Here is a 55790-nt window from a genome sequence, read left to right as displayed (position 1 = left end):
CGGACGGAAAAGGATTGAATACATCGCCATTGCATCACTCATTCACTAAGTGTTGCAATCACCGCAAGAACCCAAGGTTCCGCATACGGACGCGCAATCGGAGTGCATACGACTCTGGACTCTCAGTGCAGTCGCCTTCGGAAATTGGCACCAGTCGCGGCAACGGCCCCACCTGGATTCGATTCGAGTCCCGTGGCAGAACTGCGGAGGGGAAGCGACGAACGACCGCCGCCCCCTCCCGCCTATCGCGTCCGGTCCGCCAATGCGCCGCCGAGAAGTCGGCCGCGACGAGCGGACGATGGGCAGCCTCTCACCGTCCGGCAGCGACAGTGAGGCCCAAGCTACGAGGCAGCTACGGCCAGGCGCACGGCGTCAGCCGGGGTGGTGGTCGGTCGTCCGATGAGCGTGCTGAGGTCGTTGCCCTCGACCAGGAGGCCGCCGCGGGCGAGTCCCTGATCCGAGTCCGCGAGGATTCCGGCGAAGGCTTCCGGGATGCCGAACGAAGTCAGCAGGCCCACGTATTCCGCGGCGGGGAGGTCCTTGTAGACGACGGTGGTGCCGGTGACGGCGGTGATCTCGGCGGCGAAGTCGGCCATGTTGAACGAGACGTCCCCGCCGAGCTCGTAGACCTTGCCCGCCTGGTTCTCGCCGAGCAGGACTGCAACTGCGGCTTCTGCGAGGTCACGGCGGGTGGCGGCGTTGACCTGGCCTTCGCCGCCAGCGCCCACGAGGATGCCCTGTGCGAGGGTTTCCTGGAGCTGGTCGGTCCAGTTCTCGAAGTAGTAGCCGTTGCGCAGGAGGGTGTAGGGAACTCCGGGCTCGGCGAGGATCGCCTCGGTCGCCTTGTGGTCCTGGCCCAGCACCGTGGCGTTGATGTCTGCGTTGGTGTTGCTCGTGTAGGTGAGCAGCTCGACACCTTCAGCCTTGGCAGCCTCGATCACGGTGCGGTGCTGTCCGGGGCGATCCTTGCCGACCTCGGAGCTGGCAATCAGAAGAACCTTGGTGGCGCCGGCGAGGGCCGCGGCCACGGAGGCCGGGTCGTTGTAGTCCATTGCCGCGACGCGCACGCCTTGGGCGGCGAAGTCTTCGAGTTTCTCGATGGAGCGGCCTGCGGCGACGATCTCAGATGCGGGGACGTTGTTATCCAGTAGTGCCTGGAGAATGTGGTGGCCGAGCTTGCCGGTCGCGCCGGTGATGACGATGGTCATGGTGTTTCCTTTCGAGGTTCTTACGTTGTCATTGCTCACAACCACCTCTCTCAGGATTAACTTCCCAATAGTTAGTACGCACTTTGAGGTAAGGTACCTACATGACAGTTGGTACAGTATCTGCGAGCCTTCCCTCGGTCTCCACCGACAGTGTCTTCCTGGCGGGCTGCCCCAGTCGGACAGTGCTGGAACACGTCACCAGTAAGTGGGGCCTTCTCCTGCTCATAGCCTTGTCCGAGGGGGAGCAGCGCTGGAGTGCCTTGCGCCGACGTGCCGATGGCATCAGCGAGAAGATGCTGGCCCAGACCCTGAAGACCCTCGAGCGAGACGGTCTCGTCAGCCGACACGCCCAGCTCACCATCCCGGCGCGCGTGGACTACAGCCTGACAGACCGCGGCCACGAGCTGAGCGCGCTGCTCGTTCCTCTCGCCGCCTGGGCCATCCAAAACGCCGGCGACATCATCAGCGGGCAGGACACCACAGCGGCCGGCCCCGCAGGCTCGCACGACTAGCACTCACCGGCGAGTCCCCGTAGGGTGATCGCCTTGCGGGCAGCGGGGTGAGCCTTAGCGCTGCGAAAAAGGCCATTTATCGTAGCGATTCACAGCAGTTGTGAGACATGCGAAAGAATGCTTTCCCGCAGGAGGCTCCCCCTGCGGACACGTGAACGCAGTGCGGTCGACTTCTGAAAATGACATGCGGGACGCGATACGTCTCAAAAAGTCAACCCGCCATAAGGCGTCTCGTTCAATCATGACAACAACAGTATTGTGGAGTCAGAGTCCCCCCGGCTGAATGCCGATTGGTGGAATGGGAAGCCGTCGTAGTCCCTAGTGGTCACGGCGGCTTCGTCATTTCCATAGTTGCAATCCATTTCTAAGGCATCATCCTAAAATATGCCGATCCACTGTTCCACGCCACGGGGTGCAGCAGCGTGCCAACCACAGGGTTCAGTGCGCTGTACATCATGCCGTTGCCAGCGTAGATGCCTACGTGGCCCCAGTGGTTTGGTCCATCGGGATTCTGCACGACGATGTCGCCAGGCTGCGGACTCGTGGTGGATGTCCCGGCTGTCCACTGCTCCGTTCGAGGCAGCTGGACTCCCGCTTTCCCGTAGACCCACTGCACATATCCGGAGCAGTCCCACGCTTTGAAGGCAGTTCCACCCCAAACGTATGTTCCGCCGACTCCCTCCTGCGCGTACGCGATGATCGCACGGCGAAGTTGACTCAAATCTGCTGGAATTGTTGGTTGCGACGTCCCCGAACTGTTTGCCGGACAGTCCGCCGGAACGGTTGACGATCCCAAGGCTTTCAGGATTGAATCTGCCTCGGTCTGCCACTGGGCGTATCCTTCTGGGAAAGCAGACCTTTGAACCGCTTGAGCTGCCGCGCCTTTGTCCATTTGATCCCAACCCTGAACATCAAGAAGCCCACGAGGCGATCCTTGGTTCGGCCCCTGTGGCCCACCATAGAAGGCTTCAGCGTTGTAAGCAGGTTGCATGAGCTCCGCGATACTCCCCCATCCTGCCGACGGGCGCTGTTGCGCACTGCCGACCGAATCGTGGTCACTGCCCACGCCATCATGCGGATATTGCAAAGATTCAGGGACGGTTGAGTTGGCCAGCATTTGCATTTTGGACTCTTGCAACGCCATCATCAACGCAATCACGATGCCGTTGTCTGGGACTGACCGTGCACGACCCACTACTATGTATGCCTGGGCCACGGTCACCTGCGACTGGCTCAATGTGGCGGGCGCACTGTCGGGCACAGTGATCGTCACGGCCTGGCCCGTACCGCCAGCAGCGACCGTTGTACATGCCACCGTCGAGCTTTGAGCGCCGAAAGCCATCAGGGCAATGGACCCGCAAAACGCCATATCGCAGCACAGCACCATCGCAGAGAATGCCGCCCCGGCTAATTTGAGGGCCGCACGTTTCTTGACTACGCCGAGGAGGAGCGCCTGGGCTGGCATCAATAAACAATTCGTTCAGGCGCAGCGTAGAAAGCCACCATCTCACAGCGGTCTGCCGGGGCAGATACGGCAGGCGGACAATTGACGACGACGCTGACCGGTGCGGTGTATTTGTTGACGCCAGACGTTGCGTGCTCCACGACGCTCAAGGTCACGGTACACACGTGCAATCCCACCCACGGTGGAGGCTGCTGGACAAATTGTGCCAGCTGCTCGTCGCACGATGCGTTCACAGGCTGTGCAGTTCGATATCCCTTCGCTCCAGTCAACGACGCATACGCCGCTGCATTGGTCCCAGTGGCTTCGAACTGCTGCGCGAAGATGGTCAGGGGGTTTGAATCATCCGGCAACACATGCCACCAGCCGCGAAGCCTCCCGTACATCTCCGAATACGTGGCCGTTCGCGTATCCCATGTGTAGATAGAGCGGGCAGCTATGTTGGCAAGCTGCCGAAAATCCAGGGTTGAAGGTTCGCCAGCTGGCGCAGCCGATTGATCCGCAGGTGAGCTTGTCATGGTCGGCGGTTCCACCGCCGTCGCTGTACCCGTGGGGCTTGGGACGGCAGCCGTAGCCGATGACTCCGGGGCGCTTGCAACGGGGCCGACCTCCGGGGGCCGGATTGAGAGCACTGCGGCAATCCCAGCGACGGCAGTGGCAGTCGCCAGCATCAGGATCCACGACCGGCGTCGGCCTGTCCCGTCCCTACGTGCCAGCCATGTCAATTTCATGGTCCCACCTCATTTGTTTGAGGAGCTAGGCATTGGACACGGCGTGGACCGTCGGGCCGACTACCGTTTCAATGACAGTTCCCTCAATCCCTGTCCCGGTCCGCAAAATTTCCTCGGCGGCTAGGACGAGGTTGCGCACTAGGCCAACCTGCACTTTAACGTAGCGCACGCTGACTCCGACCTTCTGTGCGACCTCAGCGACCGCCGCAGCACGTGCCTTGCCCAGTACTGCCGGCAGGACGATGCGCTCTGCGATGAGTTGAAGCATCGGATTTGAAAGAGATACGACGGTAGCCTTACGCAGTGATGACAGGTCAACAACCCGTTGCGGATCGACATCTAGGGCGCGACTCGCCGTCAGAGCCATCTGGCGCACCACGAAAACGGCCTGCCAGCGCATACCTGCGGACACGTCAGCGTTGGTCTCCGTCAATTGCGCCTTCCCGTCAGAAAGACTGGCAACGGCCAGATCCCAAGTGCGCTCGGGCACGTGATTCTTGACGAACTGCAAAACCTCCGTAGCCCAGACGTGATTGGTGACTTGGTCATCGAGGCGCGCAAACTGGACGTCAATCTGACTCTGAAAGCCGGACTCGCCTTGGTCCAGCAATGGCAGAGTCGTCCTGGCAAAGGTGCGCCGAATATGATCAGCACACAGATTGCAGGCAATCCCCTGAATCCAGGCATCAAACTTCACCCCGGGAAAGGCCTGATAGCTGCCATTCACGGTCCCTTCCCACGCAGCAATTCGAATATCCTGCAGGACATCATTTACATCTTGGAAGAACCCATACCGGGCCAGATGAATCTTCACATAGGGACGAACCCCCTCAACAGCCCTCATCAGCTGGTCGATAGGGATGTCGGGTTCCGGCGGCCGGGCAAGTGACTGATCAAACGCCCCGTCGATAGGTACTTCACATGCTTCGCTGGTCCAAGGACCCATGATGATCACCGCTTCATGCGTTGACTGAATATCAAGCGCGACGCCGTTAGACGTTGTGCAGAAGATCTTGGGGCCACCGTAGGTGGCGGCAGGATCGTTCCGACATATGCCGGGCCCTGTGAGTCGCTGCGAAATCAACGATTGCGGTCGACCCACTTCAAAAGGTAATAAGACTATTGTCAAAGTATCAAAGAGATATTGTCAAGGGGGGTCGCTCTTACCCTGTGGACATCTATGAGGCAGAATGAAGCCATGCCCCGAATTACGCAGCCGATAGCCTCGGATTGGCCACACGAAGTCGAGCTGGCGGTCGCCACCTTTGGCAATCGAGCACGCACCGAGATCATCCGCTATCTATTGGAAAACGGGCCGAACCCACGTGGAGAAATCGTGGCCAACGTTGGCGCCAGCGAAGCAAGCGTCGCCAAACACTTGATTCTCCTTGAAGAAGCCGGGGCTGTCAGCGCAGACGTCGAACCAGGGCGCAGGCACGGTCGCGCACCGAGGTATTCCGTTAATCCAGACCGTGTCAAGGCCCTTCTGGATGCCCAAGTTCGGTACTTGACTGAGCCGACTCGCTAGCACCATCCGCCGTTGTGGTCATGCCGTGCTTCAGAAAATCGGTAATGGCATCGAGCGTCTCCGGTGCAACGTCGGCAAGTGTTCGTGCGGCAAAGGCTTGCACCCGCGACACCCTCAGGGCCTTAACAAATTCAAGCCTTGCTTCAATGCTTCTGGGAAGCACGTCGGAGCCCAAATCCAGCAAATACGACGAATCAACATCGAACAACTCACAGATTGTTGCCAAAACCTTCTTGTCGGTGACCAGCGCCCTCGTTCCGTCCTTCATGTAGAACCACCGGGCACGGGACATACGCACGCCCCGTTCAGCCAATCGATCTTGGACCTCACGGAAAGTCACGTCATAGCCACGCTTTTCTGCAGCAGCATCCAAAAGTAGGTTCAGGCGCCTAGAAAGAGCTATTTGAGGCGATGGCTGGTCTTGCTGATTGCCGCTTCCAGCACTCATGCCAGGCTCCTCACGATAATGGCGTCGGCTCGCCTACTATCCCATGCCGAATCGTCGTGTCCTCTCAAGTATTGTCCGTGCCTTCCAACCCCGCAATACAACGCCGAATCGCATTATCCAACTCGGGCAAGAGCATGGTCTCTGCGCAGGGTTCTAGCCATGGACACCCGCGAGGAGCGCCCCGAGCTGGCAGCAAAACCACGAAGCCCATCCTGGTTGAGCAACAGGTTCCGATCAAGATGGAAGCAAACTTCCTTAACTACATCACGAAACGCAGTGAGAAATTCGATTTGTTCCTGCGGATCCCTTGCCCAATAGCGGTTTCCTCGCATAGATTCCGCAGCGCAGACAAACGCTTCGACCTGAGGATGCTGGTTCATGTGATCAACCTTTCACCTGAATTTGTCGGGCACGCCGCGCCACGGCGGCGACTTACACGAAGTCATAGGGATTTGGGGCATTTACACCATGACCGAGTGAGAGTAAATTTTGCAGAGTAGACGGGTATATTCCGTCCTGCAGGTAGCCTTCTGGGAGTGTTTTCCATGGAACCCTCAATCTTGATGAACCTGACCCGAAGCCGCATCTTACATATGCTGGTTACTCATGGTCCTGCCCCGGCCCCTGACATATCGGACGCACTGTCCCTTTCAGCCGCCACGGTCAATCGGGAACTTGAACAGCTAACGAGAGCTGGGTTCGTCAGCGCCAGTGAGGCAATTCCTGGTAATTTCGACTCAATATATGCCTCCGATGCACCCCAAATATTCCAGGAAATGACACGGGTGTGCCAGTTTTTAGGATTGGAGCCCTGAACAGAACCGGCTCCATCACCCCTCGGTCATGGACTAAATTGCTTTCCCGACTATGAGTAGTTACCTAGTCACACTTGCCGATGCTTGAACGTTGGCAATACCGGAGGGAAGGCACCGCGATGACCGACTACACGGAGCATGACAGTCAAACCAATTCGACTGTCACACAGTTACTCTCCCCCAGTGAAATCTGCCACGAACTGCAGATTCCACTGCAGACCTTCTACCAGTGGAGAGCCAAGGGTATTGGGCCACACGCCTACAGGATTGGAAGGCACCTGCGCGTAAGCCGGACAGATTTCCAGGCATGGCTCTTACTTCGATCGGATCCGTAAATTCCGTAACCGGTAAGAAACGGCCATGGCTAGGTGCACCAGTTGCATCACCGTGCCCATTGGGTGAAGAGGACCGCCAGCCCGTCGTGTAATGGTGACTGGGGCTCCTTCGACCATAAAACTTCTGATAATTGAATGTTTCGCCGCAATGAGCCGGCCATTCCGGGGACCACCTCAGCGCTCTAACCAACTACTCGCGAGAGGAAGGACAACGCCATGCAACGCGAATTCTACGAACCAGAGCAGGCCGCAGAGCTACTCCACTGTTCCGAAGCATGGCTTCGGACTGGCGCCGCCAATTGCGAATTCCCCCATCTGACATGGGGCAAAGGAAAAATCGTGTTCACCGACGAACACCTAGAAGAAATCGCCAGTCTCCGCGAGGTAAGGGCTCATCCGGCGGGTAGCAACATTCGCAGAACTCTTGGCACGCGAGCCAAGGGACAAGTGACCTAAATCGTCAAATAGCTTCGCTCCCTACCGACACACAGTCGTTCCTTCTTATCCTCCCCATATCTGCGCGGACCGTTGAACGGACTCTGCTCCGTCTTGGAGCGCCTGGGGCATAAGGTGCCCATAGACCTCTTCTGTGGTCCGTGTGGAGGCATGTCCCAGCCTCCTGGAGATGGTGAAGAGCGATACTCCGTCCTGGATCAGCCACGAAGCGTGCGTGTGTCTCAGGTCGTGAATTCGGGGCGTCTTCTTGAGTCCGGCCGTTTGAGCAGCTTTGACAGTCGGCACCCAGCACTTTTGCCAGTAGATGCTGTGCGCAATCCGGCCGCCTGTACCCGTCGTAAAAAGCAGATCACTCCCCTGACGACTAGCTACCAGGGGAATCAATATCTCGACCAGCACGGGAGCCAAGGATACCGTTCGTTTGCCGGCACCCGTTTTCGTTGGGCCAACATAGAATTCGTTGCTTCCATCTCGCTTCCACGCCTTAGTGATCCTCACAGTGGCCGGCTTTGCCAGTAGATCCACATCGGCAACTGTCACGGCGGTGGCCTCGCCAAACCTTGTGCCAGTCATAACGAGAAATTGGGTGAAGTCCTTGTACCGCTCTGGCATCAACGCCAAGATCTGAGAAAACTCGGCATGGGTCAGGAACCTAGCATCATCTTCGACCCTGTCCCCCGATGGCAGCTCCACTCCCCTGCAGGGATTGTCCGGCCGGTATTTCAGCAGGACCGCACGTTCCATGGAGGCAAAGATCAGCGAGTGGTTGTTGCGGATTGTTTTAGCAGTCTTGCCCTTTTTCTGCATTCCACGGACCCACCCAGTAATCTGCCGCATGTCGAGTTCATCAATCAGGATTGCTCCCAGCACCGGCTTAATGTGCAGATCCAACATGGTTTGATAGGTGCGCAAAGTGCCGGAGGCAGGACGGACCAACAAATCGATGTGTTCTTGGATAACTTCTGCAACAGTCAGGACTTTGCGTCTACTAGACTCCATTGCTTTCTGGGCAATGCCAAACGATTGGCCATTCCTGTCGAGGAACTTCTTCAGCAACTTCGCGTCAATCTCGGAGGCAAAAGTGACGCTTTGTTGTTGGGCCACGTCGGGGTCCCGCCACCGCACTTGAAAAGCGGTGGTTCCAGACTTCGACCGGCGCTGAACAACACTTGCCATGCAGTCAATTTTACGCTCGTGGGAACACTTTTGGCGTTTTTGGGAACACTTAAACACGAAAACCCCCTGTGACCAGGGGGTTTAGCGTGCCCAAGGTGGGATTCGAACCCACACACCTTTCGATACTGCATTTTGAGTGCAGCGCGTCTGCCGTTCCGCCACTTGGGCCTTAGCAAAGCGTTCAAATGAACACCGTTACGAAGATCACGCTCTCATTCAAGAATCACTTCCGAACGAGTGCGCGAAACTACTCTACATGCAGATAGGCTGTTTTGTAGAACTAGCGCCCCCCAAGCGCTATAAATTCGGCCTTTGTGTCGGAAATCACAGCTTATCGCTTCTAAGGAGCCTTCGTGTCCGAACAATCGGAAACCACCCCCACCACTCCCGCACGCCGTGTCATTGTTGCGGAGGATGAGACCCTGATCCGTTTGGACATCATGGAAATCCTGCGTGGCGAAGGCTACGACGTGGTCGGTGAAGCTGACAACGGCGAAAAGGCCGTGGAGCTCGCCAAAGAGCTCAAGCCGGACCTGGTCCTCATGGACGTCAAAATGCCCGTCATGGACGGCATCACGGCCGCTGAGATCATCGTCAAGGCCCGCATCGCCCCCGTCGTTCTCCTAACCGCCTTCAGCCAGAAGGAACTCGTCGAGCGAGCCCGCGACGCCGGCGCCATGGCCTACGTCGTCAAGCCCTTCACCCCAGCCGATCTCCTCCCCGCCCTGGAAATCGCACTCTCCCGCCACGAGGAGATCAAGGCACTAGAAAACGAGGTATCCGACCTCCAGGAGCAGTTCGCCACCCGCAAGCTCGTAGAACGCGCCAAGAGCCTTCTCACCACCAAGATGGGCCTCAGCGAGCCCGAGGCGTTCCGCTGGATCCAGAAGACCTCCATGGACCGCCGCCTGAGCATGCGCGAAGTCGCCGAAACCATCATCAACCAGGTCAACTAGCCCACTCCCCAACTGGGCCCACGGACTTGTGGGCCGTGGAGCGTCCTGTGAACGACGTCGGCACCCAGATCGGGTGCCGACGTCGTACTTTAACGGTGTTGTGTTAAGCAAAAAGACGCACCACGTGCGGAAAACTGTGAGGTTTTCAACACGCAGTGCGTCTTGTTAGGCCCGGGCAAGCCCGGCCAGAAGTGCGGAAATTACACTGTGGGCCAGGGGCCAATCTTTTCCTTGTTCACGCGCACGCCAACTCCGGCCTTGCCCAGGTCGGCGAGGTCGCCCACCTTGTGAACCTTGACCAGGTTCGTGGAACCGGCCTGTCCGGGAGGGGAACCGGCAGCGATGACAACCAGGTCACCTGCGTCAACCAAGTTCTTCTCCAACAGGGTGCGGTCAACCTGCTCGGTCATGGCGTCAGTGTGGGCCACCATGGGCACCAGAACGGGCTCAATGCCCCACGTCAGTGCCAGCTCATTGCGAACCTGCTCTTCGGGTGTGAAAGCAAAGACCTGCTTGCGCGGACGCAGGCGGGACAAACGGCGAGCCGAGTCACCTGACTGCGTAAACGTTGCAATGTACTTGGCATCCAGCTGGTCGGCGATCTGCACGGCCGCTGCCGTGATGACGCCGCCGCGGGTCTTCGGCTCGGAACCCAGCTTCGGGATGAGCTTCATGCCATCTTCCGCCTCGGCTGCTTCAATGATGCGCGCCATGACCTTGACGGTTTCGATCGGGAACTTGCCAACACTGGTCTCGCCGGAGAGCATGACTGCATCCGCGCCGTCGAGCACGGCATTGGCACAGTCCGAAGCCTCCGCACGGGTGGGGCGCGGGTTGTCGATCATGGATTCAAGCACCTGGGTGGCCACAATGACGGGCTTGGCCCAGCGGCGAGCCATTTCAACGCACTTCTTCTGTACCAGAGGCACATCTTCCAGCGGCAACTCAACACCCAAGTCGCCACGGGCAACCATGATGGCGTCAAAGGCGTCAACAATGGCTTCCAAGTTGGCAACAGCCTGCGGCTTCTCGATCTTGGCGATGACCGGCACGCGGCGGCCTTCTTCGTCCATGATCTCGTGAACGCGGGTGATGTCGGCTGCATCGCGCACAAAGGAGAGTGCAATCAAATCTGCACCGCAAGCCAAAGCCCAACGCAGATCGTCCTCGTCCTTTTCGCTCAAGGCGGGGACATTCACAGCAACGCCAGGCAAGTTGATGCCCTTGTTGTTGGAAACCTTGCCCGGAACAGTCACAACAGTGACAACCTTGACGGAGTCAACCGCCGTGGCCTGAACAGAAACCTTGCCGTCATCGATGAGCATGATGTCGCCAACGTTGACGTCCTCGGTGAGCGACTTCAACGTGGTGGAGCAGATGTCCTTGGTGCCCGGAACATCTTCGGTGGTGATGGTGAAAACATCGCCCACGGCCAGGTCGTAGCCCTCGCCATTGGCAAAGCGGCCCAGACGAATCTTCGGGCCCTGCAGGTCAGCCATGATGGCAACCGCCTTGTTCAAGGATGCAGCGGCCTTACGAACGTTGTCATAAGTGTTCTGGTGCACGGTGTAATCGCCGTGGCTCATGTTCATGCGGGCTACGTTGACGCCCGCCTCCAGAACCGCAAGTGTGTTTTCATAGCTGGCAATAGCCGGCCCGAAAGTCGCAACAATCTTTGCGCGTCTCAATGTACCTACCTCGTGGTGTGTTTAACAGTAGAAATCTTTAGGACTTGCTTCCAGCCTAGTCGCTCGCCACTAAACACTGATAGCCGAGTCACTGGGTGAGACAGGTGCAGGAAGAAATGTTTCGCCCATCAGAAACTTATCCACTGCCGCAGCACAGGCCCGACCCTCAGCAATGGCCCACACAATCAGTGATTGACCTCGCCCGGCGTCCCCCGCGGCAAACACTCCCGGCCGGCTCGTCATGTAGTAACCATCACGGCGCACATTGGAGCGCTCATCCAGTTCAACGGGCAGCTGGTGGGTCAGTTCGGCCGTTTCCGGACCCGTGAACCCCAGCGACAAGAACACCAGATCCGCCGGGATAATGCGCTCGGTGCCCTCCTTGGGCACCCTCCGCCCACCCTGGAATTCGGTTTCGGCAATCTTCAAACCTGTCAGCACACCGTTCTCCCCCAAGAATTCAACCGTGGAGGCCAGGTAACTGCGCTCCCCGCCTTCCTCGTGAGCACTGGCAACCTCAAAAAGGTTCGGGAACGTGGGCCAGGGCTGGGCTGCGGCGCGTTCCACCGGCGGCTGCTTGCCGATGGCCAGCGTGGTCACCGACGCCGCCTGCTGGCGGTGTGCGGTACCGAGGCAATCTGCACCGGTGTCGCCGCCGCCCAAGATCACCACATTCTTGCCGCGGGCGTCGATCTGCCCGGGCACCACGTCCCCGGCCACCACCTTGTTGCCCTGCACCAGGTAATCCATGGCGAAGTGCACGCCCTCCAGCGCGCGGCCGGGAATGGGCAGGTCCCGCGGCACGGTTGCCCCGGTGGTCACCACGACGGCGTCATACCGCTTGCGCAGCTGATCCCAGCCAATGTCCTTACCCACTTCAATGCCCGTGCGGAAGCGTGTGCCCTCAGCAGTCATCTGCTCCAGGCGGCGATCGAGCTTTTCCTTCTCGAGCTTGAAGTCCGGGATGCCGTAACGCAGCAGCCCGCCAATCCTGTCATCGCGTTCGTACACGGCAACCGTGTGCCCTGTGCGGGTGAGCTGCTGGGCCACGGCCAGACCCGCAGGCCCGGACCCGACGACGGCGACGGTCTTGCCTGTGAGCCGTGCCGGCGGCAGCGGCTGTACCCAATCCGCCTCGAAGGCCTCGTCAATGATGGACACCTCCACCTGCTTGATGGTCACCGCGGGCTGGTTGATGCTCAGTACGCAGGCACTCTCACACGGCGCCGGGCACAGGCGGCCGGTGAACTCGGGGAAGTTGTTGGTGGCGTGCAGGCGCTCGATGGCTTCCTGGCCCTTGTCCCGCCACGTCAGGTCGTTCCACTCCGGAATCAGGTTGCCCAGCGGGCAACCCTGGTGGCAGAACGGCACTCCACAATCCATGCAGCGCCCGGCCTGTGACTTCAGGACGCCCTTCTCCTGTGCCTCATAGACCTCTTTCCAGTCCATGATCCTGACCGGCACGGGCCGGCGGGCCTGGGTGATGCGTTCCCTATTCTTCAAAAAACCGCGGGGATCAGCCACCGGTAACCTCCAAGATTTTTGCCCACACGGTTGCTCCGTCGGGGTCCTCGCCCAGCTCGGCTGCTGCCAAGCGGGTCTCCAAAACTGCTGCAAAGTCGCGCGGAAGCACCTTCACCAGGCGTTTGATGGTGCCCGGGAAATCGGCGAGCAACTGCTCTGCCAAGGCCGAATCCGTCTCCTGCTGGTGTTTGACCAAGAGTGCGTGAACCAGATCGGCGTCCTGCGCGTCGAGCGCCAGCAAGGACAACTCCCCCGCATTCAGCGCCGCCTGGTTGACGTTCGCCGCGGCCAGATCCAGCACAAACGCCGTACCGCCGGACATGCCGGCACCAAAGTTGCGCCCCGTGGGACCCAAGATCAGGGCCGCACCGCCGGTCATGTACTCACACCCGTGATCGCCAATGCCTTCCACAACGGCCGTGGCCCCCGAGTTGCGCACCAGGAAGCGTTCGCCCACCAACCCGCGCAGGAACATTTCCCCGCTAGTTGCCCCATAGCCAATGACGTTGCCGGCAATGACATTCTCCGCGGCCGTAAAGCTGTTGGCCCGGTCCGGGCGCACCGTGATGCGTCCGCCGGAGAGGCCCTTGCCCACGTAGTCGTTGGCATCGCCAAAGAGCCGCAGTGTCACACCGGCCGGCAGGAATGCCCCCAGCGATTGCCCAGCCTGCCCGGTCAAGGTGACGTCGATCGTGTCTGTTCCCAGCAGGTCCACACCGAAGGTCTTGGTGACGGTGTGGCCCAGTAGTGTGCCCACGGAACGGTCCGTGTTGATCACCGGGACGCTGATCTTGACCGGGATACGGTCGCTGAGAGCCTCGGCGCTCATGGCGATCAGCTGCTGGTCAAAGTGCTTCTCCAGCTCGTGGTTTTGCGTGGTCTGGTTGTGGACCGGCGTTCCCGCGGCCACACCGGCGTCGGAGATGATGGGGCTCAGATCCAAGCCCTCGGTCTTCCAGTGGTCAACGGCCTGGCGGGTATCGAGCACGTCGGACTGCCCCACGGCCTCCAGCAACGTCCTGAAGCCCAGCTCGGCCAGAATCTCACGGACCTCCTCCGCCAAGAACTCGAAGAAGTTCACCACAAACTCTGGCTTCCCGCTGAAGCGTTGGCGCAGCTCAGGATTCTGCGTGGCCACACCCACCGGGCAGGTGTCCAGGTGGCATACGCGCATCATGACGCAGCCAGAAACCACCAGCGGCGCCGTGGCGAAGCCGTATTCCTCAGCACCCAGCAGGGCGGCGATGACAACGTCACGCCCTGTTTTCAGCTGCCCGTCAACCTGCACCACCACGCGGTCGCGCAGCCCGTTCAGGCGCAGTGTCTGCTGGGTCTCGGCCAGCCCCAACTCCCACGGCATGCCAGCATGCTTGAGCGAGTTCAGCGGGCTGGCGCCGGTTCCGCCGTCGTGTCCTGACACCAGGACGACGTCGGCCTTGGCCTTGGTGACGCCGCTTGCCACGGTGCCGATCCCCATCTCGGAGACCAGTTTGACGTGAACCCGGGCGCTGGGGTTGGCGCGCTTGCAGTCGTAAATGAGCTGCGCCAAATCCTCGATCGAGTAAATGTCGTGGTGCGGCGGGGGCGAGATCAGCCCAACACCCGGGGTGGAGTGCCGCGTCTCAGCAATCCACGGGTACACCTTCTTGGCCATGAGCTGGCCGCCCTCGCCAGGCTTGGCGCCCTGGGCCATTTTGATCTGGATGTCCTGGGCGTTGGTCAGGTACAAGCTGGTGACGCCGAATCGTCCGGAGGCCACCTGCTTGATGGCGCTGCGGCGTTCGGGGTCCAGGAGACGGTCAATGTCTTCCCCGCCTTCACCGGTATTGGACTTGGCGCCCAACCGGTTCATGGCGATCGCGAGAGTCTCGTGCGCCTCCTTGGAGATGGATCCGTAGCTCATGGCTCCGGTGGAGAAGCGTTTGACGATGCTGGCAACCGACTCCACTTCCTCCAACGGCACCGGCTGGCGCACTCCGTCCTTGAACGTGAGCAAGCCGCGGAAAGTCATCAGCTTATTGGCCTGATCGTCGATCCCCTGGGTGTACTTCTTGAAGATGTCGTAGCGGCGTTCCCTGGTGGCGTGCTGCAGCCGGAACACGGTGTCGGGGTTGAACAAGTGCGGTTCGCCGTCACGGCGCCACTGGTACTCGCCTCCGCCCAGCAACGGGCGGTGCGGAACGTCAACGCCGTCCACCGGGTACGCCAGGATGTGCCGCTGGGAAACTTCCTTGGCAATCACATCGAGCCCGACGCCGCCCAGCTGGGAGACTGTGCCGGTGAAGTACTGGCTGACCAGCTTTTCGGACAAGCCCAGGGCCTCGAACGTCTGGGCGCCGCAGTAAGATGCCACCGTGGAGATGCCCATCTTGGACATGATCTTCAAAACGCCCTTGCCCAGGCCCTTGATCAAATTGGTCACGCCCTGTTCAGGCGTTACCCCGGTGATATCGCCGTTGCGAATCAGTTCTTCCACTGACTCCATGGCCAGGTACGGGTTCACCGCTGCCGCACCGTAGCCGATCAAAACCGCCACGTGGTGGACCTCGCGGACGTCGCCAGCCTCCACCACCAGGGAGATCTTGGTGCGGTTGGCACTGCGCAACAGGTGGTGGTGAACGGTGCTAAGCAATAGCAGGGACGGGATGGGAGCCCAGACGGCCGATGAATCCCTGTCCGAGAGCACCACGTACTGAACGCCACGGTTGATGGCGCCGGAGACCTGCTCACAGATCTCGGTGAGCCGGGCGCGCAAGGCGTCCTCGCCGCCGTCGAACTTGTACAGGCCGCGCACCTTGACGGCGATCAGCTCTCCGCCGGTGCCGTCCTCATTGAGGGGCGATTCGATGTTGGCGATCTTGGCCAGCTCGTCGTTGTTGATGACGGGGAAGGTCAGGGCCAGTTGCGGCATCTTGACCTTGGCGCGGGAGAGAAGGTTTCCCTGCGGGCCAATGGTGGTGTTCAGGGAGGTGACGAGCTCTTCGCGGATGGCATCCAACGGCGGGTTGGTAACCTGCGCAAACGACTGCACAAAGTAGTCAAACAGCAGGCGCGGCCGGGTGGAGAGCACGGCAACGGGGGTGTCGGTACCCATGGCTCCCAGGGGTTCGCCGCCGGTTTGCGCCATGGGTCCCAGCAGGATCTTCAGTTCCTCGGTGGTGTAGCCGAAGGTGCGCTGGCGGTGGATGACGGAGGCACTCGTGTGGACCACGTGCTCACGCTCAGGCAGCTCGGCCAGGCGAAGCGTGTTCTCCTTGGCCCATTCCTTGTACGGATGGGCTGAGGCAAGGTTCGCCTTGACTTCCTCGTCCCGGATGAGCCTGCCGTTCTCGGTGTCGACAACAAACATCTTGCCGGGAGCCACGCGGCCCTTCTCCACAATCTTTTCGGGAGCGATCTCCAACACGCCAACTTCGGAGGCGAAGACGACCAGGCCGTCGTCGGTGACCCAGTAGCGGCAGGGACGCAGGCCATTGCGGTCAAGCGTGGCGCCGACCTGTGTGCCGTCGGTGAAGGACACGGCGGCGGGCCCGTCCCACGGTTCCATCATGAGCGAGTGGTACTCGTAAAACGCTTTCCGGTCCGGGTCCATGGTGGTGTGGTTTTCCCACGCCTCAGGGATCATCATCATGATGGCCTCGGTGATGGGCCGGCCGGAGAGCCACAGCAGTTCAGCGACCTCGTCAAAGGAGGCCGAGTCGGAGGCTCCGGGGGTGCAGATGGGGAACAGCTCTTCCGGCGCGTTACCCAACAGGGAGTGGCTCATGGTGGACTGCCGCGCGCGCATCCAATTCCTATTGCCCTTGACGGTGTTGATCTCACCGTTGTGGGCGATGGCCCGGAAGGGCTGGGCCAGTGGCCAGGACGGGAACGTGTTGGTGGAGAAGCGGGAGTGGACGATGGCCAGACGCGTAGTGAACCGCGAGTCCGAGAGGTCCGGGTAGAACGGCTCCACCTGGGCGGTGGTCAGCATTCCTTTGTAGACAATGGTCTTGGAGGACAGCGACGGGAAGTAGACGCCGAACTTGTGCTGGGCGCGCTTGCGCAACCTGAATGCCTTGGAGTCCAGGGCGTTGACTTCCGTGCGCGACAGCACCGGTGCCGCGCCGTCAATGGCCAGGAACAGCTGGCTGAAGTGCGGCATGCAGTCGCGGGCGCTTGCCCCGACCAGGTCAGCCACCACGGGCACCTCGCGCCAGCCAAGAACTTTCAGGCCCTCACTCTGGGCCAAGGTTTCCAACCCGGCCCGTGCGGCCGCGAGTTCCTTGGGGTCGGTAGGCAGGAAGGCCGTGCCGACGGCGTACTCCCCCATGGCAGGAAGCTCAAAGCCGGTGACGGCTTGGAAGAACTCGTCCGGAATCTGGGTGAGGATGCCGGCACCATCGCCGGTTCCCTCGTCCGCGCCCACAGCACCCCGGTGTTCGAGGTTGCGCAGGGCGATGAGGGCACTCTCGACAATGTCGTGTCCGGGCGTGCCGCGCAAGGTGGCAACAATAGCCAGCCCGCACGCGTCCTTCTCGGCCTCGGGGCGGTACAGGCCAGCCTGTTCCGGCATGGACGCAAAGCGCGTGAAGGGCGAAATAGCCCCTGCCGAGGGAACACCGGCGGCATCGCTGGTGGTGGCGGGCTGTTGCGAAGTTCGAGTCATGACGGTGAAGTCCTTCCCCTGGAAGAGCGTTGGATGGGGACGACGATGGCCCTGGGACGCCGGGAAGGGATTTCCCGGCAAACGGTGAAGCTATGCTGCCGTGTCCAATCCGAACGAAGTGGGTGTCCCCGCCCGGCTGGCATCTCGCATGTGTCACGTCCACCAGGAAGGTATTTCCGTAGTGCAAGTGCACAAAGGCCCATAAGTGATGCGTGCGGGCCCGTCTGCGCGGCGATTATCACTATATAAGGGTGCTGCCGGAGGTGAATACATTCATCTTGCATGATGAACCAATATGCACGATCAGTAATCAGATTCAAGAAGCGCTCTGGTCGGCCCCTCGTTTCGCCGCGTTTCCCCGGCTCTGCGGCCCCTTGCGATGCGTCGCTGCGCACAAAAAAGCGGCCCCGGTAATCCGGGGCCGCTAATTCAGCTCAATTGTTGCCGTCAGGCGGGTGTTGCCGTCAGGCGGGCGCTAGCTATGCTCCCGGAGACTTGGGTTCCTCCGTAGCGGAAGATTCCCCCGTGTCAGCGTCGGCCGGGCGCTGCTCTGAAGTACCGGCGTCGGAGGTGCTGCCGGGCTCGGAAGCTGCGCCCTCCGCGCTCTCGCCGTCAGAAACAGTTTCCGCGCCAACTACGGGTTCGCGACCGGCCAGGTAGACCGAATCGGAGGCGTTCTTGGACTTGAGGAACGTCAGCACCAGGAACAACACCAGGGCCGCCAGGAAGACAAACACGCTTGTCCAGACGTTCAGGCGGGTGGTGATGCCAAAGAGTGTGATCTGCTCGGCGGTGTCGATACGGAGCATTTCGATCCAGACGCGTCCGGCCGTGTAGATCATGGCGTACAGCAGGAAGAGACGGCCGTGGCGCAGCTTGAACTTGCGGTCAAGCAGGAGCAACGCCGCAACGCCGAGCAGGTTCCAGATGCACTCGTAAAGGAAGGTGGGCTGGAACAAGGTGTCGGGGCTGTAGCCGGCCGGCACAAATTGCGGGTCAACGTGCAGGCCCCAGGGAAGGGTGGTGGGTCCGCCAAAGAGTTCCTGGTTGAAGTAGTTGCCCCAGCGGCCAATGGCCTGAGCCAGCAGGATGCCGGGGGCGGCGGCGTCAACGAACGCCGAGATCCGCACACCCGCGCGGCGGCAACCAATCCAGGCCCCGACGACACCCAAGACCACAGCACCCCAGATACCCAAGCCACCCAGCCAGATTTGCGGGATGAGCGCCAGGTTTCCGGTGCCATTGAAGCCCGGACCAAAGTAGGCGTCAGGGGAAGAAAACACGTGGTAAAGACGGCCGCCGATGATGCCGAAGGGGATGGCCCAGATGGCGATGTCCCAGATGGAGCCCTCGGGGCCGCCGCGGCGCTTCCAGCGCCGGTCGGTCATCCACAATGCTGCGATGATACCCAGCAGGATGCACAGGGCGTAGGCGTGGATGCGGAGGGGGCCAATATCAAAGCCAGACCACGCGGGTGCGGGAATTGCCGTACCCACGGCCGTGGCCAAGGTGGGAGAAGAGAGAGTGAAGATCACAGGCACTTATGCTTCCGGGTTGGAGGAGGTGGGTGCGTCGAAGCCGCCGCTGAGTTCCTTGGCCAGCGCACCCACGGCCGCCACACCGCCGTCGCGCAGGGCCGCCACGAGGGCAGTCCCGACAATGACGCCGTCGGCGTAGGCCGCAATTTCACGCACATGCTCAGGCTTGGAGACGCCTAGGCCTACGCAGGCCCGCTCGGCGCCTGCGGCGTGCGCTGCGGCCACCACGGCCTCGGCTGCACTGGACACCGAGGTGCGGGCACCGGTCACGCCCATGATGGAGACGGCGTAGACGAAGCCGCGGCTTGCCGCCACGGTCATGGCGACGCGCTCCGGTGTGGAGGAGGGTGCCACGAGGAACACCCGGTCAAGACCGTACTTGTCGGAGGCCGCAAACCATTCGGCAGCCTCGTCGGGAATGAGGTCGGGGGTAATGAGTCCTGCTCCCCCGGCCTCGGCTAGGCGGCGGGAGAACTCGTCAACGCCCAGGCGATCCACCGGGTTCCAATACGTCATGACCAGAACGGCGGCGTCGGTCTCGGCGGTGACTGCTGCCACGATGTCGAAAACGTCCGCCACGCGGAAGCCTTTGTTCAGGGCTTCGGTGGTGGCGGCCTGAATGACGGCACCGTCCATGACCGGATCCGAATACGGGATGCCGATCTCAATGATGTCGGCACCGTTGCGGGCCAAGGCGATGGCCGCGTCAATGGAGGTCTGCTTGTCGGGGAATCCGGCGGGCAGGTACGCGATAAGGGCCTTGCGCCCGGCGGCCTTGGCCCGGTCGATGGCGGCGGCGGACTTGCTGGCAAATTGTGCCGGTGCGGTGTTCTCACTCATGGGTGGCATCCTCTGCGTTCTCATCGGCCGCCGGCGCTGCGCCTTTGGCGGTGCGGGTGGACAGCGTGGTGCCCTTCACGTGGCCTTGCTCATCGAGCATGCCGAACCAGGCGGCAGCCGTTTCCACGTCCTTGTCACCGCGGCCCGAAAGATTGACGATGATGACAACGTCGGACGGGTCACCAACGCCTTCGGTGAGCCGCTGGCCCACCTTGATGGCGCCGGCCAGAGCGTGGGAAGACTCGATGGCCGGGATGATTCCTTCGGTCTGGCTCAGGAGCTTGAAGGCGTCCATGGCTTCGACGTCGGTGATGGGCTCGTAGCTGACACGGCCGATGTCGGAAAGGTAGGAGTGTTCCGGACCGACGCTGGGGTAGTCCAGACCTGCGGAGATGGAGTGCGACTCAACGGTTTGACCGTCGTCGTCCTGCATGAGGTAGGAGCGGGCACCGTGCATTACGCCGGGGCGGCCCAGCGTGATGGCAGCCGCGTGGCGGCCGGTTTCAACGCCGTCGCCGCCCGCCTCAAAGCCGTAGATCTTCACGGACGGATCGTCAAGGAAGGCGTGGAAGAGCCCGATCGCGTTGGAGCCGCCGCCGATGCAGGCACACAGGGCGTCAGGGAGACGGCCCACCTGCTCCAGGATCTGGCCGCGGGCCTCCTCGCCGATGACCTCGTGGAAGAAGCGAACCATGGCCGGGAACGGGTGGGCGCCGGCAACGGTGCCCAGTACGTAGTGGGTGTTGTCCACATTGGCCACCCAGTCGCGCAGGGCGTCGTTGATGGCGTCCTTGAGCGTCTGTGAACCGTTGGTCACCGGGACAACGGTGGCACCCAGCAACTGCATGCGGGCAACGTTCAAAGCCTGCCGACGGCAGTCCTCAGCACCCATGTAAACAACACACTCAAGGCCCAGCAGGGCTGCGGCGGTTGCACTGGCCACGCCGTGCTGACCGGCGCCGGTCTCTGCGATGATGCGGGTTTTACCCATGCGCTTGGCCAGCAAAACCTGGCCCAGGACGTTGTTGATCTTGTGTGAACCTGTGTGGTTCAAGTCCTCGCGCTTGAGGAAAACGCGGGCGCCGCCAGCGTGTGCGCTGAAGCGCTTGGCTTCAGTCAGCAGCGACGGGCGGCCCGAGTAATTCTTGTTCAGCTCGGCAATTTCGGCCAGGAATTCGGGGTCAACCTTGGCTTTCTCGAAGGTTTCCTCAAGCTCATCCAGTGCGGCGATGAGTGACTCGGGCATCCATCGCCCACCGTAGTTGCCAAAGTATGGGCCCGGGGCGTGGCGCAGGGAATGCTCCTGGGCGGACTCGGCCCGGTCTCCGGCGAGGAACGCCGTTGCGGGGTCGCTCATGCCGGGATCGCTCATTTTTGAAGGATCCGAAGAAGAAGCCGTGGGCACATGTGCCATCAGTTCCACCGTCCTGTTCGTAATTAATCGTGAGAAGAATATGCGTTGCGTGCTGTGAAGCGGCGCCGGTGGACCTGTAGTCGCGGCTAGCGCGAGCTGATGGCGACGGCGCCCGCGTCCTTGAATTCGGTGATGCGATCCAGCGGGGTGGCGTCCGTGACCAGAGCCTCGCCCACCAGAATGGCCTGTGCCCCGTGCGCGGCATACTGCCGTACATCGTCGACGTCGCGGACACCGGACTCAGCAATGACAATGGGCCCGGCGGGAATCTTTGAGGCCAGCGCGGCAAAGATGCCGCGGTCAACGTCAAGAGTTTTCAGGTTGCGCACGTTAATGCCAATAATCTTGGCGCCAACGGCCACGGCCCGGGCGATTTCTTCCTCGGTGTGGGTTTCCACCACGGCGTTCATACCCAGCTGGTGGGTCAGCGCCAGGTAGTCACGCAGTTCCTCATCACTCAACGCCGCCACAATGAGCAGCACCAGGTCTGCACCGTGGGCGCGGGCCTCGTAGATCATGAAGGGATCGCAGGTGAAGTCCTTGCGCAGGACCGGAATCTGCACGGCTGCGCGCACAGAATCTAGGTCGGCCAGGGATCCGCCGAAGCGGCGTTCCTCAGTGAGGACGCTAATAACCGAGGCTCCGCCGTCTTCATACTGACGTGCCAAGGCGGCGGGATCGGCTATGCCGGCCAGCTCGCCCTTGGATGGGCTACGACGCTTGACCTCGGCGATGACCTTCAAGTCCGCGCGGACACTGTCGTTTCCGCCCAGTGCGGCAAAGGCGTCCAGAGCAGGAGGCTGCTGGGCAGCCCGTTCCTGCACCTGTGCCAGTGTGAGTGTTGCCTTGCGGGCGTCCAGGTCCTCCCGGACGCCTGCAATGATGTCCTGCAAAACGCTCACGACTAGTGGCCGGTGTTCTTCAGCTTGCTTCCGCCCACGCCGTAGCCTGCAGCCTTCATGGCGAAGCCGGCGACTATGCCCACAGCAATGATTGCGACGCCGATCCAGAACAGGATGGTAGCGCTTTCGCCCAGAACGAAGGCGATGCAGCCAACGATCGTGCCGATCAGCATGATGGCGACACAAGTCCACGCGGCCGGGCTGTTGCCGTGGCCCAGCTCGATGCTGTGGTCAATCGGTTCCTGGGCGGTGATGGACGTTGCGGCGCTTGCCGGCTTGTTGCTCATGGTAAATCTCCCTTTGATGCGGATACTGAAATACATTCTGCCATTAGTTGCGCACAGTTGCCGAAACCTTGCCCGGCCCGGCAACCCGAGCCCAAATTAGTCTGTGGGGTCATCGCCTCGGCTGAGGCGGTCCCAACTGTCGATCTCGTCGATGGGCCCGCTCGAGGCACCCTTCGCTGGGGAGCTGGAGGCGGCGTCGTACTTGGTACGAACACTCCAACGGCGGCCTGCCCACAGGATCAGGGCGGCGGCGATCGCCAGGACTGCGGCGGCAACCACGGCGGCGACGGGGAACCAGGTGGTGCTGGCGTTGCTGGACACCCCGATCACGCCGGTGGCCTTGCCGACTTCGCCCATGGCGGCGGCGGACGGATCCGCGAGAACGCCCAGCACGACGGCGACAATTCCGAGGGCGGCCAGCAAGACGATGGCGCCGGTGATGATCCGCGAGATTCGTCCGGCAATGGTCAGCGCCAGAGTGCCGGCGAGGGCCACCAGGGCCAGTGCCGAGACGGAAACCGCTGCCTTGTTGCCGGGGATGTTCAGGTTCGACTGCTGCACCTGAACTTGGGCGAAGGAGACGTGGATCCACGTTTGTGTGGTGGTGCCAAAGACTGCCAGGGCAGCCAGCACGGCCAGCATGATCAGCGTTGACTTACGCGCCCACACGGGAGTTGGCTTGCTCATGAACCGCTCCTTGAGCTCTGGTCGGCATCGGAATCCAATGCGCGAAGGGATGCTGCAGCATAGACTGCGCGCAACGGGGCGGCCGCCTTGTTGACGGTTTCCATGGCCTCGGTTTCGTTGACCGAATCGGCCACAATGCCGCCACCGGCCTGCACATACGCCTTGCCATCTAGCAGGAGGGCCGACCGGATGGCGATGGCCATGTCCATGTCCCCGGCAAAGTCCAGGTAACCCACCACGCCGCCGTAGATGCCGCGCCTATGGGGTTCAAGTTCGTCGATGAGCCGCAGCGCCCGCGGCTTGGGCGCCCCGGACAGCGTCCCGGCAGGGAACGTGGCGGCCAGTACGTCGTAGGCGTTCTTGTCCTTGCGCAAGGTGCCCACCACAGTGGAGACCAGGTGCATGATGTGACTGAATCGCTCCACCTCCATGAACTCGGTGACATCCACCGTGCCGGGCTCGCACACCTTCGAGAGGTCATTGCGGGAAAGGTCCACCAGCATCAGGTGTTCGGAGCGTTCCTTCTCATCGGCGAGGAGGTCCTTGGCTAGCCATTTGTCGTCCTCGACGGTGGTGCCGCGTGGGCGTGAACCGGCAATCGGGTGGGTGATCACTTCGGTGCCCTTGACGCTGACCAGTGCCTCCGGGGACGACCCCACGATCGAGTACGGCTTGCCCTGCGCGTCCTCGAAACTGTAGAGGTACATGTAGGGGCTGGGGTTTGTGTTGCGCAACACCCGGTACACGTCCAGCGGCGAGGCGTTGCATTCCATTTCAAAGCGCCGAGAAATGACCACCTGGAAAACTTCACCGTCAACGATGGCTTCCTTGCTGCGGTCCAGCGCCTTCAAGTACTCACCACGGTCCCACCGCTCCTGCACGCTGTCGGCAAAGGAAGCTTCCGGGATGTCCATGACGGACATGGGCTGTGCCACGGGTGTGCGCAATTGCTCCACCATGGCGCGGACCCGGGCGACGGCGTCATGCCAGGCCCCGTCCACGTTCTCATCGGTGCCGTTGACGTTTATGGCGTTGGCGATGAGCTGCACCGTGCCCTCGGTGTTGTCGTGCACCGCCATGTCGGAGACCAAATTCATGGCCAGTTCGGGCAGGTGCAGGTCATCCTCGGGCGGGTTGGGCAGTTTCTCCCAGTGCCGCACAGACTCCCAGCCAACAAAACCGACCAGTCCGGAGGTGAACGGAGGCAGCCCGGGCAGCCTCTCGGTGGCCAGCAACTTCAGGGTGGAGGCCATGGCGTCCACGGGGTTGCCGTCCAAGGGCACGCCCACGGGGGGTTCGCCCTGCCAGTGGGCGACGCCGTCGTTGGTGGTCAGTGTGGCCCTTGAACGCACGCCGATGAACGAGTAGCGCGACCATACCCCGCCCACCGCCGCGGACTCCATGAGGAAGGTGCCGGGGGCACCGGCGGCCAGTGTCCGGTACAAACCGATGGGCGTTTGCGCGTCCACCAGAACCTTCAGATGGACGGGCACCACCCTGCGGTTCCGGGCGAGCTCCCGGAATTCTTCAAGTGACGGGCTGATGACACCTAGATCTTGCATGAAATGAGTGGCTTTCTTGGCAGGCTGGGCGGGAGACGGAGGCCGGGCTAAGCGCCGCGGTGGCCGAGGACGGCGGGGAGCTCCCGGCCATCAAAACAGGTGTGGGTGCCGGTGTGGCAGGCCGCACCCACCTGGTCGACCTTGACCAGCAGCGCATCCCCGTCACAGTCAAGGGCAACGGACTTAACAAATTGGCAGTGACCGGAGGTGTCCCCCTTGCGCCAGTATTCCTGGCGTGAGCGTGAATAAAACGTCACACGCCCGGTGGACAAGGTTCGGCTCAGGGCCTCATCGTCCATCCAGCCCAGCATGAGCACCTCGAGACTGTCGAATTGCTGAACGACGGCGGCCACCAGGCCTGCGGGATCACGCTTCAGGAGCGCTGCCACTTCTGCAGGCAACGCGACGGGGGCAATGGATTCGGGCTGGGGTTCTGGGCTCTGCGACATCACCGCAATTCTAGTGCCAGACTGCACCCCCTTAAGGCCACCTGCCGTGGTTAAGGTGGCAAATTGAGAAACACGTGCGAGAGTTTCCGGCGGTTCATAGTGACCGCCGGGGGCAATACATGCTAATTTCACAAGTGATGCAATATGTAGAGCCATCCCGCGAAGTCCTAGCCGAGACCCTCCTAGCTGCCGGTCCCGACGCGGCAACGCTGTGTGCCGGATGGCGCACGCAAGAACTGGCGGCGCATCTCTACCTGCGTGAGCACAGCCCCAAAGTGGGCGCATCATTAATTCTGAAGCCGTGGAAGAAGATTTCCGAGAAGGCCACCGTGAAGTTGGCCGCCGAATCCTCCACTCCACAGACCTACGCTGCCCTGGTGGAGAAATTCCGTGCCGGGCCACCCAAGATGTCCCCTCTCTCGCTGCGCGCGGTGGACCACAGCGCAAACCTCATCGAATTCTTCGTCCACACCGAAGACATCCGGCGCGCCTCCGATCGTTGGGCACCCCGGGCACTTGACGCCGACTACTCGCAGGCCCTGTGGACCGAGCTGGTCAAGCGGGCGGCCATCCTCTACCGCAGCGTTGACCTAGGCGTCGTCCTGGTGGATCCGAGCGGGCCCCGCCATGTTGCCAAACGTGCTCCCGTCTCGGTGGCCATTATTGGTGACCCGGGTGAACTGCTCCTTCATGCGAACGGGCGCATCGGCCAGGCCCTGGTGTCCTTTGAGGGCCAGCCCGACGCCGTCGCACTTTTGCAAACAGCGCCCGTGGGCCTCTAGATCTACCGCACGCCCTGCCCTACACAACCGTTGGAGGAAATCTTCATGAGTGCACTCAACTGGGGCAAGGCCGGTACCAAGGATTCGCCGTGGCTGCTCAAAACCCCGCCCGGCACCTCCGAATACACCATGTACCGCGACGAATCGGCCGAGCCCGCCGAACTTGTGTGCACCGTGGGAAAGACCGTGCTGAAATACCAGCTGCGACTCGTTGAAGACCTGGCGGCCATGCTCAAGGAGCACGGCGACTGGATGGAACTGGGCAGTGCCGACGAGCAGAAACCCGCCAAAGAGGGCACCGTCGAAGCCTGGGCCCGGGCGGAGTCCAACCCCGTCAAAGGCTGGTACGGGCTGAAGAAAGGCTACCGGGGCAGGGTGGGCATGTACCTGCCGCCGCTCCTTGAGGAACTCGGCCTGGCCGAGGTGGAACACAATCCGCGCAACAACAGGATGCGCGCCCTTTAGCCGGGATCCGTTACTACCGACGGCGGGGCGACTACTAGCGGACCTCGTAGCCGGCGTCGCGGATAGCTTTTTTGACGTCCGCGATGGCGTTATCCGGGCCAAAGTGGAAGATCGAGGCGGCCAGCACGGCGTTGGCACCGGCAGCAACGGCCGGCGGGAAGTGCTCGGGCTTCCCGGCCCCACCGGAGGCGATGATCGGTACGTGCACTGCGGCGCGGACCAGGCGGATGAGCTCCAGATCGAAGCCCTCCTTGGTGCCGTCCGCGTCGATCGAGTTCAGCAGGATCTCCCCGACGCCGCGGTCTGCGGTCTCGCGGGCCCATTCGATCGCGTCGATGCCGGTGCCTTTGCGGCCCCCGTGCGTGGTGACTTCAAAGCCCGACGGCGTGATGCCGTCCTGGGTGCGGCGCGCATCGACGCTGAGCACCAACACCTGGGAGCCGAAGCGCCGGGTGATCTCGTCAATAACGTCCGGGCGGGCGATCGCGGCGGTGTTGATGGAGGCCTTGTCCGCACCGCAACGCAACAGTTTGTCGACGTCGGAGACCTCGCGGACTCCGCCGCCCACCGTCAGCGGGATGAAAACCTGCTCCGCGGTGCGGGACACCACATCGAAGGTGGTCTCCCGGTTCCCGGAGGAGGCGGTGACGTCGAGGAAGGTCAACTCGTCCGCCCCGGCAAGGTCGTATCGTTTGGCCAGCTCGACGGGGTCACCGGCGTCGCGCAGGTTCTGGAACTTGACTCCCTTGACCACGCGGCCGGCGTCAACGTCAAGGCATGGGATCACGCGAATGGCGACACTCATGAGATTTCTCCTTACGTTTTGCGGCTGGCTAGATGCGGCAGGCGTGGATGTTGCTGACCAGGATGGCGCGGGCGCCAAGGTCGTACAGCTCATCCATGATGCGGTTGGTGTCCTTGGACAGCACCATGGAGCGCACGGCGACCCAGTCCGAGTCGCGCAGCGGCGAAACGGTGGGCGATTCCAGCCCCGGAGTCAGCGCCGTGGCCTTCTCCATGAGCGTCTTGGGCACGTCGTAGTCGAGCAGGACGTACTGGCGGGCCACCAAAACGCTGTGCAGGCGGCGGATCAGAACCTCGACTCCGGCGGGCTGGGTCACACCGCGGCGACCAATGAGCAGGGCTTCAGAGTTCAGGATGGGCTCGCCGAAGATCTCCATGCCGGCGGCCTTGAGGGTGCTGCCGGTTTCCACGACGTCGGCGATGGCGTCAGCCACACCCAGTCGTACAGAGGATTCCACAGCGCCGTCGAGGCGGACCACCTTGGCATTGATGCCCAGCTCGGCCAGGTATTCGCGCAACAGACCGTCGTAGCTGGTGGCCAGGCGCTTGCCTTCCAGTTCCGCGGCGGTGCTGAAGTGGCCTACGGGGCCGGCGAAGCGGAACGTGGACTTGGCGAAGCCCAGGGGCAACAGCTCGTCGGCGTCCACCTGGGCGTCCATGAGCAGGTCACGGCCGGTGATGCCGACGTCGAGGGTTCCGGCACCCACATAAACCGCGATGTCGCGGGGACGCAGGAAGAAGAACTCAACATTGTTTTCCGGGTCAACCATGACAAGTTCGCGGGTGTCGCGGCGTTGACGGTAGCCGGCCTCGGCCAGCATGGCGGAGGCGGCTTCGGACAGGGCGCCCTTGTTGGGGACGGCAACTCTAAGCATGGGAAGTAACTTTCAGATCAGTTCAAGCAAAGGGACGCACTCTTTGTGAGTGCTGGTTCAGGGTCAAGCAAGTGGCCACGGCATGTGGCTAGAGATGCTTGTAAACGTCCTGAAGGGTCAAACCTTTGGCGATCATCATGACCTGCAGGTGGTAGAACAGCTGGGAAATCTCCTCGGCACAGGCTTCTTCCGATTCATACTCGGCGGCCATCCACACCTCGGCGGCTTCCTCAACCACTTTCTTGCCGATACCGTGAATGCCGGATTCAAGTTCGGCGACGGTACGGGAGCCAGCGGGCCGGGCTGCGGCTTTCGCACTGAGCTCATCAAAAAGGGATTCGAAGGTCTTCACGCGTTCCAGCTTACTGGGTTCTTGCAGGGATCAAGGATTTTGAGACGGCCGGCGTCCATCATGTGAACGCCGGCCAGCCACTACACTCCCAAGTTGGCAAGTACCAGCGCGGTGGCCAGGGCCGCCGTGGTGGCTTCATGCCCCTTGTCCTCCACGGAACCGGGCAGCCCAGCACGGTCCAGGCCCTGCTGTTCGGTGTCGCAGGTGAGCACACCGAAACCGACGGGTACTCCGGTGCGGACGCTGACGTCGGTCAGGCCCATGGTGGCCGCCTGGCACACGTACTCAAAGTGCGGGGTACCGCCACGGATCACCACACCCAGTGCGACGACGGCGTCATAGTCAGGTGCCAGCCGCGCCGCCGCCACGGGCAGTTCGAAGCTGCCGGGGACACGAACCACCGTGGGGTTGTTGATCCCGGCGTCGGCAGCGCCGCGCAGGGCCCCGGCCAGCAGTCCGTCCATGATTTCGGTGTGCCAGCTGGCCGCGACAATGGCTAGTTTCAACCCGGCCGCCTTGTTCTTTTCATCGTTGTCGAATCCGATAACGGGTGCTCCGTGGCCGCTCATGTGGTGGGTCCTTCCGGTTGGTGTGATGGTAGATGTACGTCAAGGGTGTGGTGCATGCGGTCGCGTTTGGTTTCCAGGTAGCGCAGGTTTTCCGCACGGGCGGGAACTTCAGTGGCCACTGTCCGGGTGACCGTGATGCCGTGGCGGGCAAGGTCGGCGGACTTAAGTGGATTGTTACTCAGCAGAGCGATCCTTCTCAGGCCCAGCGAATGCAGAATCCCGGCGGCGGCGGCGTAGTCGCGGCTGTCCACGGGTAGACCGAGCTGTTCGTTGGCCTCCACAGTGTCCGCCCCTGCTTCCTGCAGGCTGTACGCCTTAATCTTGTTGGCCAGGCCGATTCCTCGACCCTCATGCCCGCGCAGGTAAACAAGGGTTCCGCCTTGGCGGTGGATCATCTCCATGGCGTAGGCCAGCTGTTCGCCGCAGTCGCAGCGATAAGAGCCAAAGACGTCGCCGGTGAGGCATTCGGAGTGTAAGCGCACCAGAGGTTCGGCTGCAGGAACTGCTCCGGCCTCGCCCGGCGCGCTCAGGCTCAGGTGCTCGGCACCGCTGGCCGCATCAATCCAGGCTTGGACGGTGAAGGTGCCAAAGCGTGTGGGCAAGCTCACTACGGGTCCGCCCGTAACAATTGCGGAATAGTCAGCCATGGTTTGCCGCCTCCGGTGACGTGGGCACGGCCGCCGCGTCGAGGTACTTCACGAGGTCCGCTATAGAGATCAGCACCAGCTGGTGGTCTTGGGCAAATTCCCGCAGCCCGGCAAGGCGCACCATTTGGCCGACGTCGTCCACCACCTCGGCGATGATGGCCACCGGTTCACAGCCGGCAAGTTTGCACAGTTCAACCGATGCTTCGGTGTGCCCGGGCCGGGCCCGCACTCCCCCAGCCACGGCGCGCAGCGGGAACATGTGCCCGGGCCTGGTGACGGCGTCGGGCGTCGACGAAGGATCTGCCAGGACGGTGGCCGTCAGGGACCTGTCGGTGGCGCTGATGCCGGTGGAGACTCCGTGGGCGGCGTCGCAGGTCACGGTGTAGGCGGTGCCCTTGGCGTCCTGGTTGTGCGCCACCATGGGTGGGAGTTCCATGGCGTCCGCGCGGGCGTCGTCCATGGGGACGCAAATCACCCCGGAGCTGTGCCGGATGGTCCAGCCCATCAGGGCAGGAGTGCTGTGCTGGGCGGCAAAGATGATGTCGCCCTCGTTTTCGCGGTTCTCGTCGTCGACCACCAGCACCGCCTCACCGCGAGCTATGGCGGCAATGGCTGTTTCCACGGGGTCCAGCAGGGTTAGCGGATCCGTTTGTGCGCCCATCAGTGGGCCTCCTCTTGCGTCTTACCAGCTTCAGAGTTTGCGGCGGCCGGTACGGCGAACTGCAGCAGCCGTTCGGCGTATTTGGCTAGCACGTCGACTTCCAGGTTGACCTGCCCACCCACTACCTTGTCCCCGAGTCCGGTGTTGGCGAGTGTGACGGGGATGAGCCCCACCTCAAACCACTGCTGGCCATGTTCGGGCGGACTGACGGCCGTGACCGTCAGGGAAACCCCGTCCACGGCGATGGAGCCCTTCTCGGCAATGTACCGGGAGAGGCGGGTGGGAACGGCAAACCTGAGCCTGTCCCACTTGCCCAAATTTTCTCGTTCCAACAGTTCCCCGACCCCGTCCACGTGGCCTTGGACCACGTGCCCGTCGAGGCGACCACCGGCAGGTACGCACCGTTCAAGGTTGACGGTGGCTCCGGGGATTAGGGCCCCGGTGGTGGTGCGGGTCAGTGTTTCGCCCATGACATCCACTTCCACAGTGGTCCCGTTGATGCTGGTGGCCGTCAGGCACACCCCGTTTACGGCCAGCGAGCCGCCAAGGCCCAGCCCGTCAACGCTGTTGCCTGCCGACAGTACCAGCGTGGCGCTGTCGGTTTCCTTGTTGGTATCCAGGCTGACCACGGTGCCGCGGCCTTCGATGATTCCGGTAAACATCTCAATGTCCTTCTGAGTTGGTGGGTGCTGGCGCCTTTGCCGGCATGAGTGTGAGTTTCAGGTCCGGCCCCATTCGTTCCACGGGCCCCGCCGTGGTGGCATCCCATTCCCATTGCTGGGCGTCGGCCAGGGTGGTGATGCCTAGATTGTTCAGGGCCGGAGTGCCAGCACCTAAAAGTGTGGGTGCCAGGTACACGATCAATTCATCCACCAGGCCGGCCGCTAGGAACGCCGCATTGATTTGCGATCCGCCCTCAATCATGAGGTGGCCCACTCCGCGTTCTTGCAGTTCCGCGAGGACGACGGCGGGGTCATGGGTGTGGAGTTGGAGGAAACGGGGATTGGGGTCGGCTCCGGTTGCTGTTCCGCGGACGGCCGCAGTGGCGGCCACCTCGCGGATGCCCATGACAACCCGTAATGGCTGGCTGGCCGTTTCTATCCCGTCATCGTCCCGGGCGGTCAGCCGCGGGTTGTCCGCCATGACGGTTCCGGTGCCGACCACAATCGCATCCACCCGGGCGCGCAGCGTGTGGGAGTCGCGCCGGGATTCCAGCGAGGTGATCCACTGGCTGCTGCCGTCCTGGGCTGCAATCCTGCTGTCCACCGTTTGGGCGAGACGCGCGGTGACAAAAGGTCTCCCTTCCGCTACCGCCACAAACCACCGCGTGTTGAGCTCTTTGGCCTCCCGGGCCATCAGCCCGGAACGGACGTTGATGCCTTCGCGGCGCAGCCGCCGTGCTCCCCCGGCTGCGGGCATATGGGGATCCGCCACGGCAAATACGACGTTGCCAATGCCGGCGTCGAGGATGGCCTGGGTGCAGGGCCCCATGCGCCCCTGATGGTTGCAGGGTTCGAGAGTGACCAGGATGGTGGCCGCGGAAAGGTCCCTGCGGGTTCCCCTCAAGGAGGCGATGGCGTCCGCCTCGGCGTGGGGTGTGCCCGCACCAAGATGGCGTCCAATGGCCAGCACGGTCCCGTCGGCGTCGATAATAACGGCGCCCACCAAAGGGTTGGCGCCGCGCACCCCCTGCCTGGCAGCCGACAGTGCAGTTTCCATGCCCACCACTTCGGCGTCGCTGAAGTGCTCGTCAGGGTCCTGGGTGTTCACGGCGTACTCTCATTTCTGCTCACGGTGATGTCGGGAAAGGTGGCGTCCACTGAGAGTTGCTGTGCGTCGGCATTGTGACGGTAGCGCCACCACACAAAGAACCCGGTCAAGGTGAATGCCCCATAGAAGATGTACATGAAGGCGGAGGCATAGTAGCCGGCGCTAAAGAGCAACGGTACCCCCACCAGATCGACCACCACCCAGATGAGCCAAAACTCGACCCATCCCTTGGCCATTCCGTAGGTTGCCAGCAATGATCCCATGAAGATCCAGGCGTCCGCCCATACGGGTTCGTAGGAGCCCAGGGCCCTGAAAATGGGGGTGAGTACGGCGGTGCCTGCAACCATGGCGACCACCAGCAGCCAGCGGGTTTTTACGCCGGCCCAGCGCGGGCTCACGGCGTCTCCTACCGGGACGGTGCCGCCGTCGGCCGCGGCTGCGCGGCCCTGGCGCCAGCGGTACCAGCCATAGATGGAGACGGCGATGAACATGATTTGGCGGCCAGCCTGGCCCAGCAGGTTGGCGTAGACGGGTGAGCCGAACACCGAGCCCATGAACACCGTAAACAGCAGGGCGTTGCCGATAATGCCGACGGGCCATGCCCAGATTTTTCGGCGCATGCCGCCGAGGGCGCTGGCGAGCCCAAAGAGATTGCCTATGACTTCACGCCAGAGGAGGAATCCGCCGCCGGCGAATTCAAGCTTGGCGTCAAAGAGCCATCGCAGAAAGTCCATCGTTACCTTTACCCTTTCGAACCGCGATGGCTCCGGGGGTAACGACAGAGATGACTCACCGGCTAAGGGTCGCCAACAGACTATGCTGCCGCGACACCCTTGGCTTAGGTGGCCAAGACTGTTCGTGCTTCTCCCATCCAGACTTTAACTGTCGGTTCCGGAATTTCACCAGATCAACCGCGCGCTGCCTCCACTTTCGTGTGGGCTGCGCTCGGGTCGCGGACTATAACCGCCGGTTCGGAATTACACCGACCCCGGAGCACGTGATACTTCTTTTGTTGATGACCGCAGTTGCGATCATTTCTTACAGTATGGCACTTTCACCGTGCCAAAATCTTTTCTTACTTTTTACTGCAAGCCGTGCCGTTGGAGATTTATTCCTTGTCCGCTCCTACCCGAAGGCCAGCTGGCCCTTGGCGCGCAGGGAGTCGATGGCCGCAGCCGGTGACGGCGTACCGTAGACGGCTGAACCTGCCACGAAGATGTTGGCACCAGCCTCCGCGGCACGGGTGATGGTCTCCTCGGTGATGCCGCCGTCGACCTGGATGGCCACACTGGCCCCGCTGCCTTCAATGGCTGCCCTGGCCCGGCGGATCTTGGGCAGTGTGACGTCCAGGAAAGACTGCCCACCGAAGCCCGGCTCCACGGTCATGATCAACAGCATGTCCAGTTCCGTGAGCATGTCCAGATACGGTTCCACCGGTGTGGCCGGGCGCAGGGCCATGCCAGCCTTGGAACCCCTGGCGCGCAGTTCCCTCGCCAGCTTGATGGGGGCCTGGGAGGCCTCCACATGGAAGGTCACCGAGTCCAGTCCGGCGTCGGCGTAGAGCGGGGCCCACCGGTCGACGTCGGCAATCATCAAGTGCGCGTCCAGGGGCACCGGACTGACCTGCGCTATGCGCTTCACCACCGGCAGTCCCAGCGTCAGGTTCGGCACAAAATGGTTGTCCATGACGTCAACATGGACGGCGTCGGCGTTGGAGATCCGGGCCAGCTCCGCCTCAAGATTGACGAAGTCGGCGGAGAGGATGCTGGGATTGATGCAGCACTTCAACAAGGAACTGGGCATGGGAACCCTTTCTAGGCTTGGGCTTGCGTGCGACCGGGTCAGAGTTTGCGGATGAGCGCCAGGAACATGGCGTCGGTCTGGTGGATGTGCGGCCACAGCTGTGCCGTCATCTGGTTGGTCGCCAGCGCGGAGGTTTTGTTGCCCGCACCCAGATTTCCGGTGAGGCTTACCGCGTCAAGGGCGGCACCGGCGTCGAGCAGTTCCAGGTCCTCACGCTTGCGCATGACATCATCGACGACGGCGATGGTCTCGGCAATGTGCGGGGAACACGTCACATACGCCACCACTCCCCCGGGCTTGACGGCGGCCAGTGCCGAGGTCAGCAACTCGCGCTGCAGCGGGCCGAGCTCGGTGACGTCCGAGAGTTTGCGACGCCCCCGTGACTCGGGGCGGCGGCGCAGCGCACCGAGGCCGGTGCAGGGGGCGTCGACCAAAATCCTGTCAAAGGACCCCGGATGATCCACACCCACGTCACGGCCATCTCCTGTGCGCACAGTCCAGGAGTCCGCTGGAATGGCCGTCAAGGCCTGCTCCACCAGTTTGGCGCGGTGCGGCGTTGGCTCGTTGGCCAGGATCCAGGCACCCTTTTCGGCGGCCAAAGCACCCAGCAAAGCGGCCTTGCCGCCGGGACCGGCGCACAGGTCAAGCCAGCGTTCCTCGCCGTCCTTGATGTCACTGGAGATTTCCACCGCGGCGAGTGCGCGGGCCACGAGCTGCGAGCCCACGTCCTGGACGCGAACGGTTCCTTCGCGGACGCTGGCCAGGCGGCCCAAGTCGCCGCCGGAGGACAGTGCCGAGTCGATGACCAAATCACCCGGAGTGAACCCGGCTTCAAAGGCCTCATCGAGGTTCCCCAGCCCGGGAAGAGCCACCAGATTCACCACGGGGGCGGCGTTATCCGCTTCCAGCAAGGCGGTAATTTCGGTGACGTCACGGCCATGGGCCACCAGTGCCTGGCGCAGTGAGCGCACAATCCATTCCGGGTGCGAATGCTCTATGGAGGCGATCTTGACGTCGTCGGTGAGGCCGTCCGTCAGTTCGGTGAGCCACTCGGGCAGTTCCTTGGCGGCTACCTTGCGCAGCACGGCGTTGATGAGGGCCGACGGGCCGGCACCGATGACGGCGCGGGCCAGGCCCACCGTCTGGTCAAGAGCCGCATGAGCGGGCACGCGCATGGCCACGAGTTGGTGGACGCCGATCCGGAGTGCGTCCAGGATGGCCGGGTCAAGTTCGTTCAGCGGGCGGTCAACGCAGCGGGCCAAGATGGCGTCGTAGGTGCCCTGGGCGCGCAACGCACCGTATGCCAGTTCGGTGGCGAAGCCGGCGTCGCGCCGGTCCAGCTTGTGGTGGCGGATGCGGGAGGGCAGCACCAAGTTGGCGTAGGCGTCGTCACTGGAGACGGCGCGAAGCACTTCAAAGGCCACGAGCCGGGCGGGGTCGGCCGCCCGGCTGCGCTGTGAGGGGGCTGCCGCGGTGCGGTTGCGCCCTGTGCTGCGGTTTCGTTCACGGCCGGAATCGTCGCGACGACGCGTGCCGCCTGTTCCGTTGCCCTGGTTGGACTGGCTTGAACGCCCGCCTTGCTCGCTGGTCATTCAAACACCACATCTTCCTTGTTCGCCAGGCCTCGGGCCCAGTCGTTTGCGTTCATAAGTTTCTTTCCGGCAGGTTGCACGGAGATAAGTTCGACGGCGTGGGAGCCGGTGCCCACCAGGACGGATTTGCCGTCCACCCGCAGGTGGCCGGGTGCCAAATCTGTGACGTCCGGGCGTGGCGCGACGGGGCCCAGTTTGAAGCGCTGGCCCGCCAGCAGGGTCCACGCGCCAGGTTCGGTGGTGACGCCGCGGATACGCCGGTTGATGGCCAGCGCCGGATTGGTCCACAGCACGTGGCCGTCTTCCAGCGTCAGCTTGGGGGCAAGGGAAATCTCTCCCTGTTGGGCCACACCGGCAATGCGTCCGGCAGCCAAGGCGTCAATGGTCTGCGCCAGGAGCACGGCACCACTGTGCGAAAGCCGTTCCAACAGTTCGGCGCTGGTGTCCGTGGGCATGATCGATTCGGTCATGGTGCCGTACACGGGACCGGTGTCCAGACCTTTTTCCAGCAAGAAGGTGGAAGCCCCAGTGACTTCATCGCCGTTGATCACCGAATGCTGCACGGGAGCCGCACCGCGCCAGGCCGGCAGAAGGGAGAAGTGCAGATTGATCCAGCCGTGCTCGGGGATGGACAGCGCCGACTCTGGGATTATTGCCCCATACGCCACAATCGCAGCCACTTCCGGGGCATGGGAAGCAATGGCTGCGGCAGCCTCGGCATCGATCTTGTTCGCCCGAATAAGTGGCAGCCCGAGCTCCAGAGCACGCGCTGCCACAGGTGAGGGCGTCAATACCCGTTTGCGACCCAGCGGCGCATCCGGACGGGTCAAGACGGCAACGATTTCATGCCCGGCAGCCAACAACGCCTCGAGGGAGGGCAATGCGACCGCGGGAGTGCCAGCAAAAAGTACCCTCATTGGGCGGCGCCAGCACCGAACGCGGAGCCAACGGTGCGGGCACGCTTGGTCACAGTCTCAGCCGTCACGTCATGGTAATTAGCGGTGCGAATGGCGCGCAGCGCCGTTTTCCGGTCTTCACCTTCGAGCCGGTCCACATACAGTTTCCCGTTCAGGTGGTCCGTTTCGTGCTGGAAGCACTTGGCCAGGGCTCCGGTGGCTTCCATATCCAGCAGTGCACCATTCTGATCAACCCCGGTGATCCTGACCCAGCGGTGCCGCCGCACACTGAAGCCGAGGCCCGGAACTGACAGGCAACCCTCGGGCTGATCTGGTTGAAAGTCGTCACTTGTGACAATCACCGGATTGATGAAGTGCCCCTCGTGGCCATCCACGGAGTAAGTGAAGATGCGCTTGTTGACACCGATTTGTGGTGCTGCCAAGCCAGCACCACGGACGTCCACCATGGTCTCGGCCATGTCGAAGATGAGCTTGGCCAGCTCGGGCCCAAAATCGGTGACCTCGTCAGCGACGGTTCTCAATACGGGGTCGCCAATGATGCGGATACTCAAGATGGCCATGGGTGGGGACCTCACTTTGGAAATGGAAGCGAACCGTTGCCGGTCGCGGAATAGCGCTCAGCCTTAGTTTAGTCAGCGTTCGGTGCGGGCGGGAATTTTCAATTGGCAGGCGGCTCGATGGGGAGCAGGGGTGCGCCCGCCTCGGCAGCCTCCAAGGAGGTCTGCCACACCCGGCGCAGTGACGCGAACTTAAACCAATGCTGTTTGAGCACGGCAGGGTTTGCCCGCAGCGTCCGTACCTCAGTTTCGCCAATGGCAACACCTAGCAGCACGGGTTCGGCACCGTACTTCCAGGCCTCCCAGGTGCCTGCCGCCTCGTCAAGGATTGATTCCTCGGCCTTCATCCCGGCCACCAACTGCATAACCACCTTGGCATCAAGACTCTTGACCTGGCCATTGCGGTCGGTTCCTTTGGTCTTGTAGTCAATAATGCAAAGCTTGCCGCCGATGGTCGCCACCAGGTCAAGGGTGCCGGCGTACCCGACCGTTTCATTCCACACGGTAATTTCGGGTGCGAGTGGCTGAACCTTGAACTCCTCCCACCACGCGTCAAACCGAAGTGCGAAGTTCTCCTCGCCTTTTTCTGCCAACACGGCCCTGGCTTCCAGCATCTGGTGGTCCCGCCCCAGCGCCCGCAAGGCCACCTGCTCGCAGTAGTAGTGCACCCGGTCGCCACGAGCGGCAGCGGCGTCACGGAATTGCTCGGCCGCATTGGAGCTGTCCCGCACCACGGTGCGCATCTTGCCGGCGCTGCCCACGGCACCGGCCAGGCCGGGGTGCTGTGCCACCGCGTTGGCCGCCATGTAGCCGATCCAGCCATCCAGGCTGGTGGACTGCTGGCCAATCACCGTGGTGATTGAGGGTACTTTGGGCGGATCGGTCAGGGATCTGCCGTACATCCGGCCAAGTTCGGTGGTGTGTGCCAATGCTGGTGCGCTCATAGTTCCACTATTTCACTACCCGCCGACACTTGGTGCTGCCATTGCGACAAATGTGGATAAGGGCGGCAATCGGGCACGAAAAAGCCCCTCTAATCAGCGTTTGTGCTGATCAGAGGGGCTTTTAATTTGGTGGGCGATACTGGGTTCGAACCAGCGACCTCTCCGGTGTGAACGGAACGCGCTACCACTGCGCCAATCGCCCAACGTAAGCCATGGAATCCTGAAGCGGATCACCAGTGCCTTCCTCGTTGCGTTCAAAAGACTAGCTCAAAGTTTCCCATCAGCACAATTCGCCCTACGGAGCCCGGAGCATGGCTGGTCCAGGGCGAAATGTGACGAGCGCCTCAGAAGCAATATTGGCCAAAAATGGGCAAAACGGGCCAAAAATGCCGATAAATGACACTGCTGTAATTCGAATTAAACCGGCCACTTCCGCGTCATTTCAAGGATTTTGCATCCATCTCGGCTCAATCGACCCCCGGGGAACTTGCCGATTTGGTGTTTGGGAAAAGGCTCAGGTAATGTTTTCACCGCAGCAACACGGACTACCGAAGCGGAAACGCAAACGGGAGAAAATGAAGCTCATGCGGTTGTAGCTCAGCTGGTAGAGCACCACCTTGCCAAGGTGGATGTCGCGAGTTCGAATCTCGTCAACCGCTCGCATGACACCGTTCAGTTATCACGGTGGGGTGGCCGAGAGGCGAGGCAACGGCCTGCAAAGCCGTGTACACGGGTTCGAATCCCGTTCCCACCTCCATTTGGCTGAACCAAAGTATTTTGCTGTATAGTACAGCGGGATGCATTTGGGCGATTGGCGCAGCGGTAGCGCGCTTCCCTGACACGGAAGAGGTCACTGGTTCGATCCCAGTATCGCCCACGAATGAAGCTTCGGTTTCATTCACCCGATGAAAGTCGGGTAGTGTAATAAGGCAGTAAAATGCGGTTGTAGCTCAGCTGGTAGAGCACCACCTTGCCAAGGTGGATGTCGCGAGTTCGAATCTCGTCAACCGCTCGGAATTAATGTATGAAACTGCCGGAATCCCCAGGATTCCGGCAGTTTTGTATAATTTCGAATAGCTTGGGCGATTGGCGCAGCGGTAGCGCGCTTCCCTGACACGGAAGAGGTCGCTGGTTCGATCCCAGTATCGCCCACCAACAAAAAAGACACCCCTCACAGGGTGTCTTTTTTTGCTTTCCGCACAGCTGGTGGCCGACGACGTTAACTTCCGTTGCGCCGTCGGCCGCCAGCAAAGGGAATTAGTGAGCCAGCTTCAAACCAACAATGCAACCGATCAGGCCCAGCAGCAAAAGAACTTTCACAAGTGAGACCGCCTCGGTGCCTGTGATCATCGCGTAGGCGACAGTCAAGGTGGCTCCAATGCCCACCCACACCGCATAGGCGGTTCCAATGGGGAGGGTTCGCATGGCCCAGGCCAGCCCAGCCATGCTGGCGATGATCGCCACACCGAAGACCACCGTGGGCCCAAACTTGCTAAAACCTTCGCTCTTACCCAGGGCCGTGGCCCAGACGGCCTCCAGCATTCCTGAGACGATCAAAATAATCCATGCCATGATAATTCCTCCATGGCGCCGTCTTGTCGCTGGCCGGGTACGGCGCACCTCGTCCGGGTGCCTAGCGGCACTCTCATTTTGGCACGCACCGGCACCCGGGGATAAATCGGGTGGGGAGTGTCACCGGCGAGTCATTGACAATGTGAGCACCGACACTAGGCTTGAAGTAGTTGGGGCGCCAATAGCCCCCGAGCGAAGGGAGGTGCCTGTTGTCTATTTTTGACGATATTAAGGGCAAGGCTGCGGAACTGATTGACGGCAAGGAAGACGCGATCAAGGACGGCATTGAGAAGGCTGGCGACTTTATCGACAGCAAGACCGGTGACAAGTTCAAGGATCAGGTCGACTCTGTCCAGCAGGCAGCATCAGGCTTTGTAGATGGTGCGGCCAAGGACGGTCCCGCTCAGTAGGCTTCGCCCTTCGCCCTTATATGTGGCGTCAAAGGAGGCGTCGGACCCGTCGTGAGACGGCTCCGACGCCTTTTGGCGTTAACACCAGATCAGCCGACCCGCGTTACCCTCGCGTTTGGCCTACGGATACGGCTGTGGCGTCCGGCGCCTCAGCCTGGGCCTCGCGCGCCAACGCCGTCAGCCGGGATACGGCCCGGAAGTACTTCTTTTGGTAGCCGCCAGTCATCATGTCGGGCGTAAACAGGGCGTCAAGTGCGGCTCCGCTGGCCAAAATCGGCACGTCCTTGTCATAAAGGCGGTCGGCGAGAACCACAAAACGCAGCGCCACCGACTGCTCTGTAATGGTGTGCACATTGCGCCACACCACGGCGTCGATCCCCTCAAGCATTTGCCGGTACCGGGACGGATGAACTCCGGCCAGGTGGTCCACCAGGGTGCCAAAGTCATCTACAGCCACCGTCTTACCGGCAAACTCCCGGCGCATGGTGGTATCCAGGTCGCTGTTGGCGATGGGGGCCGGCGGGGTGGGCAGGCCGCGGTGGCGGAAGTCTTCGCCGTCGATGTGTAAGATCTCAAACTGGTCGGCCAGCACCTGGATTTCCCGCTGGAAGTCGACGGCGGCGAACCGGCCATCACCCAGGGAACCGGGCAAGGTGTTGGAAGTGGCGGCAAGCTTCACACCGGCGTCGGCCAGTTCACGCATCAACCGGGACATCAACACAGTGTCTCCCGGATCATCGAGCTCAAATTCGTCAATGCAAACCAGTTTGTAGTGACTGAGCGCCTCAACGGTCTTGCGGAATGACAGCGCACCCACCAAGTTGGTGTATTCCACGAACGTGCCAATGGCCTTGGGGCCCTCCACCTGGTGCCACAGCGAGGACAGCAGGTGGGTCTTGCCCACGCCGAAGCCGCCGTCGAGGTAGATCCCGGCGCGTGCATCAGACTTCTTTGCCTTGCCGCCGAAGAGTTTCCGCAATCCGGTGGCCGGCTTTTGCGCCACGCTGTCGCCAAACTCCTGCAGCATTTGCACGGCCTGTGCCTGGGAGGGCTGGGAGGGGTCGGGCCGGTAGGTGGCAAAGGACACCTCGCCAAAACGTGGCGACGGGACAAATCCCTTTAGCAGTTCCTCCACCGAGACTGCCGGGCGGCGGGTGGAGAGTTGCTCAACTTGTACCAAGGACTGATCCGTTCATAAAGGAAACCGTAAAAAGGTGCCGCTAGGCGCGCACGTCCAAGAATACCGCCGAGATATTGCCCCGCGTTAACCGTGGGAAGCAATCGGGCCCCTGAATCGTTAGGCTGAAGGAGAGAAGAAGGCTTTGCCGCATCAATGTGGCGGCCACACGGTCTATGCCCTACCCCACGGAACAGTCTACGGAAACGTACCAATGTGCCCCGGGTGGGCTGTCTACGGAAGGGGCATCATGCCCGTTGCAGTTGAAACAAACGAGAAGTTCGCAGCCTACGCCCATCCCGAACGCCTGGTTTCCACCGAATGGCTCGCCGAGGCCCTTGCTGCCGGTGCCACGAAGGACGGGCGGCTGGTGGTTGTGGAGTCGGATGAGGACGTGCTGCTGTATGAAAGCGGCCACATCCCCGGCTCGGTGAAAGTCGACTGGCACACGGATTTGAATGACGACGTGCAGCGCGACTACATTGACGGGGCGGCTTTCGCCCTCCTGGCCACAGCCAAGGGCATCTCCCGGGACACCACCGTGGTGGTTTACGGCGACAAATCCAACTGGTGGGCAGCCTACGCTCTGTGGGTCTTCACGCTGTTCGGCCACGATGACGTCCGCCTCCTGGATGGCGGCCGCGACAAGTGGATTGCCGAGGGCCGGGAACTGACAACCGACCGCACAGAGGTCACCCCGTCGGCCGGCTACCCCGTGGTGGAGCGCAACGACGCCCCGATTCGGGCCTACAAGGAAGACGTGCTGGCCCATGCCGGCAAGCCGCTGATCGACGTGCGCTCCCCCGAGGAATACAGCGGTGAACGCACCCACATGCCCGCCTACCCGCAGGAAGGCACGTTGCGCGGCGGTCACATCCCCACGGCTGCCTCAGTCCCCTGGGCACGTGCCGCCGAAAGCGACGGAACATACCGGAGCCGCGAAGAACTCGAGGCACTCTACCTCGGCGAGGCCGGGTTGCAGGCAGGAGATGACGTGGTGGCCTACTGCCGGATCGGGGAACGCTCCAGCCACACCTGGTTCGCACTGAAGTACCTGCTGGGCTTTGAGACCGTCCGCAACTACGACGGCTCCTGGACCGAGTGGGGCAACGCAGTACGCGTGCCCATCGCCGTTGGTACCGAACGCGGCGAATGGCCCACTGGCAACTAGTCCCCACACCCAACGCTGAACCGAAAAGAAACGTATTCTTTATATCGATGACTACTTCACCAGCACTCCCCCCAGCATTGGCAGAGATCGTCAACGATTTCCAGGAATTGGAAGAACGCGACCGCTTGACGTTGCTGCTGGAATTCTCCCGATCTCTGCCGGCTCTGCCCGAACGGCTCACCAACCACCCCGAACTGCTCGAACAGGTGGTTGAATGCCAGTCGCCATTGTTCCTGACCGTGGAGTCGGAGAAAACGGACGACGGCGAGGTCATCCGTTTGTTCTTCCAGGCGCCTCCCGAGGCGCCCACCACCCGCGGGTTCGCTTCGGTCCTGTTTGAGGGTTTGGACGGACTGACGGCCGAGCAGATTTTGGCCGTGCCAGATGACATGCCGGATCAGCTGGGGCTTACCCGCGCCATCTCTCCCTTGCGCATGCGTGGCATGTCAGCGATCTTGGGACGCGTCAAGCGCAAAGTTGCCAGCGGCTTACGCCCGGCGGCCTAATTCGCGGCACCCTTCACAGCTGGCCTACTGCCCCGTAACACCATGGTTTTTCATGGTGGGACGGGGCATTTCGCTGCCATACTTGCCGGATGGGAAAAAAGAATGTCACTGCCAGCGTGGGCACTCCGGCAACTGTGGTTCTGACCGCTGCTGGTGTGGCCTTCACCCCGCACGCCTACGCCCACGATCCTGCCGCAACTAGTTACGGCATGGAGGCGGCCGAGGTTCTAGGCGTTGCACCCGAGCAGGTCTTCAAGACGCTGATGGCCGAGGTGGACGGAACCTTGACGGCAGCAGTGGTGCCAGTGAACGGAACCCTTGACCTGAAAGCCCTGGCTCACGCGTGCGGCCGCAAAAAGGCGGCCATGGCGGACCCGGCCTTGGCCCAACGCCGCACCGGATATGTTCTTGGCGGCATCTCTCCTTTGGGGCAGCGTCTCCCCTCACCTACCGTGGTGGACGAATCGGCCCTCTTGTATGAGACCGTCTACGTTTCCGGCGGGCGCCGGGGCTTCGACGTCGAGCTTTCCGCGGCAGACCTCATCCGCCTCACGGGAGCCACAACGGCTCCCATCGGACACCCCGGCTAGCTCCGCGTCACCGAAACAGACGGAAACGTGCCGAGGCCGACGCTCCGGATCGTCTACTTGGCAGCGGTCCGTCTACCTCGGTGAAAAAAGTTGCGGCGCGGGAGGCTCAGTCCCGGGGTAGCCCGTACCGGCCAAGACGCGGACGCAGCCACGTTTCCACCACGTTCTCCCACCGCACGGAATCCACATTCCATTCCTTGGTGTGCCTGGCCTTGCTGAACGGTTCAAAGGTGACCATCTCAGGATTCCGTTTGGCCAGTTCCGCCGTGGGCTCATAAGGTACAAAGTCGTCGTCGATGCTGTGCAGGATCAAGGTGGGGGTGCGCAGCTCCACTGCCCGGCTGACCCAGTCCATGCTCTTGAGGTTCACCGGCGCCGCCAGCCCCGTAATGCGCCGGCCAACGGGATGGCTGAGCATCAACTGCCCGTAGCGGCCCACATAGTCCGGAATCCTGTTCATCTGTGCCTGGTGCGCCAGGACGTTGACCCAGTTGATCACGGGGGCGTCCAGGACCATGGCCAGCACGTGCCTGCGATTACGTGCCAGATCGGCAGCCTGCAGGCAGATGGCCCCACCCATGGAGAAACCGAAGAGGACCACGTTCTTGGCACCGTTGGCCACCGCGTAGCCGATGGCCGCTTCGACGTCGGCCCATTCGGTGACGCCCAGCCCGTACCGGCCGTCGGCGGCCGCGGGGGCGTCGCCGTCGTTCCGATAAGAAATCAGCAGCGAATTCATGCCCAGACGGTGGGCTGCCGGGACCGCGCGCAGTCCTTCGCCTCGGGTGGCCCCGCGTCCGTGGACCATGATGGCCCACGTGGGAAGTGCGTCCGGTGCCGTGACGAGCCAGGCCGGGGCCTCGCCGTCGGGCAGCACCAATGTCACATCCGCCCAGTCCAGTCCAAGTTCCTCCGGATGGGCGTACACGCTCCCCGACCACCAGCCCCGCGTGGCGGTGCGCAGATCGCCGCCGTGGACGGACAGCACCGCACGGGTGATGCTGCCTTCGCGGGGCACGTAGCTGAGAATGGGGCCGATGACCGCGTGGGCACGCCCGCCGTCAAAGTAGATGGCGTAGGTGCCCTCGATGGTGGTGTCGGCGGTCGCCTCAAGGACTACTTGAAGGTCGGGGCCGTCGGGGATGACGGCCAGAATGGAGACGTCGTTCTGACGGGTCTTTTCCGGAGTGACCACCTTGCGTGCAAAAAATGCCGCCAGCGCCGAGGTGGCCATGACCACCGTGATCGCCGCGCCACCGGCAGCGCCGGCACCCAGCACACCCCACTTGAGCCACTTGTTTGAGCGTTGCACCGAAGTTGCCATACCCCCATTCTGCCCACCCGTGCAGCACCCGTCGAGCGGCGCACCGTGCAGGCACCAACAATCAGGAGCAATATTTCCTCGACACGGTAAGCAATAAACCAATCCTGTGCCTAAGCTGGTGCCATGAGCGACGCCATCATCATCCTGACCGAAGAACCCCTGACGGCCACCGACGTCATAAACATCACCGAACTCTACGGACCCGACGACGACGTCGAATTGGTCCTGCTGGTTCCTGCCGACACGAAACGCCATTTGCTGGTGGATGTGATCGACCAGCTGACCATGCTTGACCTGCCGGGCGCCCTGCGGGAGTTCCGGGAAAAGCCTGACACGGCCACCGTCCGGGCCGAGGCCCAGGAAATTCTTGACGCCTCCCTGGCGGTGCTCACCGGTGCCGGTGCCAAGGTTTCCGGCCGGGTTGCCGACGGCGACCCCGTGGCCTCGCTAACGGCTCAAGTCACCGAATCCGGTGCCCGGCAAGCCGTGGTTGTCACCCGTCCGCACGCCCTGGCCGATACCTTCCGGCAGGACTGGGCCACCCAGGCGCAAAAGAAACTGGGATTGCCGGTACTGCATCTGTACTCCGATTCGGGATTTATTGGCGACTCCTAAGCGTTGAGGAAGATATGACTACTTCTGCCCACCCAGCTGTTTCCAAGACCGACGAGCAATGGCGTAACGAGCTAACGCCCGAAGAGTTCGCTGTTCTGCGCAAAGCCGGCACCGAGCGGCCGTTCACCGGCGAGTACTGGGACACCATGACAAGCGGCGTGTACGCGTGCCGTGCCTGTGGTGCCGAGTTGTTCACGTCCAAGGAAAAATTCTCCTCCCACTGTGGCTGGCCCTCCTTCTTCGCCCCGCTTGCCGAGGGAACGGTCCGCTACGTCCATGACAACACCCTGGGGATGGAACGGATCGAAGTTCGCTGCACGGCCTGCGACTCCCATCTGGGCCACCTGTTCAAGGGCGAAGGTTACGACACGCCCACCGACGAGCGGTTCTGCATCAATTCGATTTCGCTGCGCCTGGTACAGGATCCCGAAACTGCGCAGTAACCCGCGTCCAAGCGCGTAGGCGGCCCCGCCGCGGCGCTGACCAGCCAAGCATGGTCAGCGCTGTGGCAGTGCCGCCTTTTTTGCGCCTCAAGCACGCGGGTTACTGATGCTTGGGAATATGGCACATTAGTTTTGCTGTTCCATTGCTACGCTCGAAAAAATCAATGGACACCCGCAGCAAAGGATCCCCGCCATGGACATCACCTTGGACAGCCCCGGCACCACAGCCGGCACCAACAACAACGCTCTTGCCACGGATCCGTCATGGCTGGCGCTCAAGCACGGAGCCACCACATTGCAAGGGCTGCAGGCCAAGGACGGCTCCGTTCCCAACGCGGAAGACCATCCGGCGGCGCGCGAACTCATCGCCACCATTTCGGCAAGCATCGCTGCGTTGGCCCCGCACTTCCCCCATGATGCCCAGTACCTGAGCCTGCTCCAGGATGACTTTGCCAAGTGGTCCGAGCAGGACTTGGCCGTCCCCGATTTCCTGGACTCCCTGCTGGCGTTCAACCCGCAGGAGCACCGTATTGATGGCCTGGGACATTTGGTGGTTTTCCCCATGTACACCCAGAACGGTTCCACCTCCCGCTTTGTCGAGGCGGTCCTGGTGGAAGTCATCTGGCCCGAGTTCATTGGCGAGCTAGAGGCAGGCAATTACTCCAACAAGCTGTTCGTCCCGCTGCGCTTCATCGATTTCACCCCCGGCTATGACACGAACTCGGCGGTACTCTTCCCCGAAAGTGTGGCGGTTCGGGAAACCCCCACCTTCACCTGGGGTGCCATTTTCCAGGACCGGGAGGCCGCCAGGTTCCGCCGGGTGGTCAAGGCGGCCGCGGAGGTGACCCGGCTGGATCTGCCCACCGACGTCGTCGAACTCCTACAAAACCAGGCCCTGACCCAGGAAACCTTTGTCATGTGGGACCTGATCCACGACAGGACGCACATGCGCGGGGATCTGCCCTTTGACCCGTTCATGATCAAGCAGCGCATGCCCTACTTCCTGTACTCGCTGGAGGAACTGCGCTGCGACCTGACCGCGTTCCGCGAATCGGTGGCCGTGGAGCACGACGAAACCGCCTCCCCTGAGGCCCGCCACCAAGCCAAAGTGGTTCAGTACGCCGTCATCTTTGACCGGATCTTCCGCTTCGCCATCACCGGCTCCCGGGTGCGCAACTACGACGGCCTGGGCGGCCAGCTGCTCTTTGCCTGGCTGCACCAACACCATGTCCTGCACTGGACCGACACCAAGCTCACGATCGACTGGGCCGAGGTGCCCGACGTCGTGATCGCCCTGGGGAGGGAAATCGAGGATCTGTACTGGCGTTCCATCGACAGGCCCAAGCTGGCCCACTGGCTGGCCGCTTACCAGCTGGTCTCCGCCACCCTGACACCAAACCCGGCCTCCACCTGGGCGAAGGGCCCGGACGCGCTGCCACTGACGGCACCCCTACGCGAAGTCACCGACCAGGTCATGGATGACGAATTCCCGCTCTCCATGTTCTACGAGGCCCTGTCCAAGAAGATGTCCGGAGTCATCGAATCAACCACGGGCATCACCGGCACCAGCGCCGAATAGGTGGGTAGGGTAGGCAAGATGACAACCACAACAGCGCCCCTGGTGTTGATCGCCGGCGGCAGCAGTGCCGCCGGGATCGCCACCGCCACCGCCTTGGTACAGGGAAGATTCCGGGTCCTTACCGTGGGGTCCGACGCCGCCCGCATTGGGGCGGCGGCCGCCCTTACCGGCGGTGCCGTCCCCCTGACGTGCGACCTGGCCGACGCCGACGCCGTGGCCGCCCTGGCGGCGCAGGTGCACGCCGATTTTGGACCCGTCGACGGCCTGATCCACCTGGTGGGCGGCTGGCGTGGTGGCAAAGACTTGGCCGCGCAAAGTGACGACGATTGGGATTTCCTGCACCGTTCGGTCCTGACGACGCTGCGCAACACCAGCCGGGCCTTCTACGGCGACATTGCCGCCTCAGCCAACGGGCGGATAGCCATTGTCTCCTCCACGCAGGTCACCGCACCCACCCTTGGCAACGCCAACTACGCCACCGTCAAAGCTGCGGCGGAAACGTGGGTGGGCGCCCTGGCTCAGGGGCTGGGCACACCCGACGGCGCAACCGGACCGGCCGCCGTCGTACTAGTGGTCAAAGCCCTGGTTGACCCTGGCATGCGAGAGAAGTCCCCCGAACGCACTTTCCCCGGTTTCACCGACGTGTCCACCCTGGGGCACACTGTGGTGAGGCTATTTTCCACTCCGGCGTCCGAGCTCAACGGCTCACGCCTGATCCTTTCCTAGACAAGGCGTACATTTCATGACTGACGCAGTTTCCACCACCTCCCGCCTGCACGATGCAACCGTGCGCAGCTTCGCCTCGGACAACTATTCAGGCGTCCACCCGGAGGTACTCACCGCCCTGGCCGCCGCCAACGACGGGCACCAGGTCTCCTATGGTGAGGACGTATACACGGCCCGCCTGCAAGAGGTCATGGCCGATCTGTTCGGCAAAGAAGTAGACGTATTCCCGGTCTTCAACGGCACCGGCGCCAATGTGACAGCCCTGCAGTCCCTACTGCCGCGCTGGGGTGCCGTGGTGTGCGCCTCCACTGCCCACATCAACTGCGACGAAAACGGTGCCCCGGAACGGGTGGGCGGCATGAAGCTGCTGGCGGTGCCCACCGAAAACGGGAAACTGACCCCGGAATTGATTGACAAGGAAGCCTGGGGCTTCGGCGACGAACACCGCGCCCAACCCCTGGCCGTCTCCATCACCCAAACCACAGAGCTGGGCACCTGCTACACGCCCGCCGAGGTGCGTGCCATCTGCGACCACGCCCATTCCCTCGGCATGAAGGTCCACATGGACGGCGCCCGGCTGGCTAACGCGGCCGCGTTCTTGAACGTTCCGGTCCGCGAATTCACCTCCGACGCCGGGGTGGACATCCTGTCCTTCGGCGGCACCAAGAACGGCATCATGTACGGGGAGGCCGTGGTGGCCCTGAACCCTGCCGCCGCCGACGGCCTGATCTACCTGCGCAAAATGAACATGCAGCTCTCCTCCAAAATGCGGTTCATCTCCGCCCAGCTGCTGGCCATGTTCGCCGATGACCTCTGGCTCAAGTCCGCCGGGCATGCCAACGCCATGGCCGCAAAGCTGCGCAGCGCCGTCGAGGCAATCCCCGGTGTTCTGCCCACCCAGGCCACCGAGTCCAACGGCGTATTCGCCATCCTGCCCGACGGCGTCGCCGACCGTTTGCGCGAATCCTTCCGGTTCTATGACTGGAATGCCGCCGCCCGTGAAGTGCGGTGGATGTGCTCCTTTGACACCACCGAAGCCGACATTGACGCGTTCGTTGCTGCCATCCGCGCAGAGCTGACTCCCTAGCGCCGGGTTCTGAGAGTCAGGGGAAATCCGAGTGCGGCGCGCCTCACTCGGATTTCGGCAAGGACGCAATAATCTGCGAGTGTGACCTCACAATCTCCGCTTCCCGCTGACTTTCAGGCCGCGCTGGCGTCCCTGCGCACCGCGCAGAGCCGTAGCGAATTGACCCTGGAAGAGATCCCGGCACCCTCTCGATTGGCACCGTTTGGCGTCGCCTTAGGTGCCGAGGTGGTCCTCGACGGCGAAGAGCTCGCCACGGGCCGCTTCATCCTCCTCCACGACCCCAACGGTTCCGCCCTGTGGGAGGGCACGTTCCGCATTGTCACCTACATCAGGGCGCAGCTGGAACCCGATATGGGCAACGATTCCCTGCTGGGAAATGTGGCGTGGGCGTGGCTCGTGGAGGCACTCGAGGAGCACGGCGCCGAGCACCGTTCCGCGGGGGGAACAGCCACAAGAATCCTCTCCGAAAGCTATGGCACTCTGGCAGCACGCCCGGACGCCATAGACATCGAATTGCGCGCCTCTTGGACCCCTGCAACGTCCTCTGTGCAGGCCCACCTTGAGGCCTGGTCACAGATGGTGTGCACCTTTGCCGGCCTGCCTCCCGTCCCAGACGGGGTGACACTGCTCCCGGGACGGCGCCGCATGTAGGAGGCGTGGGCCCACCGATCCGCTGCCTTGGCTAGACTGGGTCTATCATGATCAACCCAGAATCTACTGCACACAGCCGCGCTCGGGCCAAAAAGTCCACCGCAACGGACAAGTCAACCAGTCAGGGCCACACGCCCGCCGGTGATCTTGCTACCGTTGATATTGCACAGGCCCCCCTCACCTCCGTGGTCATCGACGGGGTCCGCGTTGATCTCGATGACCTGCCGGAGTTGGTGGAACTGACCATGCCGCGCGACGGCATTCCCGATGTTGTTTCCACAGAACCGGCGCTGCGACGCTGCGCGGCGGCCCTTGCCGCTGGCCACGGCCCGGCTGGAGTGGATACCGAACGAGCCTCCGGATTCCGTTACGGCCAACGCGCCATGCTGGTGCAGATTCGCCGCGAAGGCGCCGGCACCTGGCTGATTGATCCCGAAGCCTTTGAGAACCTATCCATCATCAATGACGCCCTGCGTGGTGTGGAGTGGATTCTGCACGCCGCCAGCCAGGATCTGCCTTGCCTGGCCGGGGTCGGCATGTGGCCGGACAAACTGTTTGACACGGAGCTTGCCGCCCGCCTGGCTGGCCTGCCGCGCGTGGGGTTGGGCGCCGTCGTCGAATCCCTGCTGGGGTACCACCTGGCCAAGGAACATTCGGCAGCAGACTGGTCCACACGGCCCCTGCCCGAGCCCTGGCTGCGCTACGCCGCCCTAGACGTTGAAGTTCTGGCCGAGCTTCAGGAAGAACTGCTCGCCCTCTTGGAGGCGGACGGCAAACTGGAGTACGCGGCCCAGGAGTTCCAGCACCTGATCGACGCCGGAGTGCCCGCCCCGCGAGTTGACCCGTGGCGCCGGACTTCCGGTTCCCACACCATCCGCAACCGGGTTCAGCTGGCCGCCGTCCGCGAGCTGTGGCAAACCCGGGAAAAGCTCGCAGAATCCCGCGATATTGCCCCGTCACGTCTGATTCCGGATTCCGCCATCATTGCCGCCGCCAAGGGCATGCCCACCACGGTTCCGGCCTTGCTGGGTCTGGCCGGATTCCACGGCCGCGCCGCCAAACGCGATGCCCCCAGGTGGCTGCACGCCATCCAGACGGCCAAAAACAGCACCGATCTGCCGCCCTTGCAGGTCTCCAACAACACCCCGCCACCCCCGCGTGTATGGGCCGATCGTGATCTTGCCGCGGCCGAACGGTACGCCACCGCCCGCCCGCGCCTGGCGGAGATTTCCGAGGCGCTGAACATTCCCGGCGAGAACATTCTTACCCCGGAATTCCTGCGGCGAATCTGTTGGCGCCCGCCGTCGCCCATCACCGAGGAGACGGTGGCCTACGCCCTGGCCGACCTCGGCGCCCGGCCTTGGCAGATCGAAAAGACCGCCCCCATGCTGGCACAGGCACTTGCCAACCCCGAGCCGCTGCCCCCGAAAGCTCCCCGTGAGGACGAGCCCGCCACCTAACCCGGCGCCAACACACCGAGCCTGTGATGGGCACCACTTTGACCTCTAAGTTACCGACAAGTAACATGATGTTTGACACATTGTCGATACAAGGAGCAACAGGTGAGCCAAAACCGGCAGATAAGGGATGTTGTCTTTGTGGACGGCGTCCGGACCCCCTTCGGACGGGCCGGGGAAAAGGGCATCTACGCCTCTACCCGCGCCGATGACCTGGTGGTCAAGTGCATCCGCGAACTGATGCGCCGCAATCCGTCTTTGCCCCCGGCCCGCATTGATGAGGTGGCCATTGCGGCCACCACACAAACCGGCGACCAGGGTCTGACGATCGGCCGCACGGCAGCATTGCTGGCAGGACTCCCCCAGTCTGTTCCCGGCTTCGCCATCGACAGGATGTGCGCAGGTGCCATGACGGCCGTAACCACTACCGCCTCGGGCATCGGCTTTGGCACCTACGACGTCGTCATCGCAGGCGGTGTGGAGCATATGGGCCACCACCCCATGGGTGCCGGCGCCGATCCGAACCCCCGCTTCATGTCAGAACGCATTGTGGACCCTGCCGCCCTGAACATGGGCAACACGGCCGAGAACCTCCACGACCGTTTCCCGGCCATCACCAAAGACCGCACGGACGCCTACGCCCTGGCCAGCCAGGCCAAGCTGGCCGCCGCCTATGCCAACGACCAGATCCAACCCGATCTGGTACCCGTGGCCACCCTCAAGGCCGAGCAGGGCTGGACCATCAACACGGTGGATGAGCCCCCGCGCCCCGGCACCACATTGGAAGACCTGGCCTCCCTGCGCACCCCGTTCCGCGCCCACGGCCGGGTCACCGCGGGCAACGCCGCCGGCCTGAATGACGGCGCAACAGCGGCCCTGCTGGCCTCCGCGGAAACCGCCGCCGAACTCGGCCTGCCCGTAAAGATGCGCCTTGTCACCTACGCCTTCGCCGGCGTCGCACCTGAAGTCATGGGCATTGGTCCCGTCCCGGCCACCGAGAAAGCCCTGAAACTGGCCGGGCTGACCATCGAGGACATTGGCTTGTTCGAAATCAACGAGGCCTTCGCCGTCCAGGTGCTGAGCTTCCTTGACCACTTTGGCATCGCCGACGATGACCCCCGCGTGAACCGCTACGGCGGCGCCATCGCCGTGGGCCACCCTCTGGCCTCCTCCGGCGTGCGGCTCATGAACCAGCTGGCCCGCCAGTTCGCCGAAGACTCGTCCGTACAGTACGGCATCACCACCATGTGCATCGGACTGGGCATGGGCGCCACCGTCATCTGGGAAAACCCGCACTTTGTCCCCGCTGGAACCACCGTTTTCACCGAAGGGAGCGCCGCATGAGCGCCCAGGACTTCCAAAAGCTTGCCGTCTTGTTCCCCGACGAGGTAGTGACGCACTCCTACGTGCAGGACATTGCCCTGCCCGGGGTCGACGGCGAGCCGAGTGCGGGCACTTTTGCCCTCATTACGCTCGACAACGGCCTTGATCACCGCCGCCCCAGCACCCTGGGGCCCAACACCCTCATCGAGCTTGGCACCGTTCTTGAGGCACAGCGCGAGCGTGCCGCCCGGGGCGAGATCACCGGCGTCGGCGTGACCGGAAAACCCTTCTTCCTAGCAGCCGGCGCCGATTTGTCCGCCGTCAAGAGCCTCAAGGATAAGGAGGCAGGGCTGTGGATGGCCCAGCTGGGCCACGACGTCTACTCCACACTCAACGACTTGGGCGTGCCCAGCTTTGTGTTTATCAACGGGCTGGCACTTGGCGGCGGCCTGGAGGTGGCTCTGAACGCCAACTACCGCACCGTGTCCACGGGGGCCGGTGCCCTGGCACTGCCCGAGGCTTTCCTTGGCCTGGTCCCGGGTTGGGGTGGGGTGTACCTGCTCCCCCGCTTGATCGGACCGGCCAACGCCGTGAAGGTCATGCTTGAGAACGCACTTAGCAACAACCGGACCCTCAGCGGGCCGGCGGCGTTCAAGCTGGGCATCGCCGACGCGCTGTTTGAACCTGCCGACTTTGTGGAGCAGTCGGTGAACTGGGCCGCCCGTGTCCTGGCCGGAGCCCAGCAGGTCAACCGCCCCAACGCGGTCTCCGAACCGCTCAGCGAGGAAAACAGCGCCGCCTGGGATGCCGCCGTCGCCCACGCCAAGAAGTTTGTTGAGGCCAAGACCTCCAATGCGGCTCCCGCACCGGCGCGCGTGATCGAGTTGCTTGAAAAGGGCAAGCATTTCAGCAAGGCAGAGTCCTTTGCCGCTGAGGATGAGGCCCTGGCGGATCTCATGCAGACGCCGCAGTTCCGCGACACAGTCTACGCTTTCCTTGACCTGGTCCAAAAGCGCGGCAAGCGCCCAGCTGGCGCTCCGGATCCCAAGCTTGCCCGGCCCGTAACAAAGGTGGGCGTGGTGGGCGCCGGCCTTATGGCGGGGCAGTTTGCCCTGCTCTTTGCCCGCCAGCTGAAGGTGCCGGTTGTCATGACGGACATCGACGCCGCTCGAGTAGAAAAGGGCGTGGGATACGTTCACGGCGAAGTCGACAAGCTCCTCGCTAAGGGCCGTCTGAGCCAGGACGCCGCCAACCGCACCAAGGCCCTGGTCACAGGTTCGGTGTCCAAGGAGGTCTTTGCCGACGCCGACTTCGTCATCGAGGCGGTCTTTGAGGAACTTGCTGTCAAGAAGGCCGTTTTTGCCGAGGTTGAGGCAATCGTTTCGCCGGAGTGCATCCTTGCCACCAACACCTCTTCGCTGTCCGTGACGGCCATGGCCGCTGACCTCAAGCACCCCGAGCGCCTGGTTGGCTTCCACTTCTTCAACCCCGTGGCCGTCATGCTGCTGCTGGAGATTGTGCGTGCACCCAAGACCGACGACGCCGTCCTCGCCACAGCCTTCGCCACCGCCAAGGCACTGCGGAAGACGGCTGTGCTGGTCAAGGATGCCACCGCGTTTGTGGTGAACCGGGTACTGCTGCGCCTCATGGCCGAGGTGTCCGCAGCCTTTGACGAGGGCACCGATGCACACGTTGCCGACAACGCGCTGCGACCCATGGGCCTGCCCATGACACCCTTTACGCTGCTGGCCATGGTGGGACTCCCCGTGGCCCAGCACGTCACAGAGTCAATGCACGCCACCTTCGGCGACAGGGTTGCCGTATCCGCCAATATCCAGGCGCTGATCGACGCTGGCAAGAAAGGACTATGGGCCACGGCCGACGACGGTTCCCAGTACATCCCCGAGGACACGTTGGCGTTGCTCCGCTTTGGCAACTCCCCCTCCACCGGCGAGGAACTGCTCACCAGAACCCAGGACGCCCTGGCCCAGGAGATCGGCCTCATGCTTGCCGAGGGCGTGGTGGCAGGGCCCGAGGACATCGACCTCTGCATGATTCTTGGGGCAGGCTGGCCCATGCACCTAGGTGGCATCACCCCCTACCTTGACCGGGTGGGCGCCTCCGAACGGGTCAACGGGAAGCGCTTCCACGCAATCTAGGAGGACTTTCCGCAGCACCACCTCCCACAAGCGCGACGGCGCCCGCCCACCCAAGGTGGGCAGGCGCCGTCGTGCATGGTTTAGCAAACAGCCAGCTACAACTGAGAGAATGTCTTCATGACTGCTGAGCCTTCCCTGACCCGCCGCAATGTCCTTCGAGTGACCACGGCAGCTTCCGGCGCAGCATGCGCCCTTGCCCTGGTCGGTTGCACACCGGCAGGTCCTGCGCAGGTCAGCGCCGGTAAGACCCCGGAAGCTATCCCCACCACGGGCACCCCGGTCCGGGTCGGAAAGCTCTCAGACGTTCCGGTGGGAGCCACTGCCAAGGGAGTCGCCAACGACGTCAACGTAGTGATCTTCCGCCCGGATGAAACCTCCGTGCTGGCCTACAGCGACGTCTGCACCCACGCCGGATGCCAGATTGCACCCAACGGGGCCGACTTCAAATGCCCCTGCCATGGTTCCGTCTTCAAGGGTGCCGACGGGACTATGGTGTCCGGTCCGGCGAAGGTGGCATTACCGCGCTACGCTGCCGCGATCGATGGCGAATGGATCACCGTCAGCGTCTAATGCTCTGGCGCCCTAATACCTAGTGCCTTGGTGCCTTGGTGCCTTGGCGCCTTGGAGCCTTGGAGCCTTGGAGCCATCTGGCAGGCCGCTCCGTACGATTGCGACCCACGGCAGCCCTCCCTGCGGGCCACTCGATTTACCTGTCAGGCAGGGCCAGCGGCTGGGCAAAAAGAGTTCTTCCGCGTTTCGTCCTCCACAGTTGTGGCTGTCAGGATGGTTGCCCACAGATTTGCTGGACTGGGTCATTGTGGGCCGTGAATGTCAGTGCCTGGATTTAGAATATATGTAGCAAGGACGTAACAGCTACTCAAATATATAGTCTAATTTTGTGGTTCGGTTCTACGGGCGGTGATGGGCATGGCGGTTCCGGGATGGGTGGATTTCTCCCCAAGGGATTCACGTGCGGCCGGTGACACCAGTCCCACACCGGGCACTGCTGGCGCTGTACCACCCCGCCCTGATGGCCCGGGTTTGGCTGACCTGAATCCTGTGGCCGAGGGCACCGCTGCCCCGGGCTCCTGTGTCT

The 55790-nt window shown here is 62.4% G+C and carries 55 protein-coding genes, 7 tRNA genes and 2 riboswitches; of the genes, 26 read left to right on the top strand and 36 right to left on the bottom strand.

The window, feature by feature from the left end; genetic code table 11:
- Positions 1 to 341 precede the first annotated feature (341 nt).
- Entirely contained in the window at positions 342 to 1208 is an 867-nt protein-coding gene (locus CXQ94_RS20030) for an SDR family oxidoreductase (RefSeq protein ID WP_104092359.1), read from the bottom strand.
- Positions 1209 to 1309: 101 nt separating this feature from the next.
- Between CXQ94_RS20030 and CXQ94_RS20025 the strand changes: the two genes are divergently transcribed.
- Positions 1310 to 1720, top strand: coding sequence for a helix-turn-helix domain-containing protein (locus CXQ94_RS20025; RefSeq protein WP_104092358.1), 411 nt, complete (start codon positions 1310 to 1312; stop codon positions 1718 to 1720).
- 364 nt (positions 1721 to 2084) lie between these two features.
- Here the strand turns inward: CXQ94_RS20025 and CXQ94_RS23180 are convergent, their stop codons facing one another.
- The 3 genes from CXQ94_RS23180 to CXQ94_RS20010 are packed head-to-tail and all read right to left on the bottom strand — an operon-like array spanning position 2085 to position 4868.
- Positions 2085 to 3185 carry a C40 family peptidase gene (locus CXQ94_RS23180; RefSeq protein ID WP_104092357.1) on the bottom strand — a complete coding sequence of 367 codons (1101 nt, stop codon included), beginning with the start codon at positions 3183 to 3185 and terminating at the stop codon, positions 2085 to 2087.
- Positions 3185 to 3913: a hypothetical protein gene (locus tag CXQ94_RS20015; RefSeq protein ID WP_146070377.1), complete on the bottom strand. Its 729-nt coding sequence runs from the start codon at positions 3911 to 3913 to the stop codon at positions 3185 to 3187. The genes CXQ94_RS23180 and CXQ94_RS20015 overlap by 1 nt, the downstream gene beginning before the upstream one ends.
- Before the next feature lie 25 nt (positions 3914 to 3938).
- Positions 3939 to 4868 (bottom strand): sigma factor, encoded by a 930-nt coding sequence (locus tag CXQ94_RS20010; protein WP_104092355.1) that lies wholly within the window; start codon positions 4866 to 4868, stop codon positions 3939 to 3941.
- 225 nt (positions 4869 to 5093) lie between these two features.
- Between CXQ94_RS20010 and CXQ94_RS23385 the strand changes: the two genes are divergently transcribed.
- Positions 5094 to 5441: a helix-turn-helix transcriptional regulator gene (locus CXQ94_RS23385; protein ID WP_146070376.1), complete on the top strand. Its 348-nt coding sequence runs from the start codon at positions 5094 to 5096 to the stop codon at positions 5439 to 5441.
- On the opposite strand, the gene CXQ94_RS20005 is transcribed toward CXQ94_RS23385, so the two are convergent.
- Positions 5389 to 5889: a hypothetical protein gene (locus CXQ94_RS20005; protein WP_146070375.1), complete on the bottom strand. Its 501-nt coding sequence runs from the start codon at positions 5887 to 5889 to the stop codon at positions 5389 to 5391. The two genes, CXQ94_RS23385 and CXQ94_RS20005, sit on opposite strands and share 53 nt — an antisense overlap.
- A 545-nt stretch (positions 5890 to 6434) precedes the next feature.
- Here CXQ94_RS20005 and CXQ94_RS23380 point away from each other — a divergent pair.
- Both CXQ94_RS23380 and CXQ94_RS23375 read left to right on the top strand, forming a co-directional pair.
- Positions 6435 to 6704: a helix-turn-helix domain-containing protein gene (locus CXQ94_RS23380; RefSeq protein ID WP_104092353.1), complete on the top strand. Its 270-nt coding sequence runs from the start codon at positions 6435 to 6437 to the stop codon at positions 6702 to 6704.
- Positions 6705 to 6784: 80 nt separating this feature from the next.
- A complete protein-coding gene (locus CXQ94_RS23375) occupies positions 6785 to 7039 on the top strand; it encodes a helix-turn-helix domain-containing protein (RefSeq protein ID WP_368665584.1) in 255 nt (84 codons plus the stop codon).
- A gap of 501 nt (positions 7040 to 7540) precedes the next feature.
- On the opposite strand, the gene CXQ94_RS19985 is transcribed toward CXQ94_RS23375, so the two are convergent.
- On the bottom strand, positions 7541 to 8671 hold the full coding sequence (locus CXQ94_RS19985; protein WP_104092351.1) for a site-specific integrase: 1131 nt from the start codon (positions 8669 to 8671) through the stop codon (positions 7541 to 7543).
- 87 nt (positions 8672 to 8758) lie between these two features.
- A tRNA-Leu gene (locus CXQ94_RS19980) sits at positions 8759 to 8839 on the bottom strand.
- Between the two features lie 185 nt (positions 8840 to 9024).
- On the opposite strand from CXQ94_RS19980, the gene CXQ94_RS19975 reads away from it, so the two are divergent.
- On the top strand, positions 9025 to 9627 hold the full coding sequence (locus tag CXQ94_RS19975; RefSeq protein WP_104092350.1) for an ANTAR domain-containing response regulator: 603 nt from the start codon (positions 9025 to 9027) through the stop codon (positions 9625 to 9627).
- Between the two features lie 200 nt (positions 9628 to 9827).
- Here the strand turns inward: CXQ94_RS19975 and pyk are convergent, their stop codons facing one another.
- The 11 genes from pyk to hisI all read right to left on the bottom strand — a co-directional run bounded on the left by pyk (position 9828) and on the right by hisI (position 25166).
- Positions 9828 to 11315 (bottom strand): pyruvate kinase, encoded by a 1488-nt coding sequence (gene pyk, locus CXQ94_RS19970; RefSeq protein ID WP_104092349.1) that lies wholly within the window; start codon positions 11313 to 11315, stop codon positions 9828 to 9830.
- Between the two features lie 69 nt (positions 11316 to 11384).
- On the bottom strand, positions 11385 to 12839 hold the full coding sequence (locus CXQ94_RS19965) for a glutamate synthase subunit beta (RefSeq protein ID WP_104092348.1): 1455 nt from the start codon (positions 12837 to 12839) through the stop codon (positions 11385 to 11387).
- On the bottom strand, positions 12832 to 17487 hold the full coding sequence (gene gltB / locus CXQ94_RS19960; protein WP_104092347.1) for a glutamate synthase large subunit: 4656 nt from the start codon (positions 17485 to 17487) through the stop codon (positions 12832 to 12834). Before gltB ends, CXQ94_RS19965 begins: the two co-directional genes overlap by 8 nt.
- Positions 17488 to 17966: 479 nt before the next feature.
- Positions 17967 to 19022 (bottom strand): prolipoprotein diacylglyceryl transferase, encoded by a 1056-nt coding sequence (gene lgt / locus CXQ94_RS19955; RefSeq protein ID WP_104092363.1) that lies wholly within the window; start codon positions 19020 to 19022, stop codon positions 17967 to 17969.
- 6 nt (positions 19023 to 19028) lie between these two features.
- Positions 19029 to 19865 carry a tryptophan synthase subunit alpha gene (gene trpA, locus CXQ94_RS19950; RefSeq protein WP_104092346.1) on the bottom strand — a complete coding sequence of 279 codons (837 nt, stop codon included), beginning with the start codon at positions 19863 to 19865 and terminating at the stop codon, positions 19029 to 19031.
- Entirely contained in the window at positions 19858 to 21222 is a 1365-nt protein-coding gene (gene trpB, locus CXQ94_RS19945) for a tryptophan synthase subunit beta (RefSeq protein WP_104092345.1), read from the bottom strand. The genes trpA and trpB overlap by 8 nt, the downstream gene beginning before the upstream one ends.
- A gap of 143 nt (positions 21223 to 21365) precedes the next feature.
- Positions 21366 to 22181, bottom strand: coding sequence for an indole-3-glycerol phosphate synthase TrpC (gene trpC, locus CXQ94_RS19940; protein WP_104092344.1), 816 nt, complete (start codon positions 22179 to 22181; stop codon positions 21366 to 21368).
- Positions 22182 to 22183: 2 nt separating this feature from the next.
- Entirely contained in the window at positions 22184 to 22468 is a 285-nt protein-coding gene (locus tag CXQ94_RS19935) for an HGxxPAAW family protein (RefSeq protein WP_104092343.1), read from the bottom strand.
- A gap of 96 nt (positions 22469 to 22564) precedes the next feature.
- Positions 22565 to 23155, bottom strand: a complete 591-nt coding sequence (locus CXQ94_RS19930) for a Trp biosynthesis-associated membrane protein (RefSeq protein WP_104092342.1) — start codon at positions 23153 to 23155, stop codon at positions 22565 to 22567.
- Positions 23152 to 24717 carry an anthranilate synthase component I gene (locus tag CXQ94_RS19925; RefSeq protein ID WP_104092341.1) on the bottom strand — a complete coding sequence of 522 codons (1566 nt, stop codon included), beginning with the start codon at positions 24715 to 24717 and terminating at the stop codon, positions 23152 to 23154. Before CXQ94_RS19925 ends, CXQ94_RS19930 begins: the two co-directional genes overlap by 4 nt.
- Before the next feature lie 47 nt (positions 24718 to 24764).
- Positions 24765 to 25166, bottom strand: a complete 402-nt coding sequence (gene hisI, locus CXQ94_RS19920; protein WP_104092340.1) for a phosphoribosyl-AMP cyclohydrolase — start codon at positions 25164 to 25166, stop codon at positions 24765 to 24767.
- Between the two features lie 137 nt (positions 25167 to 25303).
- Between hisI and CXQ94_RS19915 the strand changes: the two genes are divergently transcribed.
- Positions 25304 to 25948 carry a TIGR03085 family metal-binding protein gene (locus CXQ94_RS19915; protein WP_104092339.1) on the top strand — a complete coding sequence of 215 codons (645 nt, stop codon included), beginning with the start codon at positions 25304 to 25306 and terminating at the stop codon, positions 25946 to 25948.
- 45 nt (positions 25949 to 25993) lie between these two features.
- Positions 25994 to 26413: a DUF6855 family protein gene (locus CXQ94_RS19910; protein WP_104092338.1), complete on the top strand. Its 420-nt coding sequence runs from the start codon at positions 25994 to 25996 to the stop codon at positions 26411 to 26413.
- A 34-nt stretch (positions 26414 to 26447) separates the two neighbouring features.
- Here the strand turns inward: CXQ94_RS19910 and hisF are convergent, their stop codons facing one another.
- The 15 genes from hisF to CXQ94_RS19835 all read right to left on the bottom strand — a co-directional run bounded on the left by hisF (position 26448) and on the right by CXQ94_RS19835 (position 38106).
- Complete coding sequence (gene hisF, locus CXQ94_RS19905; protein ID WP_104092337.1) at positions 26448 to 27218, bottom strand: imidazole glycerol phosphate synthase subunit HisF; 771 nt, start codon at positions 27216 to 27218, stop codon at positions 26448 to 26450.
- A 28-nt stretch (positions 27219 to 27246) separates the two neighbouring features.
- Complete coding sequence (gene hisG, locus CXQ94_RS19900; RefSeq protein WP_104092336.1) at positions 27247 to 28092, bottom strand: ATP phosphoribosyltransferase; 846 nt, start codon at positions 28090 to 28092, stop codon at positions 27247 to 27249.
- Positions 28093 to 28180: 88 nt separating this feature from the next.
- On the bottom strand, positions 28181 to 28444 hold the full coding sequence (locus CXQ94_RS19895) for a phosphoribosyl-ATP diphosphatase (protein ID WP_103465949.1): 264 nt from the start codon (positions 28442 to 28444) through the stop codon (positions 28181 to 28183).
- An 80-nt stretch (positions 28445 to 28524) separates the two neighbouring features.
- Positions 28525 to 29013, bottom strand: a complete 489-nt coding sequence (ribH, locus tag CXQ94_RS19890) for a 6,7-dimethyl-8-ribityllumazine synthase (protein WP_104092335.1) — start codon at positions 29011 to 29013, stop codon at positions 28525 to 28527.
- Positions 29010 to 29660: a GTP cyclohydrolase II gene (locus tag CXQ94_RS19885; protein WP_104092334.1), complete on the bottom strand. Its 651-nt coding sequence runs from the start codon at positions 29658 to 29660 to the stop codon at positions 29010 to 29012. Before CXQ94_RS19885 ends, ribH begins: the two co-directional genes overlap by 4 nt.
- Positions 29653 to 30321: a 3,4-dihydroxy-2-butanone-4-phosphate synthase gene (ribB, locus tag CXQ94_RS19880; RefSeq protein ID WP_104092333.1), complete on the bottom strand. Its 669-nt coding sequence runs from the start codon at positions 30319 to 30321 to the stop codon at positions 29653 to 29655. The genes CXQ94_RS19885 and ribB overlap by 8 nt, the downstream gene beginning before the upstream one ends.
- Positions 30321 to 30983: a riboflavin synthase gene (locus tag CXQ94_RS19875; RefSeq protein WP_104092332.1), complete on the bottom strand. Its 663-nt coding sequence runs from the start codon at positions 30981 to 30983 to the stop codon at positions 30321 to 30323. Before CXQ94_RS19875 ends, ribB begins: the two co-directional genes overlap by 1 nt.
- 1 nt (position 30984) lies before the next feature.
- Positions 30985 to 32040: a bifunctional diaminohydroxyphosphoribosylaminopyrimidine deaminase/5-amino-6-(5-phosphoribosylamino)uracil reductase RibD gene (gene ribD / locus CXQ94_RS19870; protein ID WP_104092362.1), complete on the bottom strand. Its 1056-nt coding sequence runs from the start codon at positions 32038 to 32040 to the stop codon at positions 30985 to 30987.
- Between the two features lie 47 nt (positions 32041 to 32087).
- Complete coding sequence (pnuC, locus tag CXQ94_RS19865) at positions 32088 to 32825, bottom strand: nicotinamide riboside transporter PnuC (protein ID WP_104092331.1); 738 nt, start codon at positions 32823 to 32825, stop codon at positions 32088 to 32090.
- Positions 32826 to 32946: 121 nt separating this feature from the next.
- Positions 32947 to 33091, bottom strand: a riboswitch (FMN riboswitch).
- 125 nt (positions 33092 to 33216) lie between these two features.
- Positions 33217 to 33882, bottom strand: coding sequence for a ribulose-phosphate 3-epimerase (rpe, locus tag CXQ94_RS19860; RefSeq protein ID WP_104092361.1), 666 nt, complete (start codon positions 33880 to 33882; stop codon positions 33217 to 33219).
- 50 nt (positions 33883 to 33932) lie between these two features.
- Positions 33933 to 35486, bottom strand: coding sequence for an RsmB/NOP family class I SAM-dependent RNA methyltransferase (locus CXQ94_RS19855; protein WP_104092330.1), 1554 nt, complete (start codon positions 35484 to 35486; stop codon positions 33933 to 33935).
- Entirely contained in the window at positions 35483 to 36403 is a 921-nt protein-coding gene (locus tag CXQ94_RS19850) for a methionyl-tRNA formyltransferase (RefSeq protein WP_104092329.1), read from the bottom strand. The genes CXQ94_RS19855 and CXQ94_RS19850 overlap by 4 nt, the downstream gene beginning before the upstream one ends.
- Positions 36400 to 36963 (bottom strand): peptide deformylase, encoded by a 564-nt coding sequence (gene def / locus CXQ94_RS19845; RefSeq protein ID WP_104092328.1) that lies wholly within the window; start codon positions 36961 to 36963, stop codon positions 36400 to 36402. Before def ends, CXQ94_RS19850 begins: the two co-directional genes overlap by 4 nt.
- Positions 36964 to 37061: 98 nt before the next feature.
- Positions 37062 to 37904, bottom strand: a complete 843-nt coding sequence (locus tag CXQ94_RS19840) for a PD-(D/E)XK nuclease family protein (protein ID WP_104092327.1) — start codon at positions 37902 to 37904, stop codon at positions 37062 to 37064.
- A gap of 127 nt (positions 37905 to 38031) precedes the next feature.
- Positions 38032 to 38106: transfer RNA gene (locus tag CXQ94_RS19835), tRNA-Val, on the bottom strand.
- A gap of 384 nt (positions 38107 to 38490) precedes the next feature.
- Between CXQ94_RS19835 and CXQ94_RS19830 the strand changes: the two genes are divergently transcribed.
- From CXQ94_RS19830 to CXQ94_RS19810, 5 genes are all read left to right on the top strand, one after another.
- Positions 38491 to 38563 (top strand) — tRNA-Gly (locus CXQ94_RS19830).
- A 24-nt stretch (positions 38564 to 38587) separates the two neighbouring features.
- Positions 38588 to 38661: transfer RNA gene (locus CXQ94_RS19825), tRNA-Cys, on the top strand.
- Positions 38662 to 38709: 48 nt separating this feature from the next.
- Positions 38710 to 38781 (top strand) — tRNA-Val (locus CXQ94_RS19820).
- A 62-nt stretch (positions 38782 to 38843) separates the two neighbouring features.
- Positions 38844 to 38916: transfer RNA gene (locus CXQ94_RS19815), tRNA-Gly, on the top strand.
- 68 nt (positions 38917 to 38984) lie between these two features.
- Positions 38985 to 39059: transfer RNA gene (locus CXQ94_RS19810), tRNA-Val, on the top strand.
- A 102-nt stretch (positions 39060 to 39161) separates the two neighbouring features.
- Here the strand turns inward: CXQ94_RS19810 and CXQ94_RS19805 are convergent.
- A complete protein-coding gene (locus CXQ94_RS19805; RefSeq protein ID WP_104092326.1) occupies positions 39162 to 39476 on the bottom strand; it encodes a multidrug efflux SMR transporter in 315 nt (104 codons plus the stop codon).
- Positions 39477 to 39488: 12 nt separating this feature from the next.
- A riboswitch (guanidine-III (ykkC-III) riboswitch) is annotated at positions 39489 to 39552 on the bottom strand.
- Positions 39553 to 39685: 133 nt separating this feature from the next.
- Between CXQ94_RS19805 and CXQ94_RS19800 the strand changes: the two genes are divergently transcribed.
- Positions 39686 to 39886: an antitoxin gene (locus CXQ94_RS19800; RefSeq protein WP_104092325.1), complete on the top strand. Its 201-nt coding sequence runs from the start codon at positions 39686 to 39688 to the stop codon at positions 39884 to 39886.
- A 103-nt stretch (positions 39887 to 39989) separates the two neighbouring features.
- Here CXQ94_RS19800 and zapE read toward each other — a convergent pair whose 3' ends face one another.
- Positions 39990 to 41066, bottom strand: coding sequence for a cell division protein ZapE (zapE, locus tag CXQ94_RS19795; protein WP_104092324.1), 1077 nt, complete (start codon positions 41064 to 41066; stop codon positions 39990 to 39992).
- 247 nt (positions 41067 to 41313) lie between these two features.
- Between zapE and CXQ94_RS19790 the strand changes: the two genes are divergently transcribed.
- From CXQ94_RS19790 to ybaK, 3 genes are all read left to right on the top strand, one after another.
- On the top strand, positions 41314 to 42234 hold the full coding sequence (locus CXQ94_RS19790; RefSeq protein ID WP_104092323.1) for a sulfurtransferase: 921 nt from the start codon (positions 41314 to 41316) through the stop codon (positions 42232 to 42234).
- 47 nt (positions 42235 to 42281) lie between these two features.
- Complete coding sequence (locus CXQ94_RS19785) at positions 42282 to 42740, top strand: SufE family protein (protein ID WP_104092322.1); 459 nt, start codon at positions 42282 to 42284, stop codon at positions 42738 to 42740.
- 89 nt (positions 42741 to 42829) lie between these two features.
- A complete protein-coding gene (gene ybaK / locus CXQ94_RS19780) occupies positions 42830 to 43330 on the top strand; it encodes a Cys-tRNA(Pro) deacylase (protein ID WP_104092321.1) in 501 nt (166 codons plus the stop codon).
- Between the two features lie 106 nt (positions 43331 to 43436).
- Here the strand turns inward: ybaK and CXQ94_RS19775 are convergent, their stop codons facing one another.
- Positions 43437 to 44654 (bottom strand): S9 family peptidase, encoded by a 1218-nt coding sequence (locus CXQ94_RS19775; protein WP_104092320.1) that lies wholly within the window; start codon positions 44652 to 44654, stop codon positions 43437 to 43439.
- Between the two features lie 123 nt (positions 44655 to 44777).
- Here CXQ94_RS19775 and CXQ94_RS19770 point away from each other — a divergent pair, with 123 nt between their 5' ends.
- The 10 genes from CXQ94_RS19770 (at position 44778) to CXQ94_RS19725 (ending at position 55264) form a co-directional block, all read left to right on the top strand.
- Positions 44778 to 45269 carry a hypothetical protein gene (locus CXQ94_RS19770; protein WP_104092319.1) on the top strand — a complete coding sequence of 164 codons (492 nt, stop codon included), beginning with the start codon at positions 44778 to 44780 and terminating at the stop codon, positions 45267 to 45269.
- Between the two features lie 14 nt (positions 45270 to 45283).
- Positions 45284 to 45712 (top strand): peptide-methionine (R)-S-oxide reductase MsrB, encoded by a 429-nt coding sequence (msrB, locus tag CXQ94_RS19765; RefSeq protein WP_104092318.1) that lies wholly within the window; start codon positions 45284 to 45286, stop codon positions 45710 to 45712.
- A 193-nt stretch (positions 45713 to 45905) separates the two neighbouring features.
- Positions 45906 to 47291, top strand: coding sequence for a DUF6421 family protein (locus CXQ94_RS19760; protein ID WP_219817093.1), 1386 nt, complete (start codon positions 45906 to 45908; stop codon positions 47289 to 47291).
- Positions 47292 to 47309: 18 nt separating this feature from the next.
- A complete protein-coding gene (locus CXQ94_RS19755; protein WP_104092317.1) occupies positions 47310 to 48017 on the top strand; it encodes an SDR family oxidoreductase in 708 nt (235 codons plus the stop codon).
- A gap of 16 nt (positions 48018 to 48033) precedes the next feature.
- Positions 48034 to 49104 (top strand): low specificity L-threonine aldolase, encoded by a 1071-nt coding sequence (locus tag CXQ94_RS19750; RefSeq protein ID WP_104092316.1) that lies wholly within the window; start codon positions 48034 to 48036, stop codon positions 49102 to 49104.
- Positions 49105 to 49185: 81 nt separating this feature from the next.
- Entirely contained in the window at positions 49186 to 49755 is a 570-nt protein-coding gene (locus tag CXQ94_RS19745) for a DUF3000 domain-containing protein (protein ID WP_104092315.1), read from the top strand.
- Positions 49756 to 49802: 47 nt separating this feature from the next.
- Positions 49803 to 51215: an HRDC domain-containing protein gene (locus CXQ94_RS19740; RefSeq protein ID WP_104092314.1), complete on the top strand. Its 1413-nt coding sequence runs from the start codon at positions 49803 to 49805 to the stop codon at positions 51213 to 51215.
- Between the two features lie 102 nt (positions 51216 to 51317).
- Entirely contained in the window at positions 51318 to 52556 is a 1239-nt protein-coding gene (locus tag CXQ94_RS19735) for a thiolase family protein (RefSeq protein ID WP_104092313.1), read from the top strand.
- Positions 52553 to 54694, top strand: a complete 2142-nt coding sequence (locus tag CXQ94_RS19730) for a 3-hydroxyacyl-CoA dehydrogenase NAD-binding domain-containing protein (protein ID WP_104092312.1) — start codon at positions 52553 to 52555, stop codon at positions 54692 to 54694. Before CXQ94_RS19735 ends, CXQ94_RS19730 begins: the two co-directional genes overlap by 4 nt.
- Positions 54695 to 54811: 117 nt before the next feature.
- Positions 54812 to 55264: a Rieske (2Fe-2S) protein gene (locus CXQ94_RS19725; protein WP_104092311.1), complete on the top strand. Its 453-nt coding sequence runs from the start codon at positions 54812 to 54814 to the stop codon at positions 55262 to 55264.
- Positions 55265 to 55790 lie beyond the last annotated feature (526 nt).

Source organism: Arthrobacter sp. GMC3 (assembly GCF_002929305.1).
Classification (GTDB): Bacteria; Actinomycetota; Actinomycetes; order Actinomycetales; family Micrococcaceae; genus Specibacter.
The sequence above is the reverse complement of the archived record's forward strand: the minus strand, read 5'-3'. Positions and strand labels throughout refer to the sequence as shown.

Excerpts from the sequence above, each read along its gene's own strand:
- CXQ94_RS20030 (WP_104092359.1), bottom strand. The coding sequence starts at position 1,208 with ATGACCATCGTCATCACCGGCGCGACCGGCAAGCTCGGCCACCACATT.
- CXQ94_RS20025 (WP_104092358.1), top strand. The coding sequence starts at position 1,310 with ATGACAGTTGGTACAGTATCTGCGAGCCTTCCCTCGGTCTCCACCGAC.
- CXQ94_RS23180 (WP_104092357.1), bottom strand. The coding sequence starts at position 3,185 with ATGCCAGCCCAGGCGCTCCTCCTCGGCGTAGTCAAGAAACGTGCGGCC.
- CXQ94_RS20015 (WP_146070377.1), bottom strand. The coding sequence starts at position 3,913 with ATGAAATTGACATGGCTGGCACGTAGGGACGGGACAGGCCGACGCCGG.
- CXQ94_RS23385 (WP_146070376.1), top strand. The coding sequence starts at position 5,094 with ATGAGGCAGAATGAAGCCATGCCCCGAATTACGCAGCCGATAGCCTCG.
- CXQ94_RS20005 (WP_146070375.1), bottom strand. The coding sequence starts at position 5,889 with ATGAGTGCTGGAAGCGGCAATCAGCAAGACCAGCCATCGCCTCAAATA.
- CXQ94_RS23380 (WP_104092353.1), top strand. The coding sequence starts at position 6,435 with ATGGAACCCTCAATCTTGATGAACCTGACCCGAAGCCGCATCTTACAT.
- CXQ94_RS23375 (WP_368665584.1), top strand. The coding sequence starts at position 6,785 with ATGCTTGAACGTTGGCAATACCGGAGGGAAGGCACCGCGATGACCGAC.
- CXQ94_RS19985 (WP_104092351.1), bottom strand. The coding sequence starts at position 8,671 with ATGGCAAGTGTTGTTCAGCGCCGGTCGAAGTCTGGAACCACCGCTTTT.
- gltB (WP_104092347.1), bottom strand. The coding sequence starts at position 17,487 with ATGACTCGAACTTCGCAACAGCCCGCCACCACCAGCGATGCCGCCGGT.
- trpA (WP_104092346.1), bottom strand. The coding sequence starts at position 19,865 with ATGAGTGAGAACACCGCACCGGCACAATTTGCCAGCAAGTCCGCCGCC.
- trpB (WP_104092345.1), bottom strand. The coding sequence starts at position 21,222 with ATGAGCGACCCCGCAACGGCGTTCCTCGCCGGAGACCGGGCCGAGTCC.
- CXQ94_RS19935 (WP_104092343.1), bottom strand. The coding sequence starts at position 22,468 with ATGAGCAACAAGCCGGCAAGCGCCGCAACGTCCATCACCGCCCAGGAA.
- CXQ94_RS19930 (WP_104092342.1), bottom strand. The coding sequence starts at position 23,155 with ATGAGCAAGCCAACTCCCGTGTGGGCGCGTAAGTCAACGCTGATCATG.
- CXQ94_RS19925 (WP_104092341.1), bottom strand. The coding sequence starts at position 24,717 with ATGCAAGATCTAGGTGTCATCAGCCCGTCACTTGAAGAATTCCGGGAG.
- hisI (WP_104092340.1), bottom strand. The coding sequence starts at position 25,166 with ATGTCGCAGAGCCCAGAACCCCAGCCCGAATCCATTGCCCCCGTCGCG.
- CXQ94_RS19915 (WP_104092339.1), top strand. The coding sequence starts at position 25,304 with ATGCAATATGTAGAGCCATCCCGCGAAGTCCTAGCCGAGACCCTCCTA.
- CXQ94_RS19910 (WP_104092338.1), top strand. The coding sequence starts at position 25,994 with ATGAGTGCACTCAACTGGGGCAAGGCCGGTACCAAGGATTCGCCGTGG.
- hisF (WP_104092337.1), bottom strand. The coding sequence starts at position 27,218 with ATGAGTGTCGCCATTCGCGTGATCCCATGCCTTGACGTTGACGCCGGC.
- hisG (WP_104092336.1), bottom strand. The coding sequence starts at position 28,092 with ATGCTTAGAGTTGCCGTCCCCAACAAGGGCGCCCTGTCCGAAGCCGCC.
- ribH (WP_104092335.1), bottom strand. The coding sequence starts at position 29,013 with ATGAGCGGCCACGGAGCACCCGTTATCGGATTCGACAACGATGAAAAG.
- CXQ94_RS19885 (WP_104092334.1), bottom strand. The coding sequence starts at position 29,660 with ATGGCTGACTATTCCGCAATTGTTACGGGCGGACCCGTAGTGAGCTTG.
- ribB (WP_104092333.1), bottom strand. The coding sequence starts at position 30,321 with ATGGGCGCACAAACGGATCCGCTAACCCTGCTGGACCCCGTGGAAACA.
- CXQ94_RS19875 (WP_104092332.1), bottom strand. The coding sequence starts at position 30,983 with ATGTTTACCGGAATCATCGAAGGCCGCGGCACCGTGGTCAGCCTGGAT.
- ribD (WP_104092362.1), bottom strand. The coding sequence starts at position 32,040 with ATGGAAACTGCACTGTCGGCTGCCAGGCAGGGGGTGCGCGGCGCCAAC.
- pnuC (WP_104092331.1), bottom strand. The coding sequence starts at position 32,825 with ATGGACTTTCTGCGATGGCTCTTTGACGCCAAGCTTGAATTCGCCGGC.
- CXQ94_RS19855 (WP_104092330.1), bottom strand. The coding sequence starts at position 35,486 with ATGACCAGCGAGCAAGGCGGGCGTTCAAGCCAGTCCAACCAGGGCAAC.
- CXQ94_RS19850 (WP_104092329.1), bottom strand. The coding sequence starts at position 36,403 with ATGAGGGTACTTTTTGCTGGCACTCCCGCGGTCGCATTGCCCTCCCTC.
- def (WP_104092328.1), bottom strand. The coding sequence starts at position 36,963 with ATGGCCATCTTGAGTATCCGCATCATTGGCGACCCCGTATTGAGAACC.
- CXQ94_RS19840 (WP_104092327.1), bottom strand. The coding sequence starts at position 37,904 with ATGAGCGCACCAGCATTGGCACACACCACCGAACTTGGCCGGATGTAC.
- CXQ94_RS19805 (WP_104092326.1), bottom strand. The coding sequence starts at position 39,476 with ATGGCATGGATTATTTTGATCGTCTCAGGAATGCTGGAGGCCGTCTGG.
- CXQ94_RS19790 (WP_104092323.1), top strand. The coding sequence starts at position 41,314 with ATGCCCGTTGCAGTTGAAACAAACGAGAAGTTCGCAGCCTACGCCCAT.
- CXQ94_RS19785 (WP_104092322.1), top strand. The coding sequence starts at position 42,282 with ATGACTACTTCACCAGCACTCCCCCCAGCATTGGCAGAGATCGTCAAC.
- ybaK (WP_104092321.1), top strand. The coding sequence starts at position 42,830 with ATGGGAAAAAAGAATGTCACTGCCAGCGTGGGCACTCCGGCAACTGTG.
- CXQ94_RS19775 (WP_104092320.1), bottom strand. The coding sequence starts at position 44,654 with ATGGCAACTTCGGTGCAACGCTCAAACAAGTGGCTCAAGTGGGGTGTG.
- CXQ94_RS19770 (WP_104092319.1), top strand. The coding sequence starts at position 44,778 with ATGAGCGACGCCATCATCATCCTGACCGAAGAACCCCTGACGGCCACC.
- msrB (WP_104092318.1), top strand. The coding sequence starts at position 45,284 with ATGACTACTTCTGCCCACCCAGCTGTTTCCAAGACCGACGAGCAATGG.
- CXQ94_RS19760 (WP_219817093.1), top strand. The coding sequence starts at position 45,906 with ATGGACATCACCTTGGACAGCCCCGGCACCACAGCCGGCACCAACAAC.
- CXQ94_RS19755 (WP_104092317.1), top strand. The coding sequence starts at position 47,310 with ATGACAACCACAACAGCGCCCCTGGTGTTGATCGCCGGCGGCAGCAGT.
- CXQ94_RS19750 (WP_104092316.1), top strand. The coding sequence starts at position 48,034 with ATGACTGACGCAGTTTCCACCACCTCCCGCCTGCACGATGCAACCGTG.
- CXQ94_RS19740 (WP_104092314.1), top strand. The coding sequence starts at position 49,803 with ATGATCAACCCAGAATCTACTGCACACAGCCGCGCTCGGGCCAAAAAG.
- CXQ94_RS19730 (WP_104092312.1), top strand. The coding sequence starts at position 52,553 with ATGAGCGCCCAGGACTTCCAAAAGCTTGCCGTCTTGTTCCCCGACGAG.
- CXQ94_RS19725 (WP_104092311.1), top strand. The coding sequence starts at position 54,812 with ATGACTGCTGAGCCTTCCCTGACCCGCCGCAATGTCCTTCGAGTGACC.